Source organism: Streptomyces sp. CBMA291 (assembly GCF_014596525.1).
Classification (GTDB): Bacteria; Actinomycetota; Actinomycetes; order Streptomycetales; family Streptomycetaceae; genus Streptomyces.
The window spans coordinates 1-45,912 of the sequence record NZ_MSJP01000018.1; the positions used below are offsets into that span (position 1 = coordinate 1).

Here is a 45,912-nt window from a genome sequence, read left to right on the forward strand (position 1 = left end):
CCGTGCGGCGGCGCGTCGGCCGACCCCGCGCGGAGGGGTCCCACCGCCCCCTCCGGTGCGGGGCAGGCCCCCGCCGCCGTACCGGAGACGGCCCCCGATGGCCCCGGCCCCCGCTCGGCCCCGGCCGGTCCGTGCTCCCACCCTCTCCCTCGTAGCCCGGAGTGACCATGACCTTCACGCCCGCACCCACCCGTCCCCTCCGCTCCGGTGCCCAGCTGCTCCTGCACGGCGGCTGCCCGCCCCCCTTCCTGAACGCCCTGCACACCGCCCTGGCCCGGCACCCGTACCGGGTCGCCGGACGGCCCGAGGAGCGCGATCCCTACCTCGCCGACCGGCTCCGCTCCCTCGTCCGGGCGCTTCCGCCCGCCCGGACGCTCCTGCGTGACGCCGACGGTCTCGCCACGGCCCTCGCCTGGGCCGTGGTGGCCGATCCCCGCCTCGGCATGCACCTCGTCACCCACACGGTCCTCTGCTCGGGCTCCCTGGTCCGGCTCGCGCCCCGGGGGCCCGCGTCCGCCGAGATCCTCGACGCGCTCGACGCGCTCGACAGGGGCGACGCCAGGGGCAGCTACCTGATCACCGAGACCGGGCGGGCCAACAGCCATCTGGCGACCAGGACCCGCGCCGTCCACGACCCCGAACGCGGACAGTTCGTCCTACACACGCCCGACCCGGCCGCCGCCAAGTTCGGCGGCGTCCCGACCGCCGCCGGGCGCCGCCTCGCCGTGGTCCTCGCCCGCGTCGAGACGAGGGGCCGCACCGGCGGCGTCTTCCCGTTCCTCGTCGAACTCGCCGACGCCGACGGACCCCGCCCCGGCGTGGAGTGGTCCTGCCCGGCCGAGGTCGGCGCCCTGCCGCTCACCCTGCGCAACGTCACCTTCCGAGGGGTGCGCGTCCCGGCGGCCCACTGGCTCCGCGACACCGCGGCCCTGGACGCCGAAGGGAACCTGACCGACCCGACCGGCTCGCCCGAGGCACGCCTCCGGCGCACCCTGAGCGTCGGAAGGGAACTGTGGGGCGCCCTGCCGTCCGCCGCCGCCGCCATCGCCCGCCAGTCCACCGTCCTCGCGCTGCGCCACTCCCGCCGCAGGGCCACCCAGGCCCGCCCCGTGCCCGGCCTTCCCCTGCTCTCCTACAAGAGCCAACAGCGCGCCCTGATCGGTGCGCTGGCGGACGCGTTCGCCCTCAGCTGCGCGGCCGCCCGCGCCCGGGAACTGCTCGGCGCGCTGCTCGCCGGAACCGAGACACAGCCCGCGGACGCCATGGGCCTCGCCCCGTGGACGGCCGTCAACCGGGACCTGTCGGCGTACAAGGCGTACACCATGCGCGAGGCGGAGCGCGTCATCGCCGCCTGCCAGCGCCGCTGCGGCCACTCCGGGCTCGTCGACGCCAACAGGCTCTCCGGATACCGGGGGTTCCAGCACGCCTTCGACCCGGCCGGCGGGGACAGTCAGCTCATCCTGTACGACCTCGGCCGCACCCTGGCCACCGAACCGCCCGCCTCCGAAGCGACCGGCCCGCGCCCCGCCGACCCGACCGATCCGCAGTGGTGGCCCGCGGTCCTGCGGGCCCACGAGGCGGCCCTCGCGGACGGGTTGCGCGGCGCCCTGCGCACCCGCCGGGGCCACGACCCCTTCGAGACCTGGAACCCGCTCCTCGACCTCGCGGGCGAACTGGGCGAGATCCACGCCGCCCGGCTCGCCGCCGAGGACGTCGGATGGGCCGGAGACCGCTTCCTCGTCGACGTCGGCCCTCCGCTCCGCGACGCCCTCGACGCCCTGGGCACCCTCAGCGCCCTGCGCGCCGCCCGCCGCAGGGCCGGAGCGCTGCTCACCGCCGGGATCCTCACCCCCGAATCCTTCGCGCCCCTCGCGGCGGAGACCAACCGGCTCTGCGACCGGCTGCTGCCCCATCTCCCGCTCCTCGAAGGGCTGTTCTCCTTCCCCGACGACATCGTGTGCTCGGGCCTCGGCGCCCGCACCCCCGACGCGCACCCCCGCGAAGCCGTGTACTCCGAAGTCCCCTCCTGAACGCCCCGGCCCCCCCGGGGTCGCCGCGCCCGGCCCGCGCATCCGGGAACCCCGGGCCGGCGACCGCCGGCCCGGGGGCCCTCACCGCTCGCGCCGTACCCCACCCGGACCCGGGACCAGCCTGGCGCTGTGCAGGAGGAGCGCGCGGGCCGCCGGATGCCGGGCGTGCGGGCGCAGCAGGGCGCGCAGATCGCCGAGAGCCCGGTCCGCGCGCCCGCTCGCGAGGTGCGGGTAGTCGTCGAGGAAGCGGTACCCGGTCTCCACGGCTTCGTTGAGGCGCCCGGACCGCAGTTGCAGGACGGCGAGATCGGCGAGGACCACCGCCCGGGAACGCCGCTCGCCCGGAGGGCGGTGGTGCTCGGCCGCCTGAAGGGTGCGCAGCGCGCCCTCCGGATCGCCGAGGATCTGGCGTACGGCCGACTCGTGACGCAGCAGCGACCCCTGGTGGTAGCGGCCGGTGACGGAGGCGGCGGAGACGGGGTCGGGGGAGCGGGCGAGCAGCCGCTCCGCCGTCGCGAGTGCCCGTACGGCGTCGACGGGGCGCCCGTCGAGCGCGTGCGCGACCGCCAACTGACCCTGCACGAAGGCCCGGTGAACGGCGGGCCCGGTGACGGTCCCGGCGGCGGCGGCCGCCAGGTCGACGGCCTGGCGCACATGGCCGAGCTGACAGGCCTGGACGGACATCCCCCGCAGGGTGATGGCCCGGTCGAGCAGCGAGTTGTTGGCGGCGGAGATCCGCAGCGCCGTGTGGTAGTAGCGCTGGGCCCGCCCGTGCGCGTGGTCGTCGAAGTGCATGAAGGCGCAGAGGTAGGCGAGTTGGGCGGCGACCCGCATCAGCCTCCGGCGCAGGGCGGGGGCGGCCGGACGGTGCAGCTTCGGCCCGAGGTCCGCCGTCAGATAGGAGGCCAGGGCCCGGCGTCCGCTCCCGCCGCCGAACGAGGTGTCCGCGTCGTGGAAGACCAGGGCCATGGACTCGGCGGCCTCCACCTCGAAGCGCTCGACCGGCCTGCCCCGCCCCTCGGCGACGGGCGGGGCGAGGGGGCCGGGAACGGGCAGGTCACGGGCGTAGACCGGTTCTCCACGCCCCGGCGGCCCGGTCTCCCGCACGGCGGCGCCGGGGCCGGGCCGCTCCTGTGGGTCGAGCCCCGCCTCCCGGAGTGTCACCTCCCGGCCGAGGCGGCGCGAGAGAGCTTCGGTGACCAGGCAGAGGACCGCCGTGCGGGGCCTCGTTCCGGCGAGCCAGTGGGCGACCGCGGACCGGTCGTAACCGAGCGTCCGCCCGGTCTCCGCACCCGCTCTGTTCACCTCGGCCGCCAGTTCGGCCGCTGTCATGCCCGCCTCCGCGAGCAGATCGCGCAGGGCCTGGTTCGGACGTGGACGCCTTCCCATCGGGTTTCCTCCCGGCCGGAGTTGCTTCGGCATCCTCCGATTGAGCCCGTACGGCCCGAGCCCCGCAACGGCGTGCGGCGATGGTCTTCCCGCGCCCCCGGGCCGGGTGCGGGAGGCCCTGGGACGAGGTGCGGACGGAACGGGCAGGTCGGAAGCGTGGCGCGGGCCCGGAAGCGGGAGGGCGGGGGGAGTGCCGGTCCGGATTCAGCGGCGGTCGGACTTCAGCACGACGTGTACCCGGACGCGCGGGCGCCGGACGCGTACGGGCGCACGCGCACCGGGTCCGATCGGGCGCGCTCGTACCCGGTCCAGGTGTCCGAACGCGCGTACAGAGTGGGTGCGTTCGGAAACGTGGCACCGCCCCGTACGAGGAGGGGGGTCGTACGAGGCGGTGCGGTGCGCGGGGCCGTCAGCCGTCAGCCGTCAGCCGTCAGCCGTCAGTCGGCGAGCGGCGCCGCGAGCCGGGCGGGCGCGTCGGGGGAGGGCGCCCGGGTGGCCAGGGCCTTCTGGGCGAGGACGCCGAAGACGATCCCGAAGACCGCCCACAGTGTGAGCTGCACGGCCAGGGACGCCACCCGGAACTCCCAGAGCAGGGCGGCGGGGAAGCTCGCCTTCACCGCGTCCTCGTTGTCCGGGAGGACCGCGAAGGCGATCCCGGTGACGACGAGGTATCCGGCGACGGCCGTCAGGGTCGCGTTCCAGTTGCCGAGCCTCGGCGCGAGCCGCCGACCGGCGATCACGGCGGCGATGCCGAGCAGCACGCTCAGCAGGATCATCAGGAAGAACAGGGTGGTGCGCTTCCCGATGGTGTCCGGGTTCCCGACGGCGGGGGGTGTCGCCGGGTATTTCAGGAATGGCACCAGGTAGACGGTGGCGAACGCCGCCGCCGCGACCAGGGCGGCGGTCGCCCGGGGGCTGAACCGGCCCACCCGGCCCAGCGCGAAGGAGAACACGAGCGCGGCGATGCCGCCGATCGCCACTCCGTAGACGAGGACCCCGGTGGCGAGTCCCGCCGTGGACTGGACGGGGCGGCTGACCAGCTCCTCCTCTTCCTCCGCCGCCTCCGCGGCGACGGTTCCGCCGTGACCGGCGTGGGCCTCCCGGGCGGAGTCGGCCTCCTCCACCGCGATGGAGCCGTTCACGGACGGCTCACCCGCCACATAGGCCACGGCGAAGGCGAAGAGTCCGGCGATCAGGCCCGCGAGCATGCCGCGGACCAGCAGGGTTCTGACAGTTGAGGCGTGCATGTGCGGAAAACGCCTCTCAGTGGCAGGGGAAGCCGAGGAGATGACGCCCGTCGTGCACCCACTCGTGCACGTCGGAGCCCGCGAAGAGCGAGGTGGCACCCTGCTCGGCGCCCACGAAGTACAGGGCTATCAGGGCGAGGAGCCCGACGAAGAGGGCCCAGGGGAGAACAGCCCGGACCGGCAGCGGGGCCGGGACGGCCACGGAAGGGGTGGAAAGAGCAGCGGAGACGGCGGTCTCGGCCATGATGGAACCTCCAGCGGGAACTCGCGTCCCGATCGGTGGTGCAGGACGACGGTCCACGGGTCTGACTCGCCGTGACACCACCCCCTGGGGGAGGGCGCCTCGGCACACAGTGGCGCGACCGTGCCGGTTTCCCACCGGACTTCCGTCTCGCCGTCGTCACGCTGTTGAGATGTCGCCCGACCGTACCGCGCCCCGTGCCCGCCGCCAAGGGCCTGAGGCGGGGATCACCCCGTCCGCCCGAGGAGCGGGACGGAAAGCGGCAGTACCCTGGGCACCGCCCGGCACTCCCGTCCGCCGTCCCGCCGCCGGAGGAGCCCCGAAACCTTCCCGAGGACGCCCGGCGGACCGCGAGATCCCCCGTCCCGCCCGCCGAACCTTCCCTGCCTTCCCCGCCTTCCCCGCCTTCCGTCCCGCCCGTGGAAGTGGAGGCCACCGCCCCGCCGCCCCGCCTGCCGAGCCCTCAGTACCGTCCGCCGGAGGACCCCGATGACCGTCCGTCTCACGCTGATCTCCCCCGCCGTCGGCGAGGCCCTGCGCGAGGTGCGGTTCGACGACGACGGCCCCCTCGACCCCCGGGGAACCGCCCGCGCCGAGGCCGCGGCCCCGGGCGTGCCCGCCGCCGCCCGCGCCTTCCGCTCGCCGTCCGTCCGCTGCCGGGACACCGCCCGCGCCCTCGGCCTCACCGCGGGACCGGTCGACGCGCTCGCGGGCTGCGCGATGGGCCGCTGGCGCGGACGCACCCTCGCGGAGGTCGCCGCCACCGAGGAACAGGCCCTCGCCCGCTGGCTCGCCGACCCGACGGCGGCACCCCACGGCGGGGAGTCCCTGACCGCCCTTCGGACACGGGTCGGAGCCTGGCTCGACGCCCTGCGGTCCGGCTCGGGACCCGTCGTCGCGGTCGCCGAACCGGACGTGATCCGCGCCGCGACCGTCCACGCCCTCGGCGCCCCCGACACGGCGGCCCCCCGGCTCGACGTACGCCCGCTGACCGCCGTCCACCTCAGCGGTCGCGCCGGACGCTGGAACGTCCGCGCGGGCGAGCCGCTGCCGCCCCGGTAGCCGAACGGGGCGGGGCCCGGAGGAAGAAAACCTCCGGGCCCCGCTCCGTACGCCTCAGGCAGGGCGCCGCCACTCCCGCAGGAGCAGATAGCCCAGATACGTACCGCCGAGGGCCATCGTGTACAGACCGACCGGCAGATTGTCGAAGAGCGGCAACTGCTGCGCCGTGAGGTCCGCGAGGACCAGCAGCAGCGCCCCCATCAGGGCCGACATGACCAGATGCGGTCCGCCGCCCCGGGTGACCCGCTTGGCGATCTGCGGGGCCGTCAGGGAGACGAAGGCGATCGGTCCGGCCGCGCTCACCGCGCCCGCCGACAGCACGATCGACAGGACGACCGCCGAGGTCGCCGTCCTGCCCGGCCGGGCGCCGAGCCCGGTGGACAGCTCGTCGCCCATCTCGCTCACGGAGAGCGGCCGCGCCAGGAGGGCGGCGAACGGCAGCGAGACGAGCAGGACGATCCAGATGGTCGCGGCGTCGTCCCAGGAACGGGCGGCCAGACTGCCGTTGACGTACGCGGTCAGGGCGCTGGCCTTGTCGCGCTCGACGGCGTACACCACGTACTCGGTGAGCGCCGTGGCCATGGCGGCCACGCCGATCCCCGCCACCACGAGGCGGCCCGGATTGCGGAACCCGGTGCCGGTGGCGAAGAAGACGACCACCATCGCCAGGACCGCGCCGAGCAGCGCGCCGACGGGCACCGGCAGGACGGCGGGCAGGAACAGCGCGGCGGCAGCCGCGCCCGCGCCCGCCCCGGCGCCCAGACCGATGACGTCGGGGCTGCCCAGCGGATTGCGGGTGACGGACTGGAACAGGGCCCCGGACAGACCGAAGGCCGCCCCGGTGCCGATGGCCACCACGAGCCGGGGCCCGCGCAGCCGGTTCAGGACGAAGGCGTTCTTGCCCGTCGCCTCGCCCGCGAGGGCGGACGGCAGATCGGGCAGGGCGATGCCGAGCCGCCCCATCGACAGGGTGGCCGCCGCCGCGCAGACGAGCAGCAGCAGCGTCACCACGCCCGCGATCACGGAGGCACGGCGCACGGGAAGGGCCACCCAGGGCCCGATCCGCAGCACCATGCGCCTGTTGGGCCGCTTCGTCCGGGAAGCGGGCGCGGCGGTGTCCCGGGCGGCGGGCGTGGTGCCCGCCCGGTCGGCGGTCTTCACGAGGTCCCCCTCATACGGCGAACGGCGAAGAGCAGCGCGGGCGCGCCGACGAACGCGGTGACGATGCCGACCATCAGCTCCTGCGGGCGCAGCAGCACCCGGCCGATGACGTCGGCGAAGAGCATCAGGGCGGGCCCGGCGACGGCGGTGAAGACGATCTGGGCCCGGAAGTCGGCGCCCACCAGGGTCCGCACCAGATGCGGGACGGCCAGGCCGACGAAGGCGATGGGGCCGACGGCGGCGGTGGCCGCGGCGGCGAGCAGGGTCGCCGCGAGCAGCCCGGCCCCCTTGACTCGGGCCGGGCTGATGCCGAGGGAGGCGGCCTTGTCGTCGCCCATCGCCATGGCGTTGAGGCCGGGGGCGAGGAGCAGGGCGAGGACGAGACCGACGGCCGCGAACGGCAGGACCGCCCAGAAGGCGTCCCAGCCGCGCCCGCCGAGCGCGCCCACCACCCAGTACCGGTAGGTGTCGAACACCCGGGGCCTGGAGAGCGCGACGGCCTGGATGAACGCGAAGAGGACGGCGGAGAGCACCGCTCCGGCGAGGACCAGCCGGACCGGTCCACCGCCGCCGCCGGCGGTGCCGACGAGATGGACGACGACACCGATGGCCAGGGCTCCGGCGAGACCCCACCAGACGGTCTCCCGCTGCCCGGAGGCACCGAGGAAGGCGGTGGCGGCGACGATGCCCGCGGAGGCGCCCGCGTTGATGCCGAGGAGTCCCGGATCGGCGAGCGGATTACGGGTGATGCCCTGCATCAGGGTGCCCGCGACGGCCAGACAGAGCCCCGCGAGGACCCCGAGGGCGGTCCGCGGGTAGCGGCTCTCGACGACCGTGCGGACATAGCCGTCGGCCTCGCCGGTCAGCACCCGCACGACATCGCCGAAGGAGGTCGGCTTGCTGCCGAACATGACGCTGGCGAAGAGCGCGAGGGCGAGCAGGACCAGGCAGACGGCGGCCGCGATGAGATGCCGGCCGAGGCCCCGCCGTCGTACGGCGGGGCCTCGGCCGGTCGTGGAGAGAGTGGTCACGCTGCTGATCCGCAGTTACTTCCCGGCCTTGGCGACGGCCTTGTCGATCATCGGCAGGTAGCGCTCGATGCTGTACGGCACGGTCAGCGGGTTGATCATCGACGAGGCGGTGACGAACGGCTGGTCGTGGCTGTAGACGAGGGCGTCCTTCTTGACGGAGGGGATCGCCGCGTACAGGGGCTGCGCCTCGATCTCCTTGCGGGACTTCTCGTCCGTGTAGAAGGTGAAGGCGATGTCGCTGGCGGAGAGCTTGTTGGCGTTCTCCAGACCGATGAGGGCGGAGTCGGTGCCCTCGGTCTCCTTGAAGGTGTTCACGACCGGGTCGACCTTCAGACCGAGCTTGGAGACCATCGCCACGCGCTGCTCCTCGGGCTTGAACACGCCGAGGGAGCCGGGGCCGGTGTTGTAGATGTACGAGAACGTGACGTTCTTGTAGCCGGGGCGGCTCGCGGCGGCGTCGGAGAGCTGCTTGTCGATCTTCGACGTCAGCTCCTTGGCCTTCTCCGGCTGGCCGAGCGCCTTGGCGACGATCTCGATCTGCTGGTCCCAGTCGGTGCTCCACGCCTGCTCGGGGTAGGCGACGGTGGGCGCGATGTCCTTGAGGATGTCGTACTGCTTCTGCGTGATGCCCGACCAGGGGGCGAGGATGACATCGGGCTCCAGCTCGGTGATCGCCTCGATGTCCAGCTCCTCGCCGCCGTCGAACTGCTTGGGCAGCGTGGCGCCGGACTTGGTCACCGCCTCGTGGATCCAGGGCAGGTAGCCGGACTTGTCGCTGCCCCAGGCGTAGCTCTCGATGCCGACCGGGACGTTGCCCAGGGCGATGGCGGTCTCCGCGGAGCCCTGGCCGAGGGTCACCACGCGCTTGGGCCGCTCCTTGATGACCGCGTCGCCGAGCGCGCTCTTGATGGTGACGGGGAAGGCACCCGCGGGAGCCTTGGCCGCCGAGCCCGGGGCGTCGTCCTTTTTGTCGTCCGAGCCGCACCCGGTCGCCATGAGGCCGAGCGTGACCGCGGCGGCACCCGCCACGAGGACGCGACGGCGGACGGGGGTGAACACAGAAGGCATGCTGGATCCTTGTCTCCGGGCAGGGGTGTTGCCGCCCCGCCTGACGCCCCCGCAGCCAGGTGCGTACGGGAGCAGCGACCATCGAGGCGCTTGTTAGGTGAGCCTAACCTATTCCTGCCCGTGTTCGAACGCCAGGGAAATCACAGGATCGGCACACCGGATCCGGACGGCGCGGGAGAAGGAACGAAGCACGGAGGTACGGGGCACGACGGCGTTCGGAAGCGAGGCGCGACGGGGCGCGGGAGGCGGGACCGGGGCGGGGTAGGGGAGACGGGACCGGGGCGACGGGCGGTCAGACGGGGGCGCTCCAGGCGGAGGTCAGACCGTCCAGCCACGCGGGCGGCAGCTCGGCGGCGTCCCACTCCTCGCGCAGGGCCGAGGGCGTCACCGCCAGCCGTTCGAGTACGGCGACCCCGGTGGGGGAGTGGACGAGGGAGTACCGGCCGTGGACGGCGACCGGACTGCCGGGCCCGTACCGCGCGTACAGCCGCTCCAGACGCGTGTGGTGGTCCGAGGCGAAGACCGAGAGCAGCCCCGGATATCCGGCCCGCTGCCGGGGGCTCATCGTCCGGAGCACGGCCCCGAGCACCTGCTCGGTGACCTCGGGATCCAGCTCGGAGACCTCGCTGAACGACAGGTACAACGGTGTCACCGCCACCTTGGCCCGCTCCATCTCCGCCCGCCGCACGGGGGATCGCTCATCGGCGGAACCCTCCGAGGGACCGGCGGTGACGGCCCGCAGCAGAGCCCGCTCGGCGAGGGAGTCGAGCACCTCGACGACGCTCCCGGCTCCCCCGGCCCACCCGGACGCGTACACCTCGCCCCGCCCCTCCGGCACCTGCCGCGCGGCCTCCTCCACCTCCGTCCGCGCACCGGCCAGCGCGCCCGCCTCGACGAGACCGATGAGTTCCTCCGCGTCCCCGGTGTAGACCCCCGCGCGGGCGAGCAACTGGAGCAGCGTGCTCTTCGCGTTCAGGACACTGGCCGCGTCGAGCCGCTGCCGTCCCTCGTCGGCGCTCTGCATGGGGTCCTCCTCGGCGTACGGGCGGCGCGATGTGCTCAGTTCGAGCCTACGCAACGCCCCTGGCCACCGGAGCCTCATCCCCCCGCCGTTCAGCGAGTCGCCCCCCGAACGCCCCCGAGCGCCCCTCCCCGCCGCCCGGGTGTGACGGGCTTCCGCTTGACCTTGACACGGTGACAAGCTCTTCACTGACGCCGAGGAGGTGGTTCCGCATGACCACACGCATGACCACGGACACGCAGGGCGCGACGGCGCGGAGCGCGGGGGAGCAGGACACGGTGGCACGAGACGAGAAGACGGGGGACGCGGTGGCGGAGGACACGGGGGTACGGGGCGAGAGGGCGGAGGACGCGGTGGCGCGGGACGCGGAGGCACGGGGAGAGAAGGCGGAGGACGCGACGGCGGAGCGCTCGCGCCGGGTCCTGCGGGCGCTGGAGGACGACCACGCCTCGGTACGGCTGCGGGCCGCCCTGGAGATCGGCAGCCGCCCGCACCCGGACCACGTCGACGCCCTGGTCGAACGGTGCGCCGTCGAGCCCGAGTTCCCGGTCCGCGAGATGCTGACCTGGGCGCTCACCCGCCTTCCGGCCGACGCGACGGTCCCACGACTGGTCGACGAGGTCCGCTCGGAGCGCACCCAGGCACGCAGGCAGGCCCTGCACACCCTGTCGAAGGTCGGTGACCGGGAAGCCTGGTCGGTGATCACTCGGGAGCTGCTCGCCGACCCCGACGACGAGGTGGCGCGCAACGCCTGGCGCGCCGCCGTCGTGCTCGTGCCCGAGGGGGAGGAACGGGAACTCGCGGCCGCCTTGGCGACACAGCTCGGACGCGGTGGACGGGAGACGCGGCTGAGCCTCAGCCGGGTGCTGATCGCCCTCGGCGAGGTGATCGTCCCCGTCCTCGACGGCATGGCCGGCCATCCCGACCCCGGAGTGCGTGAGCACGCGCTCGCCACGGAACGCCTGCTGCGCCACCCCGACGAGGTCTTCGAGTTCACCCTCCACGAGGCCAGGCGCGCCGTCGCGCTCAGCGATCTGGGGCGGGCCGGGGAGTAGTCCGTGCTCATCGGAGAGGTCGCCCGGCGGTCCGGAGTCAGCGCCCGCATGCTCCGGCACTACGAGTCGCTCGGTCTGGTCCGGCCCACCGGCCGGACCGGCGCGGGCTACCGCGAGTACGCGGCCGAGGACATCCGGCGCATCTTCCACATCGAGAGCCTGCGCTCGCTCGGGCTCTCCCTCAAGGAGGTCGGATCCGCCCTGGACGACCCCGGGTTCACCCCCGCAGGGCTCGTCGACGACCTCGTCCGGCGGACCAGGGAACGCATCGCCGCGGAGACGGCGCTGCTCACCCGGCTCGACCGGATCGGGGCGGCGGAACCGGCCGGCTGGGAGGACGTCCTGGCGACCGTCGCCCTCCTCCAGGGCCTCGGCGCGGACTGGGCGGGCAGGCGGCAGCGCGCCGCTCTCTCCTCGGCCGAGGAGAGAGCGGCGCCGGTGGAGGCCCTGGTCGAGGCGGTGCTGAACGAATCGGACCCGCATGTCTCCGGGGCGCTCCGCTGGGCCCTGACCCGGCTGGGCGACGGCGCCACCACCCTGCTGGCGGAGGCGCTGGACGCCCCCGCAGCCGAGGTGCGCGGGCGGGCCGTCCGCGCCCTCGCCGAACTGCCGACGGAGCAGGCGACCGCCCGGCTGCGGGAGGCCCTCGCCCACCCCGACCTCACCGTCCGCAGACACACGGCGCTGAGCCTCGGGGCGCGGGGCTTCACCGAGGCGGTCCCGACGCTGATCGACATGATCGTCGAGGCGGTGAACGACGTCGAGGCGGCCGAGGCGCTGGGCACGCTGGCGGCCCGCCCCGCGCTCGCCGAACGGATCGCCGCCCTGCTCGTCGCCCGCCTGGCCCCCGGCGTCACCGGACCGGCCGCCCGGGGCCGACTCGCCCAGGCACTCGCGGACATCCCGGGACACACGGCCACCCGCGCGCTGCGAGACCTCTCCGAGGACGAGGACCGCGCGGTCGCGCTCACGGCGGGATACGTCCTCACCCTGCGAGAACCGGGCTGACCGGCCAAACCCCGCCGCCTTCCTGCCCGTACGGCGCCCGCCCGCGCGCAGGGCACGGTCCCGTCGCTCCGGGGACGTTCGAAGCGACGGGACCACGCCCAGGCCGTCTCTTCCGGATCCTGCCTGGCCCGCGCCGCCCGGCACCGCACCTCGCCGCGTTGTCGAGGCACCCGGGTACGCCCAGTACGCGGCAGCCTCTCCGCCTCGCGATGCACGGCACCGGACGACGCGGGCCTGACCGGCACGATCCGAAAGAGACGACCTAGGCCGTGTCCAGGCCGGGGAGGCCTCGGACCGGTGGCCGCGGCGATGCCTGGCGACCGTGTCCGGCAGCGGTCACCGGCTCACCCCCAGGGCACCTCCACCGACCGGTGGTACTTCCACCCGAGCCCGGACCACCGGGGCGCGTGTGCGGCGAGCCGTACCCGGTATTCCTCCCACGCGCGCCCGGCGACCGGCGACCACCCGATCTCCGCGACGCCGGGGAGCCGCGGCAGCGTCATGTACTGCACCTGCTCGAACGTCGCCACCCGCTCCGTCCACAGCGCGGCCTCGGCCCCGTGCACCTGGCTCTCGGCGACGCCGGGGATGTAGGTGACGGGGTCCCAGGTGTAGCCGTCCTCGACGTCGGTGTAGCCGGCCCAGTCGTGCCCGATCGGGGTGTCGGCGTCGTACTTCATGTCGAAGTACGCCTTCTTGCTGGGCGAGAGGACGAGCCGGGCGCCCTGGGCCAGCGCGCCCTGGGCCTTCGCGGCGTTGGCCCAGAACTGGACGAGGGTGCCGGGGGCGATGTCGGCGAGGCCGACCTCCTCCCAGCCGACCATCCGCTTGCCGAGTCCGTGCACGGTCTGCTGGGCGCGGCTGATGAAGAAGCGGTAGTCCTCGGGGGCGGTCGCAAGCGCCTCGTCGCCGCCGATGTGCAGATAGGGGCCGGGGGTGAGGTCGGCGAGTTCGCCGAGGACGTCGTCGACGAACCGGTAGGTGACGTCCTTGTCGATGCACAGCGAGTTGTGGATGCCCTTCTCGCCCGTGTAGAGCGGCGGCGCCACACCGTCGCAGGTGAGTTCCGCGTAACTGGCCTGGGCCGCGTTGACATGGGCGGGCATGTCGATCTCGGGGATCACCATGATGTGGCGTTCGGCGGCGTACCGGACGATGTCGGCGTACTCGCGCTGGGTGAAGTAGCCGCCGGGGCCCCCTCCGACCTGGGTGGAGCCGCCGTGGGTGGCCAGGCGGGGCCAGCTCTTGATCTCAAGGCGCCAGCCCTGGCTGTCGCTGAGGTGCAGGTGGAGGCGGTTGATCTTGTAGAGGGCGAGGATGTCGATATAGCTCTTCACCTCTTCGGCGGTGAAGAAGTGCCGGGCCACGTCGAGCATGGACCCGCGCCAGGGGAAGCGCGGGGCGTCGTCGATGTGCAGGGGGGAGAGGGTCCACGGACCGCCGTGCGGGGCACCGGACTCCGCCGTGGCGGGAAACAGCTGGCGCAGCGTCTGCGTCGCGTGGAAGAGACCGGCGGCTTCGGCGGCGCGCAGGTGGACACCGCCGTGGGTGACGTCGAGGCGGTAGCCCTCGGCGGAAGGGGTCTCGTCGTCGACGGCCAGGGTGATGGCGTGCGGGGTGGCGCCGGAGGTCACGACCGGGACGGCATGGCCGGTGGCCCGGCGCAGCCAGCGGGCGAGGAACTCGGCCGTACGGCGGGCCTCGGGGGCCGGGTGGCGTACCACGACGGCGGTGTCGGCGGTGATCTCGAACGGACGGCCGCCGGTCATCCTCAGCGAGCGGGGCTTGGGGATGAGCGCGGGCGCGGGCGGCGTGACGGGCGCGGTGCGGCCGGGAGCCGCGACGGCGGGGGAGGTGAGGTGGGCGGCGCCGGCGAGACCGACGGCGCCTGCGATGAGGATGCTGCGGCGGCGGGGGCTGTGCTGCATCGTTCGTACTCCTCTCAGGCCAGGGTGAGGCGGGGTTCGAGCGTCACCTCGAAGAGGCGGTCCCACGGCAGTTCGACGCGGACGTCGTTCACGGCGGCGAGCCTGGCCGTGCGGGTGGTCGCGCCGCGGTAGCCGAGGACGAGGCGGTGGCCGGCGAAGTGGTCGGTGAAGTACTGGCGGGTCGCCGGGGCGAGGCGGTCCTGGACCCAGCCGTCGAAGAGGGCCTTCTGCTCGGCCGTCAGGTTCAACGGGTTCCACCCCTTGGACCTGGCCTCCGCGTAGGCGGCCTTCTGGAGGACGTTCTTCCAGTGGTCGTCCTTGACGAACCGGTAGAGCAGGTACTCCGCGTGCGCCCGGCCCGGCTCGGTCAGCGCCGGTACGCCCATTCCGCTGGTCGAGCGCTTCAGGAAGGCCCAGCGGGCGGTGCCGTGGGCCAGGGCCAGACCGAGGGCGTTGCCGCCGGTGTTCCAGCCGGAGTACGACAGCAGCGCGGCCAGGTCGACGAGCTGTTCCAGCTCGGTCACCAGGTCGTGGTCGGCGCGGTTGACGAAGATCGGGTCCACCACGACGACCGACTCCCCGGCGGCCGTCAGCGCGGCGACCCGGCGGGCGAACGCGGCGAGGTCGGCCGCCCGCCGCTCCTTGTCCGCCGAGGGGGTGTTGACCATGAGCACCAGGTCGGCGCGGCCGTCGACGACGGTGCCGCCGACGGACTTCACGTGCCGGCGGATGTTCTCCGCGAACGGGATGCCCTCCAGTTCCGCCGTCCACCGCTCGCCGGAGATCCCGGCGTACTCCACCCGGTAGGTGGGCGAGGTGCCATCGGCGATCAGCCGGGCGACCAGCAGCGCGTCGACCTCGTCCGCGCCGGGGAAGACCTCGACCCGCCGGCCGACCCCCAACCGCTCGACCAGCTTTTCGAGCTCGACGCGTTCGGCTCGGGCCAGGCCCACGGGGGCGGTGTCGTCCTCGGAGAGCACCAGATGGCTGATGGTGCCGTCGGCGACCCACTCGACCATCTGCCGGTTGACCTCGTGGTTGCGGGACCGCGCCGCCAGATAGTCGTCGACCACCGCGTCCGGGAGGGTGGCCCGCACCGCCGTGAGCCGGGGCCGCAGCTCCTCCTGGCCGAGGTTCTCCACCTGGTCGTACAGCTTGGCCCACTCGACCAGCGCGGCCACGTACTGTTCGAGGTCGGGGTCGCCGGGGGTCAACGCGAGGCGCTGGATGGTGTCGTGCACCATGATCCGCGCGTTCGGCCGGGCCGCCCGCAGGGCCCGGATCGCCGCGATGTTGGCCCGCGCCGATGCGAGCGTGGGCGCGCCCGTACGGGAGGCGATCAGGCCGCCGTAGGCGAGCATGCTCACCGAGATCACGTACTCGTCCGCGCCGACCGAGCCCAGCCAGCGGGCGACGGCCGCGCCGTCCCCGGGCTTGAAGAAGCGGCCGAGGGTCTCGCGCGGCGGCAGTACGAGGTCGACACCGGCGACGGCGGCGGTCATGGTCGGGCAGTAGACGTTGACGGGCCGGTCGTCGAGAGGGACGAGGGCGATCCGGCGGCTCGGACGTGGGGCCGCGGTCGCCACCTGCGGGGTGAGACCCAGCAGCGGGGCGGCCAGGACGGCGGCTCCGGCGGTAAGGACTGCGCGTCTTCTCATCAGGGGTGCACTCCGTTCGCATCGGCGTGAGCGGGAACTGACCGGGCCAGTTCCCTGGTCAGGTACAGGGGTGAGGTGATGGCGTTGCCCACCACCACGGCGTGGGCCCCGGCGGCGTAGGCGCGTCGCAGATCGTCCGCTGTGCGGTAGCGGCCTTCGGCGATCACGGGCACGGACAGCCGAGCGACCAGGCGCTCCAGCAGGCCGAGGTCGGGTCCCGGGGTCTTCGTGGTGTGCGGGGTGTAGCCGGAGAGCGTGGTGGCGACGGCGTCGGCGCCCGCGTCGACGGCGGCCTGCCCCTCGGCCTCGGTGGACACGTCCGCCAGGACGAGAGCCCCGGCGGCGTGCGCGGCGGCGGCAAGGGCCGCGAACGGCTCGGGCCGCGACCGGTCGGTGGCGTCGACGGCGACCAGATGCGCTCCGGCCTGCGCGACGGCGCGGACGTGCCTGCCGGTCGGCGTGATCGTCACCGGCCCGGGGCCGTCCTTCCACAGGCCGATGACCGGCACGTCCACCGCCGCCCGTACGGCGGCGATGTCCTCGGGGGAGTTGGCGCGGATACCGGCCGCGCCGCCGAGGACCGCGGCGGCGGCGACCCTCGCCTGCACGGACGCGTCGCGCATCGGGTCGGCGGGTTCGTCCGGCAGCGGCTGGCAGGAGACCACCAGGCCGCCGCGGAGGGTGTCGAGAACGTTCACTGGGGCTCCGTTTCGGTGGTACGCGGAAGGCGACCGATCACGGTCGACCGCCGGGTTCGGGGAGACCGGGACCGACAGACCCGGGAGCGACCCGCCCGGGACCGGCAGGCCCAGGACCGGACGACCCCGGATTGGACGGCCCCGGTTCGGACGGCCCCGGTTCGGACGGCCTTGGATCGGACAAGCCCGGTTCGGACGGCCCCGGTTCGGACGGCAGGGACATGGCCCGCCGGGTCATCGCCGCCCGCGCCGCGCCGACGGCGACTGCCGCGCCGCCGAGGGCGGCCGGGACCAGCCTCACGTCGGCGTGGACCGGCAGCCGTTCGGCGGCATACGCGTCCTGGGCGTACGGCAGCAGCGCTTCGCCCGCGCCCCCGGCCACCACCACCGTCTGCGGATCGAGCAGCGCCACCAGACCCGCGAGGGCCCGGCCGAGGGCGTGACCGGCGGTGGCGAGGACCTCCACGGCGGCCGGGTCACCGGCGGCGCAGCGGGCGGCGACCTCGCGGCCGGTGACGTCCGCCCCGGTGCGCAGCCGATAGGCGCGGGCGAGTCCGGTGCCGGAGGCCACGCCCTCCAGGTGGCCGGTGCGCCCGCAGCCGCAGGTCAGCCTGTCGGCGTCCGGCGCCGGAAGATGGGCCGCCTCTCCGGCGCCGCCGCGCGCCCCGTGGTCGACGGCGCCGCCGCGGACCAGGCCGCCGCCGAGACCGGTGCCGACCGCGACCAGCAGCACATGGGCGTGCCCCCGGGCGGCCCCGGCCCAGCTCTCGCCCAGGGCGGCGGCGTTGACGTCGTTGTCCACCACGACGGGCCGGCCGATGCGCTGGGCCAGGGCTTCGGCCACCGGTGTCCCGGCCCAGCCGGGCAGGGAGTCGGTGGCGTACCGGACGACTCCGGTGGCCGGGTCGATGAGACCCGCGGCGCCGACGCCGACCGGACCGGCGCCGCCGAGGCGCCGGGCAAGGTCGGCGGCGGTCCGCAGCACCGCGTCCGGTCCCCGAGCGGCCGGGGTGTCGGCTCGCGCCTGGTCGAGCACGGTGCCGTCGGGCCCGACGAGGGCGGCGAGGGTCTTGGTGCCGCCGATGTCGATGCCCAGTGTGGCGTTCACTTCAGCCCCGTATGGGCGAGGCCCTCGATGAACTGCTTCTGGGCGATGACGAACACGATCAGCACCGGGACCGCGGTCAGCGACGCGGCGGCGAGCTGGACGTTCCACATGGCGCCGCCGTAGGAGTCCACGTACTGGGTGAGCGCCTGCGGCAGGGTGAACTTCTCCGGCGAGGAGAGGTACACCACCGGTTCCAGATAGAGGTTCCAGCTCTGAAGGAAGGTGAAGATACCGACGGCGCCGAGGGCCGGCCTGGCCAGCGGCAGGGCGATCCGCCAGAACGTGCCGAAGTAGCCGATGCCGTCGATCCGGGCGGCCTCCTCCAGCTCATGGGGCAGGCTGATGAAGAACTGCCGCATGATGAAAGTGGCCAGGACGCTCGGTGCGCCGAAGATCGGCACCAGGATCAGCGGCCAGTGGGTGTTGATCAGGCCGAGGTCGTTGAACATCTGGAAGAGCGGGACGATGGTGACCTCGCTCGGGATGAGCAGGCCCACCAGCACCACCATGAACAGCACGTTCTGGCCGCGGAACTTGATGCGGGCGAAGGCGTACCCGGCGAGCGAGGACACGACCATCGTCCCCGCCGTCACCAGCGCCGCGATGTAGAGGCTGTTGACGTACTGCTGGACGAACGGGCGCCCGTCGAAGACGTCCCGGTAGGCCGAGAGCGTCGGGTTGGTCGGGATGAGCTGCGGTGGGTAGGCGAAGATGTCGCCGATGGGCTTGAACGACGACGTCACCATCCACCAGGTCGGGAAGACGAAGGGGATCGCGAGCACACAGAGCAGGCCGTACAGGGCGACTCGGGCGCGCAGCGGGATTTTACGATTCATAGAAGACCCACCTCTTGCGCATCTGCCACTGCAACACGGTGAGCGCCAGCACGATCAGCAGCAGCAGGATGGACAGGGTCGCGCCGTAGCCGAAGTGATGGAACTGGAAAGCCTGCTGGTAGAGGTAGTAGACGAGCACGGTGGTGGACAGCTTCGGGCCGCCCTGGGTGAGCACCGCGATCTGCGCGAACACCTGGAGCGAACCCACGATGGTGATCACCGAGGTCAGCAGGATCGTCGGGCTGATCAGCGGCAGGGTGATGGACCGGAACCGCCTCCACGCACCGGCCCCGTCGACCCGGGACGCCTCGTACAGCTCCTTGGGCACGCCCTGGAGGGCGGCCAGGAACAGCACCATGTTCAGACCGACGTTCTTGAACACCTGTACGACGATGACCGAGAACATGGCGGTGCCCTCGCCGCGCAGCCAGTTGGGTCCTTCGATGCCGACGGTGTGCAGCAGGCCGTTGATGCCGCCGTTGGACTGGAGCAGGAAGCCCCACACGATGGTCCAGGCGACCAGGGACACCACGACGGGAGAGAAGAACAGCGTGCGGAACACCGTCATTCCGCGCAGCTTCTGGTTGAGCAGGACGGCGAGCAGGAGGGCCAGGGAGAGGTTGAACACCACCATGCCGACCGAGAACAGCGCCGTGGACTTCAGTACCTCGGGCAGGTTGGCGTCGTCCAGCAGCTGGGTGTAGTTGTCGCCGCCCGTGTAGTGGAAGTCGCCGGCCAGCACGTTCCACTCGTGCAGGCTGAACCGGACGACCAGGGCGATGGGCAGCAGCACGAAGACGGCGGTGCCGAGGAGCTGGGGCGAGATGAACGCGAGACCGGCGAGCTGGTCACGTCGGCGCCGGGTCCAGAACGGACGCCGGTTCGGCTGCCCCGCGGTGGCGGGCCCGCCCTTGGGCGGGTCGGCCACCGCTGTTCGCGGGGGGACGGACATGGTCACTTCTCCAGCAGCGGGGAGATGTTCTTGCACAGGTCGCCGAGGACGCCCTTGACGTCGGCGTCCGGCTTCCACAGCGGGTCCAGTCCGGCGCGGACCCGCTGGGCGAGTTCGGCCTGGCCGACGTGGCCCGGCTTGACCACGCCCTTCTTGACCCCGGCGACGACCACGCTTTCGAGCTGCTCGTTCTTCAGCAGCGGGTTGGTCTTGGCCAGGTTCTCGGCGGTGAGCTGGGAGTTCCGGGGCGGCGGGAAGTAGGCCGCGAGCTTGGCGGAGTTCTGCGGGTTGGTGAAGTAGGCGAGGAAGTCCTTGGCCTCCTTGCTGTGGCCGCCCTGCTTGACCACGCCGATGCCTGCCTGGCCGATCACCGAGTAGTCGCCGCTCGGTCCGGCGGGCAGCGGCACCAGGTCCCATTTGAACGAGGCGCCCTCAAGCAGCGACGCCCGGCTGATCTGGGTGATGGTCATCGCCGCGTCACCGGTGAAGAAGTCGGCGGACTCGCCGGGGCCCGGCATCGCCTTGTCCTTGAAGATCCCCTTGTGCAGGGCGGTCATCGCGTCGACCATCGGCTTGCTGTCGAAGGTGCAGGTCTTGCCGTCGGCGCTCCAGGGCTCGGCCTTCCAGCCGCCCCAGAAGGAGGCCGCGTTGCCCCAGTCCTTGTACTCGAAGTCACGGATCACCATGCCGGCCTTGCCGGTGGAGCGGTGCACCTCGGCGCCTTCGGCGAGCACGGTGGACCAGTCCCACTTGCCCTCCTTGACGAGCTGGTCCGGGGTCTTCTGACCGGCCTTCTGCAACAGGTCGCGGTTGACGAAGACACCGAACGGCGAGGTGGAGAACGGGTACGCGTAGAGCTTGCCGTCGTTCTCCCAGAGCTTGGTGGTGCTCGGGATCAGGTCGTCGTACTGGTAGCCGCTGGTCTGCTTCAGGGTGTCGTCGAGCGGCATCAGCGCCCCGGAGCTGACGAAGTCGGCCGCGTCCGTCTCGAAGACCCATGCGAGGTCGGGGGCGTTGCCGCCGGTCATCTGGGTGGTGAGCGCCGTGCTGTAGGTCTCGAACGGCAGCGGGTCGAACTTGATGTCCTTGATCTCGGGGTGGGTCTTCTTGTATTCGGCGGCTATCTCGTTGAAGAGCTTCAGATGCGGCTTGTTGGACGTCCAGACCGTCATCCGCAGGGTCACCGGACCCTTGTCGCCCTTCGAGTCCCCTCCACCGCACGCGGCCAGGAGCAGCGTCGCGGACATCGCGGCGGCGACCGTGGTCAGCCCTCTTCGTATCTGCATGGTGTTCTCCCTCGGTTGCGTGGAGGCCTAGTAGCCGGTGATGTCAGGCCAGCGAAGTTCGACGCCGGCCGCGGTGAGCTGGTCCTGGAAGGCCGAGAGCAGCTCGGGGTTCTCCCGGACGGCGCGGGGGCGGGTGTCGTGGGCGAGGCAGAAGGCGGCGAGCGCGCCCGCGGCCTCCCCGATGTTCCACTCGACCGGGTGGACCCGGTAGGCGCCGTTGGTGATGTGGGTGGTGCCGATGTTCTTGCCGGCGGGCAGGAGGTTCTCGACCCTCTGCGGGAGGAGCGCGCCCAGCGGGATCTCGAACGGGCTACAGCCGACGTCGATGTAGTTGTCGCCGCCCGTCGAGGGGTGCAGGTCGATCCGGTACATGCCCAGGCCGACGGAGTCCGCGTACCGCACGGCGCCCCGCTCCCCGCGGACGGCGAGCGAGAGGTCCTGTTCGACGACGGTGTAGTCGGCCTTGATCCGGCGCGCCTCGCGGATGTACGGGGCCTGGGCCAGGCCGTCGGTGCCGCCGGTGATGTCGCCGCGCAGTCGCAGCCCCGGGAATCCGGTGCCGCCGTCCGGGCGGGGCGCCTCGGTCTGCATCCAGTACAGGAAGGCGAAGCTCAGCTCCCTGGCCCGGCGCAGGTGGTCGGCGGCGTCGGGGACGTCGAGGACCGGGCCTTCGAGGTAGTCGATCATCGGCCAGTTGACCAGGGTGATGTCGCTGGGGTACGCGCCGTCGGTGAAGGTGCCTCGGGCGGCGATCCGGCGGAACGTCCACAGGTTGGCGTTGCCGGGATTGAAGCGCTGGTCGGCGTTGACCGCCAGCGGGTCGTCGTCGGGGTTGGGGCTGAAGTCGTGCCCGACGCGCTCCAGCGTCCTGGGGTGCGGGTACTGCCAGGACAGCAGCGGTCCGCCCCACACCTCGGGCTGGTAGGACCGCCAGAAGTCGTAGTCCGCGGGCTTGTCGATGGTGTGGTCGCCGTCGACGTGGTCCATGGCGAAGCACACCGATACGGCCTGCATGTTCAGCGGCTGGGCGACCTGCGGGGCGCTCGGCTCGCCGGTGTCGGCGGCGGACTCGAAGCCGGTGACGTACTCGGTGCCGGTGAGCGGCAGCAGATCGCCGGTCTCGGTGGCGTCCAGTACGTAGGCGGCGGTGGCGTGGATCTTCTCGCCGGTGTCGCGGTGGGTCAGGGTCACCGCGGTCACCCGGTCGCCGTCGGTGTCGGCGGCGGTCGGCCGGTACGGCTGGAGGACGGTGAGCCGCCCGCTGGCGCGGTAGGGCGCGAGCATCGCCGAGATGACCGCCACCGCGACCCGGGGTTCGTGGCAGAGCTTGCTCACCCAGCCCCCGCCGGGGTTCAGTTCGAGGCGGGCCCTGGCCCGTTCGGTGAGCGGGTAGTGCCGGCGGTAGTAGTCGCGAATGCCGTCGCGCAGGGCCCGGTAGCTGGCCGTGACGCCGAACTGCTCCACCCAGGAATGCTCGTCCGGGGGCACCGCCTGGCTGGTGAGCTGCCCGCCGAGCCAGTCGAATTCCTCGGTCAGCACCACGGTCCGGCCGGCGCGGGCGGCGGCGAGCGCCGCGGCGACACCGCCCAGCCCTCCGCCGACCACCAGCACGTCGCTGCGTATCTCAGTCAAGAATGGTCCTTATCTCGGTTCGCCGAGGGTCTGCCCCTCGACGAAGTGGCACGGCAGGAGCCGCTGGAGCGGGGTGGTCGACTCGTCTTCCAGCAAGGCGGCGAGGAGTTCCACCGACTGCCAGCCCATCTCCCGGCGTGGAATGCGAAAGCCGGTGCTCGCGATGTCGGGGTCGGGTGATTCGGCCGGTACGCCGGTCACCACGACCGACAGGTCACCTGGCACGTCGACGCCTCGTTCCCGGGCGGCCCGGATCAGGGCGATCCCGTCGTCGTAGCCCTCGACCACGGCGACGGTCACTCCGGCGGCGAGCAGCGCGTCCAGGGTCTCCCCCGCGGACCGGCCGGCCGTCCGCTCGTGCAGGCCGCTCCCTCGGGTGCCGGCGCGGAACCCGTTCATCCGGTCGTCGGCGGATTCCGCTCCCTCTCCCGCGCCGACGTAGGCGAACTCCCGGTGCCCCAGCTCCCTGGCCCGTTCGACCAGCTGCCGGGTGGCGGCGGCGTAGTCCGCTCCCACGCAGGGCACGGGGCCACCCGCGTCGTCGCGTCGGCCGACCGCCACGAACGGGTAGTTCTCGCTGTTGAGCCGGGCCAGCTCGTCGTGGGGGATGTCCCGGCCGAGCAGGATGCAGCCGTCGGCGATCCGCAGCCGGTTGTTCTCGTGGAACACCTTGCGGCGCCCGTCGGTGACCGGAGCGCTGGTGAACAGCAGCAGGTCGCGCCTGAGCTGCTCGGCACGCTCCTCGATGCCCCGCAGGAACGGGTAGTAGAAGTCGCCGCTGGTGTTCGGGAACACCGATTCGTAGGTGAACACGCCGATGATCTGGTTGTGCTGACGCACCATGCGACGGGCCACGGGGTCGGCCGCGTACCCGGTCTCACGGATCACGTCGAGGACGCGCTGTCTGGTCTCGGGAGCGATGCGGGTCGTCGCGTCGGTCCTTTTGTTCAGCACGAGCGAGACCACCGCCTGGCTTACGCCGGCGAGGCGAGCGATGTCACGCTGCGTGATCCTTGGCACGGGGAACTCCTCCGGAGGCTGCGGAAGCCATCGCTGATAATACGTATTATCAGCTCGGTGATCAGTGACGCTACTCGGGCCGTTTCGCGGTGTCAACGGTCCTGATCGACTTTGCCAGGGATCTTGAAAAACCAAGGTGAGCGATCGATATATCGGAACACTGGGCGATTTGCCCCGCCCCTGTGTTCCCGAGGTGGCAAGGATCCGTTCATCTGCGCACCCGCTGCCAGGCGGGGCGGTGCCCGAACTTCGGCGACCTTCCCCGGACCCTTGCGTCGACTACCGTCTGTGAGCCTCGCGGAAGTGCGGGCCGGTCGGGAGCAACTCGCCGACACGGGCGGCTACTTGGGCGATCGCCTCCCGGTGGATCGCCCGGGAACGCGCCTCGGCCCAGCCCATGCCTGGGCGGGTGGCCGGACGGGCGGCGACGCCGATCCGGCTGCTCGGCAAGCCGACCGGAGTCCTTGGACCCGCCGTTCACGGCGGTCAGGGCAGGGCGGGGGAGCGCTCGTCCGCCGCCTGGCCCACCGGCTCGGGTGGACACCAGCGGGTCAGGACCCCCGGCGCCGAACGCTCCGGGCGGGGTATCGGCAGCCCGCTTCGACCGCCCGACGCCGCAGAGGCGACCGCATCGCGGCGCCCCGGGGGCTCAGCTCCGGGGCGCCGACTCGAACATCACCCGAGAATCCCTCGCCGTCTCAGTCCCGGTACACCCGCAGCGACGCCACCTCGTACGACATCTCCGTCGTCGCCTCGTCGGGTGCGGGGTGGTAACGGCCCGCGCAGACCGAGAGGTTCACGATGATGTGGGCCCGCCAGGCGCGGCCCACTCCGCGCCGGTCGTCGAAGACCCGTACGCCGTTCACCCACCAGGCGACGTTCCGCGAGCCGAAGGCGACCCGGAGGTCGATCCACGCCCCGGGGCAGACCTCCGGGCTCCGGTAGTAGCGGTAGCGACTCCGGACCCGGTTCGACAGTTCGAGCAGGTCCGGGTTGTCGGGGTGGTACTCGAAGACGTCGATCTCCTGGCCGCCGTCGAGCCAGGTCCAGATGGCGGGCCAGGCCCCGGTCTGTTCCGGCAGCCGCACCCGCGCCTCCAGGACGTCACCCGGCTGGAGCATGAAGCCCTCCGGGCTGCCCTCCGTGGTGAGCAGCCCCGAGTCCCAGTTGCCGTCGGGCCGCCGGGTGGCACGGAAGAGCCCCGCCCGGCTGTACGCGGGGTCGTCCACGAGGTGGTCGAGCTTGTTGTCCCCCGGATTGGTCGGGCCGCCGCCGGGATACGCCCACGACCGACCTGCCGTCCACTGCTCCGCGGAGGAGAAGTCCGCGTCGAAGACGATCTCGCCGGGCGTCCTGGGACGCCCGACCCTTCCGGTCCCTTCGGGCCCACCGTCGGCGGAACCGGCACCGCGTCTCAACAACCGGTCGAGGAGGTCGGACAGCACGGGCACACTCCTTTCGCGCGGGCACACCGGCCCACGGGCGATCTGCCCCACTGTGGCCCGCTTATGCGTGGAGATCGACAGGTTGGCGACAAGTCGTCACATGTCCACCTGTGAGACGGACGGGCCGACCCTGCGCGGAGGGGTCTGGGGCGAGGGTTCCGGAGCGCGCGGCACGGCCTCGCGGAGACACCGTCACCTCTGCGACCACCCGCCCCCCGACACCGGCCCCCGGCCTCCGGCCCCGAACGACCGGTGAGGCCGTCGTCAGTACACATCCCGCACGTACCGCTTGTCGGCCGCCAGTCGTCGTATCCAGGCGTCCGCCGCCTCCGCGTCCAGACCGCCGTGGGCCATGGCGACCTCGCGCAGCGCCCGGTCCACGTCCTTCGCCATCCGGGTCGCGTCGCCGCAGACGTAGACGTGCGCGCCCGCCCCGAGCCACTCCCACAGCCGCGCCCCCTGCTCGCGGACGCGGTCCTGGACGTAGACCTTCACCGGCTGGTCGCGGGAGAACGCGGTGTCGAGCCGGTCCAGGGTGCCGTCGGCCAGGAACGCCGTCAGCTCCTCCTCGTACAGGAAACCGGTGGCGCGGTGCCGCTCGCCGAAGAAGAGCCAGTTCGGGGCGGGGTGGCCGAGCGCGCGCCGCTCCTGGAGGAAGCCGAGGAACGGCGCCACGCCCGTGCCGGGCCCGACCATCACCATCGGGACCGAGGGGTCGGCGGGCGGCCGGAAGTGGGCGGCGCGCCGGACGAAGACGGGGACCTCCGCACCGGTCGGCGAGTCCGCGAGGAACGTCGAGCAGACGCCCTTGCGCGCCATGCCGTGCCGGTTCTCGTAGCGGACGACGGAGACGGTGACCGAGATCAGGCCCGGATCGGCCAGCGGGCTCGACGAGATCGAGTACAACCGGGGTGTCAGCCGCCCGAGGACCCGGGACCACTCCCGGGCGGTCGCCCGTACGGGATGCTCGGCGACGACGTCGACGGCCTGCCGTCCCGGACCGTCCTGCCCGGCAGGGAGCCGCGGCGGCGCGCCCCCGGACCGCTCGGCGAGGAAGTCCAGGAGGGCCGGAGTGATCCGGGTGATGTCGAGACGGCGGCGCAGGGCCTCGCCGAACGGGACCGCCCCGAGGCCCGGAAGGTCGACGGGGTCCGCCGCGTCGATTCCGGTGACGGCGAGCCATTCGGCCACCAGACCGGGGGAGTTGACCGGCATGACTCCGAGGGCGTCGCCGCACTCGTAGCGGAGCGGGTCCCCGTCCCCGCCCGTGTCGAAGGTGAACCGCCGCACCTCCTTGCCCGCACCCGGCCGGCCGAGCAGCCGGTTGCCGACGAGCCGGGCGGTGCTGACGGCCGGCTCAGAGCGGCGCGCGGCGGGCACGAGGACCGGCGGGAGCGGAGGGGCGGCGGGGGACGGATGGCCGGCCGGGGCGAGGGGAGTGGCCGGAGGATCCTGGGGCGGGTCCGAGAGCCCGGCGAGGACCTGATCGAGCCAGGCGAGGGCCGAAGGCTCGTAGTCGGGTTCGCAGTCGGTGCGCGGAGCGAGCCGGACGCCTCCGAGTTCGTCGAGCTTCCGGTCGAGCCGCCGCCCGTGCCCGCAGAAGTCGTCGTACGCGGAGTCCCCGAGGGCGAGTACGGCGTAGCGGCGTCCGTCGAGGCGCGGGGCGCCGGGCGCGGTCAGCGCCTCCCAGAAGCCCGAGCCGTTGTCGGGGGCGTCCCCGTCGCCGAAGGTGCTGGTGATGAGCAGCAGGTCGGCGGCGGGCGGCAGCGCCTTCGGATCGGTCTCGTCCATGCCCGCGAGGACCGCCCGGTGCCCGGCCGACCGCAGCCGCTCGGCCGTGGCGGCGGCGAACCCCTCGGCGGTGCCGGTCTGCGAGGCCCACAGGACCAGGACGTCCCTTCCCCGCCGGGGCGTCGGATCCGGTAATCGGGAGTACAGGCCCGCCAGGACGCCGTCGACCCACCGGGCCTGCTCCGCCCGGAGCGGCGCGCCCGGCGGCAGCACGGGGATGCCCGGGGCGCCCGGCCCGACCCCGGTGAGGAAACCGGCGAGGTACTGGCGTTCCCCGGCCGAGAGGACGGGCGGGACGATCCCTTCGAGCCCCAGGGCGACGGCGGGCGCGGTCAGGGTCGCACCACCGCCACCGCCACCGCCATCGTCATCGGCCGGGGCCTCCCGAGCCTCGTCGTCCGTCCCTCGCGCACCGGACTCCGGCGCCCCCTCCGCCCCTCCCGCGCCGCCCGGCGGCACCACGGCGGCCGGGACCGGCGACTTCGTCAACGCCACCGCGCACACCTTCAGTTCGGGCTGGAGGGAGAGCGGGTCGACGGCGTCGCCGGTGACGGCGTTGACGGCCAGGCCGGTGCCGAAGAGGTCGCTCCAGTGGAAGGGGGCGAAGCAACTCCCGGGCGCGACGCGGTCGGTGACGACCGCCGGGAGGACGGCCCTGCCGCGCCGGGAGGCGATCTCCACGGGATCGTCCGCCGCGATTCCCAGCCGCGCCGCGTCCTCGGGGTGCAGCTCGACGAACGGCGCCGGGTTCAGCCGGTTGAGTGTGCCGACCTTCCCGGTCTTGGTCAGGGTGTGCCACTGGTGGGGGAGGCGGCCGGTGTTCAGGACGAACGGGAAGGCTTCGTCGGGCATTTCCGCCGGATCGAGGTGCGACCGGGCGTGGAAGACGGCCCGCCCGCTCGCCGTCGGGAAGAGGGGGCCCGCGCCGTCGGCGGGCACGTACCGGACCGGGTTCCGCGCCGGTCCGCCGCTCGCCGCCGGCCATTGGACGGGGGTGGTCCGCAGCCGCTCGTACGTCACCCCGCTCAGGTCGTAGCCGGTGGCCGGGTTCCCGGCGCGCCGGATCTCCTCGAAGACCTCCTCGGCGCTTTCGTACGCGAACGCCTTCTCGTACCCCATGGCCTGGGCGACCCCGGCGATGATCCGCCAGTCGGCGAGCGCCTCGCCGGGCGGGTCGACCGCCTGCCGGGCCAGCGTGAGGGTGCGCTCGCTGTTGACCAGGACGCCGTCGGTCTCGGCCCACAGGGCGGCGGGGAGCGCGATGTCCGCGTAGGCGTTGGTCTCGGTGTCGCGGAACGCGTCCTGGGTGACGACGAGTTCGGCCGCGCGCAGGCCTTCGACGACGGTGGCGCGGTTGCCGACGGAGGCGACGGGATTGGTGCAGATGATCCAGCACGCCTTGACCTCGCCGTCCGCCATCCGCCGGAACAGGTCGACGGTTCCTCCGCCCGGCCCCGTCTCGCGGAGGGTGCCCGGGGCGAGGTCCCACAGTTCCTCGGTGAAGGCGCGGTCGGCGGCGACCAGGGCCGAGCGCTGCCCGGGGAGCCCGGGGCCCATGTAGCCCATCTCGCGTCCGCCCATGGCGTTGGGCTGACCGGTCAGGGAGAAGGGGCCCGAGCCGGGGCGGCAGATCGCCCCGGTCGCCAGGTGCAGATTGACGAGGGCGTTGGTGTTCCAGGTCCCGTGGGTGGACTGGTTGAGTCCCATGGTCCAGCAGCTGGTCCACTCGCCCGCCGTGCCGATCCACTCGGCGGCGGTCCTGAGGTCCGCCTCGGGGACGCCGGTGATCCGGGCGACGGCGTCCGGCGGATAGTCGGCGAGGAACGGCGGCATCGCCTCCCAGCCCTCGGTGTGCGCGGCGATGAACGCGGGGTCGGTGTGCCCGTTCTCGTACAGCAGCCACAGCAGTCCGTTGAGCAGCGCGAGGTCCGTGCCCGGCCGGACCCGGAGGAAGAGCCCGGCCTTCTCGGCGGTGGCGGTCCGCCGGGGGTCGACGACGATCAGCTTCGCCCCGGCCCTGACCCGTTCCATCATCCGCAGGAAGAGGATCGGATGGCAGTCGGCCATGTTCGAGCCGATGACGAGGAAGACATCGGCCCGGTCGAGGTCGTCGTAGGAGCCGGGCGGGCCGTCGGCGCCCAGGGACAGCTTGTAGCCGGTGGCCGCGCTCGCCATGCACAGCCGCGAGTTGGACTCGATCCGGTCGGTGCCGATGAAGCCCTTGGCCAGCTTGTTGGCGAGGTACTGCGCCTCCAGGCTCAGCTGGCCCGAGACGTACAGTGCGACGGCGTCGGGCCCGTGCGCGTCGACGATCGCCCGCAGCCGCCGCCCGGTCTCGGCGAGGGCCGCCTCGGTGCCGGTGGGGACCGGGTCGGCGCCCCGCTCCGCCCGGACGAGCGCGGTCGTCAGCCGCCCGGGGGCGGCGAGCAGCTCGGCGGTGGTCGCACCCTTGGTGCACAGCCGCCCCCGGTTGGCGGGGTGGTCCTTGTCGCCGGTCGCCCGAAGGACCGTACGGCGTCCGTCGGGGCCGGAGCCGACGTCGAGGACCAGTCCGCAGCCGACGCCGCAGTACGAGCAGACGGTCCGCACCCGGTCGGGTCCGTGCGGGCCGGTCCGGGGGGCCGGCGTGTCCTGTGGGGTCACCGGTGAGCCTCTCTGTGGAACCGTTCGGGATCCGACCGTACGGACCCCCCGTTACGCCCGTGTCAACCCTGCCGATCAGCCTCCGTAACACGGGCCACACAGCCCTTCGCCGGGCGCTGTGAGAACCCGTTCACCAACGCGGGGGCCACGGGTGCCGGGCCCCGAGGGCCGGGCGGGCACCCCCTCCCCGACCGGACGTATCGAGTCGCGATTGCGGATAAACCGGGACAAGATAACTGCCTGTGGCCCTGGAGAGGCCGTCCGGACCTCTCCGACGGAAGGGAGACCGAGGGCTCCCTTCCCCCGAGGAGGCGAGATATGGCCGAGCTCATCGTCATCGGATACGACGATCAACGGACGGCCGAGCAGGCGTTCGCCACGGTGCAGGACCTGCAAAGGGACTACGTCGTCCAGCTGAACGGCCTCGCGGTGGTCTCCGTCGACGCCGAGGGCAGGACCCATGTCGACACCAGCAGCCGGATCGTCGGCGTCAGCGCCGCGAGCGGCGCCCTGTGGGGAGCGATCTTCGGCATTCTCTTCCTGCTGCCCGGGGTCGGGCTCCTGACCGGGGCGGCCCTCGGCGGTCTCGTCGGCAAGCTCAGCCAGTCGGGCGTGGACGACCGCTTCCGGGAGCAGGTCGCCGAGCTGCTCAGGCCCGGTACCGCCGCCGTCGTGATCATGGCCTCGAAGCTCACCGAGGACAAGTTCACCGCAGCGATGCAGCAGCACGGCGGCACCGTCCTCAAGACCTCGCTCAGCGACGAGGACGAGCGGGAGCTGGCCGACCGGCTCGCCGGCCCCGAGCGGTAGGCCGTGCCGTCCGGATCAGCCGCCCACCCCGCAGGCACGACAGAACCCGTCAGGAAGGACCCCTCATGGACCCCGCGCTCAGCAGCGACGTCCTCGCCAAGCTGCGACAGCCCCGCCCGTACCCGGCCGTGTCCCTGGTGATGCCGACGCACCGCCGCGAGCCGGACAACGCCCAGGACCCCGTGCGCCTGCGCAATCTGGTGGCCGAGGCGGAGAAGGCGATCCAGGAGGACCCCGGGATCAGCCGCGAGCGGCGCGTCGAACTCCTGGAGGAGCTGCGCCGCGCGGTGGCCGACGTCGACCTGGTGCACGCGGAGGACGGCCTCGTCGTCTACGTCGCCTCGGGCGAGCACCAGATCTGGACGGTCGCGCGCACGGTCCCCGAGCGTGTCGTCCTCGCCGAGACCTTCCTGACCCGCAACCTCGTCGCCGCCCAGGCCGCCGAGCAGCCCTCCTGGGCGCTCGCGGTGGCCGCCGACCGGATCTCGCTGTGGAGCGGAAGCCCCGAGCGCACCACCGAGCACACCGGCAACGGCTTCCCGTTCACCCGCAGCCTCGAAGACCCCGACGTGGAGCGCAAGGAGCAGATCGGGGACGTCCCCAGCACCTTCCGCGACGAGGCCGCCCGCCAGTTCTTCCGCGAGGCCAACGAGGCCCTGGACAAGGTCCTGGCCGCCGACCCGCGCCCGCTCTACGTCCTCGGCGAGCCCGCCGCCCTCACCCTTCTGGAGGAGACCGGATCGCTTCGCGCGGGCACCACTCCCCTCCAGCACGGCGGGCTCGCGCGCGGCCCCGCCGAAGCCGTCCACGAGGCCGTCGAACCGGCCCGCCTCGCCCGGGTGGCCGCCGCCTCGGCCACCGTCGTGGCCGAACTCGACGCGGCCAGGGGCCGCCGGGAGTTCGCCGGCGGCATCGACGAGGTGTGGCAGGCGGCGAAGGACGGGCGGATCAGACTGCTCGCCGTCGAGGACCAGTACCGCACGGTCGTCCGGGACGAGGGCGACCATCTGGAACCGGCGGAGGCGGGGTCCCCTGATTCCAGGGACGACATGGTCGACGAGATCGTCGAACGGGCCCTCGACACCGGCGCCGAGGTCCAGTTCGTCCGCGAGGACACCCTGCTCGACTTCGGCCGCATCGCGGCCGTGCTGCGCTACTGACCGAGGAGAGAGCCGCATGTCCGAACTCATCGTGCTCGGCTACGACGATCTCGCCGTCGCCAACCGGGCGTTCGCCGAGGTCCAGGAGCTGGAACGCAGCCATGTCGTCACCCTGACGGGCCTGGCCGTCGTCTCGGTCGACGCCGAGGGGCAGACCCATGTGGACACTGCCTCGCGCCGAGAAGGACAGATCGCCCTCTCGGCCACCGCCGGAGCCCTCTGGGGCCTGGTCCTCGGCATGATCATCCTCACCCCCGGGATCGGTGTGATCGGCGCCGCCGTCGGCGGGCTGCTCGGCAAGCTCAACCAGACGGGCATCGACAACTCCTTCCGCGACAAGGTCCGTTCCGTACTCGAACCGGGCCGGGCCGCCGTCGTGATCATGGCCTCGAAGCTCACCGAGGACCGGTTCGTCGCGGCCATGGAGCAGTACGGCGGCACCGTCCTCAAGACCTCGCTCCCCGAGGAGGGCGAGCGGGAACTCGCCGAGCAGCTGGCGGGCCCCGCCTCGAAAGAGGAGGGCTGACCCCGCCCTTCCCGTACGACCGGCCCGGCCGCGCCCTCCCTTCGGAGGGGGCGGCCGGGCCGGTCGTATCGGCTTGTACCGGTCAGGTCATCTGAAAATCGACATCAGTTGACTCAAACCTCTTGCCTAACAAGATCACTGATTCGAGGTAACGCGGCCGATCCGATGGGGCCTGTGGGGCGTGTGAACAGTTACTGTTCCCCGGGATCTGGACGGATTCCCGGAGATTCCTCCCGCTTTCCCCCTTTTTCTCCTCTTCACCGACCGGCGCGCCCTTGCGCCCGTCAGCACCCCTCCCAAGGAGAGCCCGCCCCATGACCGTTGACACCAGCCCGGAAGCGCAGCAGGAGACGCCGAAGCAGTCCAGCCTGAGCACAGCGGCGGCCCGGAACCTCGCGACCACGACCAAGTCCGCCCCTCAGATGCAGGAGATCAGCTCCCGCTGGCTGCTGCGGGTGCTCCCCTGGGTGGAGACCAAGGGCGGGACCTACCGGGTGAACCGTCGGCTCAGCTACACCGTCGGCGACGGGCGGATCGAATTCGTCCAGGACGGCGCCCGTGTCCGGGTCATCCCCCGCGAACTCGGTGAACTCGCCCTCCTGCGCGGCTTCGAGGACGAGGAGGTGCTGACCGCGCTCGCCGGACGCTGCGTCCAGCGCGACTTCAACGCCGGAGACGTGATCGTCCAGCGCGGCACGCCCGCCGAGGAGATCCACCTGGTCGCCCACGGCCGGATCAACCAGAGCTCGACCGGCAAGTACGGTGACGAGGTCGCCGTCGCGGTCCTCGCCGACGGCGACCGGTTCGGCGAGAACGCCCTGCTCGACGCCGACGCCACATGGGACTACACCGCCACCGCCGAAACCCCCGGCACCCTGCTCACCCTCTCCCGCGCCGAGTTCGCCGCCGTCCTCGCCACGGCCCCCCACCTCCAGGCCCACATCCAGGAATTCAGCTCGCTCCCGCTCCAGCGCCAGAACAAGCACGGCGAGGCCGAGATCGCGATGTCGGCCGGCCACAAGGGCGAGGTCGAACTCCCCGGCGCCTTCGTCGACTACGAGCTGAAGCCGCGCGAGTACGAACTCTCCGTCGCCCAGACGGTCCTGCGGGTCCACACCCGCGTCGCCGACCTCTACAACGGGCCGATGAACCAGACGGAGGAGCAGCTCAAGCTCACCGTCGAGGCGCTGCGCGAGCGCCAGGAGCACGAGCTGATCAACAACCGCGAGTTCGGCCTCCTCCACAACGCCGACTTCAAGCAGCGCATCCAGACCCACTCCGGCCCGCCCACCCCGGACGACCTCGACGAGCTGCTCTCCCGCCGTCGCGGCACCAAGATCTTCCTCGCCCACCCCAAGGCGATCGCGGCGATCGGACGCGAGTGGAACGCCCGGGGCCTCTACCCCGACACCATCGACCTCGAAGGCCACCGCATCCCGAGCTGGCGCGGCGTCCCGATCCTGCCCTGCAACAAGATCCCGATCAGCAAGGAGAACACCACCTCCATCCTCGCCATGCGTCTCGGGGAGGACAACCAGGGCGTGATCGGCCTGCGCCAGACCGGACTTCCGGAGGAGTACGAGCCCGGTCTCTCGGTCCGCTTCATGGGCATCAGCGAGCAGGCGCTCATGTCGTACCTCGTCACCACGTACTACTCCGCCGCCATCCTCGTGCCCAACGCGCTCGGCGTCCTGGAGAACGTGCAGATCGCCCGCAGGCGCGACTAGCCGAGCCGTCCGGCCCCCGCGCGGCCCTGACGGCCCGGATTCCCGGGCGCCCCGAGAACGCCCGGGAATCCGGGACAGTCCACCCATCTCACCGAGGAGTCACGGATGCCCGAACCCGGGCTTTCCCCTCTACCGTCGAGCCTGCCCTCCGTCGCGGTCCTCCTGGGGTCCCGGGCGCTCGCCGAGGTGCTCGCCGACGCACCCGCCGGCACGGCCGTCATCGCCGCCGCGACCGCTCCGACGGCCCCGGTGCCGACGGCCGTCCCGGCTCCCGAGGCGGCACCGGCGCCCACGCCGACCCCCGCCGGGACCCCGGCCCCGGGATGGCTCCCGAGCGGGCCCACCGGTCTGGGCACGGCGACCCTCTCCCTGGCCCGGCACCCGGAGCCACCGGCCGCGCCGGAACCCCCGGCGCCGGTCGCGGGCCGGCCCGTCCCCGGCCTCTACTTCCACCCCATCGCCGAACCCGACCCCGTACGCGTCGAGGAGGTCAGCCGCCGGATCAAGGACTGGGCCGTGGACGAGGTCCAGCTCTTCCCCGACGACTGGGAAGGCGAGTTCGACGGCTTCTCCGTCGGGCGTTACATGGTCGCCTGCCACCCCGACGCCCCGAGCGTCGACCACGTGATGCTCGCGACCCGGCTGATGGTCGCGGAGAACGCCGTCGACGACTGCTACTGCGAGGACCACGGCGGCTCGCCCGTCGGACTCGGCGGCAGGCTGCTCCTGGCCCACACGGCGCTCGACCCGCTGCACACCACGGAGGAGTACGCGCCGCGCTGGGCCGAGTCGCTGCACGCCGACGCCCCGCGCCGCGCGTACCGCTCCGCCATGGAGTACTTCGTCCGCCAGGTCACGCCCTCCCAGGCCGACCGGTACCGGCACGACATGGCCCGGCTCCACATGGGCTATCTGGCCGAAGCCGCCTGGTCCGAGACGGAGTACATGCCGGAGGTGTGGGAGTACCTGGCGATGCGCCAGTTCAACAACTTCCGCCCCTGCCCCACCCTCACGGACTCCATCGGCGGCTACGAACTCCCCGCCGACCTGCACGCCCAGTCCGCCATGCAACGCGTCATCGCCCTGGCCGGAAACGCCACGACCATCGTGAACGACCTCTACTCGTACATGAAGGAACTGGACAGCCCCGGCACCCACCTCAACCTGCCCGTGGTGATCGCCGAGCGCGAGGGACTCTCCGACCGAGAGGGCTACCTCAAGGCGGTCGAGGTCCACAACGACCTCATGCACGCGTTCGAGAGCGAGGCAGCCGCCCTCGCCCTCGCCTGCCCCGTCCCCACCGTGCAGCGCTTCCTGCGCGGAGTCGCCGCCTGGGTCGACGGCAACCACTACTGGCACCAGACCAACACCTACCGCTACAGCCTGCCCGATTTCTGGTAAGAAATGGAATCCTCTGTGACCAGCACCGAGTTCACCGCCGCCAACGACACCGCCGCGTTCGTCCCGAACCCGGCGACGCCTTACCAGGGCGACATCGCCCGCTACTGGAACGCCGAGGCCCGGCCGGTGAACCTGCGCCTCGGCGATGTGGACGGGCTGTACCACCACCACTACGGCATCGGTGCCGTGGACCACGCCTCCCTCGGCTCCATCGAGGACAGCGAATACGAGAAGAAGCTGATCACGGAGCTGCACCGGCTGGAGTCGGCCCAGGCGGAAGTCCTCCTGGACCACCTCGGCCCGATCGCGGCCACGGACACCCTCGTCGACGCGGGCTGCGGCCGCGGCGGTTCGAGCGTCATGGCCCACCAGCGCTTCGGCTGCAAGGTCGAGGGCGTCACCCTCTCCTCCACCCAGGCGGAGTTCGGCAACCAGCGCGCCAAGGACCTGGGCATCGACACGCACGTCCACGCCCAGGTCTGCAACATGCTCGACACCCCGTTCGAGAAGGGCAGCATCACCGCCTCCTGGAACAACGAGTCGACCATGTACGTCGACCTGGACGACCTCTTCGCCGAGCACTCCCGCTTCCTCAAGGTCGGCGGTCGCTACGTCACCATCACCGGCTGCTGGAACCCGCGCTACGGCCAGCCCTCCAAGTGGGTCTCCCAGATCAACGCCCACTTCGAGTGCAACATCCACTCCCGCCGCGAGTACCTGCGCGCCATGGCCGACAACCGGCTCGTCCCGCAGGCCGTCGTCGACCTGACGCCGGACACCCTGCCCTACTGGGAGCTGCGCGCCACCTCGTCGCTGGTCACCGGCATCGAGGAAGCCTTCATCGAGTCCTACAAGGACGGCTCCTTCCAGTACGTCCTGATCGCGGCCGACCGCGTCTGAACCGGCTGCGTCGCGCCGTCCCCCGGGGGCCGGGCCCGTCGTCCGACGGGCCCGGCCCTCCGGCGCGCTCAGCCCCGCGCCGCGCCGAACCACCTCCGCAGCGCCCCGGCCGGATCCCGCTGCTCCCCGCCGACCCACACCACATGCCCGTCCGGACGCAGCAGCACGGCGGGCACGTCCGGCTCCCCGGCGGCCACGGAGTCGACGACATGATCGACCCGGTCCTCCCAGCCCGCGACCGAAAGCCGCCCGGTGGTGTCCAGGAGCAGCCCGCGCCCGGCGTGCGTCAGCCCGTACAGGTGCCCGTGCTCCTTCAGCCGTACGTCCCGCAGGCGCCTGCCGAGCAGTTCGTGGCCCTTGCCGACGTCGTAACGGACCGCGATCGCGGTGATCTTCTCGATCAGATGCCGGTTCACCTCCTCGAACTCCATCAGCTCCGCGAGCAGCCGCCGTACGGCCACGGCGCCGGGCTCCGTCGACATCAGCTGGATCTGCGCCCGCGTGTTGTCGAGGACCTCCGCGGCTACCGGACGCCGCTCGGCCTCGTAGCTGTCGAGGAGCCCCTGCGGAGCCCAGCCCGCCAGCTCCGCGGCCAGCTTCCAGCCCAGGTTGAAGGCGTCCTGGACACCGAGGTTGAGCCCCTGCCCGCCGGTCGGCGGATGGATGTGCGCCGCGTCCCCCGCCAGGAACACCCGGCCGACCCGGTAGCGGTCCGCGAGCCGGGTGGCGTCGCCGAAGCGGGAGAGCCAGCGCGGTGCCCGCGCCCCGAAGTCGGTGCCCGCGAACGTCCGCAGCCGGGAGCGGAACTCCTCGATGCCGGGCGCCGCCGAACGGTCCTCGGCCACCCCTTCGGCGGGCACGATCACGCGGTACACCCCCTCTCCCAGCGGCATGGCGCCGAACCGCTGATGGGTCTTGCGGACCTCGGCCACGACCGCGGCCACCTCCTCTGCGGGCGTGTCCAGCTCCATCTCGCCGAGGAGCGTCTCCACCCGCGAGGGCTCGCCGGGGAAGCCGACCCCGAGCAGCCCGCGCACGGTACCGCGCCCGCCGTCGCAGCCGACCAGATGCCGGGCGCGCAGCCGGGTGCCGTCGGCGAACTCGACGGAGACGCCCTCGGCGTCCTGCTCCAGACCGACGAGTTCCCGACCGCGCCGGATCTCGGCGCCCGCCTCCACGGCGTGCTCGGCGAGCAGCCGTTCGGTGACGGTCTGCGGGATGCCGAGGACATAGGAATGCGCCGTGTCAAGATCCTCGGGCCATGAAGTGCCGAGACCGGCGAAGAAACCGCCGACACGGAATTCCCGGCCGTGCTCCAGGAAACGGCCGAGCAGACCGCGCTGTTCCATCACCTCGATACTGCGCACATGCAGACCCTGGGCCCTCGACTGGCGGGTCGGTTCGCTCTCCTTGTCGACGACCAGCACGTCCACGCCGTGGAGCCGTAGTTCGGCGGCGAGCATCAGACCGGTCGGACCGGCACCGGCGATGATCACATCGATCATGAGAAAAAGCCCCGTTCGATATTCCGATGTGCCTTGGAAGCGTATTTTCCGCGCGGTTCCGAAGAACGCGGTCCATCGCTTGGCCCGGCGATTCTGGCGCACCCCCGGGGCCTTGTGGCAAGGCCCCCTGTGCGCTATATCTTGAAAGTGGCGAGGAGTCGGCGTACTCCTTGAGCCCTTTCCCGATCCGACTTCCCGTCCGACTTCCCGTCCGACGCGGCGACATCGCCGCAGTACGGCGCCCCCCATCGACTTCCGGTTGCCGCTTCGCCTGACTCGTGTGTCTCGTGGGCGGGGGGCATCGCGCCGGACCCGTCGCTGACGCCGAGCCAGACGGGCGCGTATCCGTGGTCGGGCCGGCCGTCTCGTGCGGGTGGACCGGGAGCACGATCAGGCGATTCGCCGCGCGGCGCCCGGTCTGTCAAGTTCCGACAAGGCGAACAGGCGATGGCCGTTCGCCTTTGGTCCAGACCTATTGACGGGCCCGGTCACCCCTTCTACGATCCCGTCGATCGCCGCACTGCGTCTCTCCCGTTCATCCGGGGCCGTGCGTCCACATCCCCCCACACGCACGCTCACGCCCACGGCACGTGGCGAGAATGGAGCACAGCATGTTCCGTCGGAGGATCCGTACTCTGCCCGGAGCGGATGGCGGGCATCCCACCGCCGTCCGGACTCGGCGCAGCTCGACCGTCCTGACCCGTACGCTCGCCGGAGTGAGCGCCGCCACCGTCATCGGTGCCGGTGTCACCCTGGCCGGCTCCGCCTCGGCCGGTGCCGCCGGTGTCAATCTGGTGACCAACTCCGGCTTCGAGGCCGGACTTTCCGGATGGTCCTGCGCCAACGGTTCCGGCGCGGTCGTCGGCAGCCCGGCGCACTCCGGCTCGTCCGCGCTGAAGGCCACCCCGTCCGGCCTGGGCAACGCCCAGTGCACCCAGACGGTCAGCGTGCAGCCCAACTCGAAGTACACGCTGAGCGCCTTCGTCCAGGGCAGCTACGTCTACCTCGGCGCCACCGGCACCGGAGCCACGAGCGAGCCGCAGACCTGGACGCCCAGCTCCTCGTCGTACAGCGAACTCAGCGTCGACTTCACCACCGGTGCGAACACCACCTCGGTGACGGTCTACCTGCACGGCTGGTACGGGACGCCCGCGTACTACGCGGACGACGTGTCGCTCACCGGCCCCGGCGGCACGCCGACCACGCCGCCCACCACTCCTCCCACCACCCCGCCCACCACTCCTCCCACCACCCCGCCCACCACTCCTCCCACGACGCCCCCCACCACCCCGCCCACGACACCCCCCACCACGCCTCCGACCGACCCTCCGGGCTCCACCTGTGCCACGAAGCCCAAGCCGACCGGCAAGGTGCTTCAGGGGTACTGGGAGAACTGGGACGGCGCCTCGAACGGCGTCCACCCCGGCATGGGCTGGGTTCCCATCACCGACAGCCGGTTCCCCCAGCACGGCTACAACGTCATCAACGCCGCCTTCCCGGTGATCCTCTCGGACGGAACCGTCCTGTGGGAGGACGGCATGGACGCGGGCGTGAAGGTGTCGACGCCGGCCGAGATGTGTGAGGCCAAGGCGAAGGGCGCCACGATCCTGATGTCCATAGGCGGCGCCGCCGCGGGCATCGACCTGTCGTCGAGCAAGGTCGCCGACCGCTTCGTGGAGACGGTCGTCCCGATCCTCAAGAAGTACAACTTCGACGGCATCGACATCGACATCGAGACCGGTCTGTCCGGCAGCGGCAACATCAACACCCTGTCCGCCTCCCAGTCCAACCTGATCCGCATCATCGACGGCGTGCTCGCCAAGATGCCGGCGGGCTTCGGTCTGACGATGGCGCCCGAGACCGCGTACGTCACCGGCGGCAGCGTCACCTACGGCTCCATCTGGGGCTCGTACCTGCCGATCATCAAGAAGTACGTCGACAACGGCCAGCTGTGGTGGCTGAACATGCAGTACTACAACGGCAGCATGTACGGCTGCTCGGGCGACTCGTACCAGGCCGGCACGGTGGCGGGCTTCGCCGCTCAGACCACCTGCCTCAACAACGGCCTGACCATCCAGGGCACCACCATCAAGGTGCCGTACGACAAGCAGGTGCCCGGCCTTCCGGCGCAGCCCGGCGCGGGCGGCGGCTACATGGCGCCCAGCCTGGTCAGTCAGGCGTGGAACACGTTCAACGGCTCGCTCAAGGGCCTCATGACGTGGTCCATCAACTGGGACGGCTCGAAGGGCTGGACCTTCGGCGACAACGTCAAGTCCCTGCTGAACCGCTGAACCGCTGAACCGCTGAACCGCTGATCCCGACGCGTCCGGCCCGCCGGGGCCGGACACGTCGACCTGACGCACCCCGTCCGGGGTCGTCCGCCGCCGCGAGGCGGCCGGGCGGCTCCGGACGCGCGTTTCCCGGGCCCCGGGCGGATGGCCGGGAACCATCGGCCACTGGCCCGGGGCCCGGGTGTTGTGCTTTGCTGAGCCCATGACCCTGCTCGTGACGCGCCGCCATGTGGACTACGCGCGCGTCACGACCACGTCCTGTTCCGGCTGACACCGAGGCCCTCGTCCCGGCAGCCGGCCGTCGCCCCCGCGCGACCCCCGACACCCTCCAGACACCGCCCTCGGCGCGCCCTCCCGGGCCGTCGACGCCGGTGCGGGCGGCCTTCCGCGTGCAGCGCCCCCTGCGACCGCGCCCACCCGCGCGCCCACACCCGGAGGACCCATGAGCATCGGCAACGCCCCCGCACCCCACACCACCGACCACCCCGACGACACCGCCGAGGTCCCCGAGGGCTTCGTCGCCGCCTGGAAGGAATGGCACCGCGCCAAGGAAGCCCGGCTCGCCGGCCCGCACGGCTTCCTCGCCATCACCGGACTGACCTGGCTCACCGACGAACCCCAGCCCGTCCCCGACGCCCCCGGCACCTGGACGACCGGCCCCGGCGGACCCGTCGTCGAACTCGCCGAGGGAGAGGAACTCCTCGTCGACGGGGAACCGGTCACCGGCCGGTACGCCTTCGGGGAGATCCCCGAGCGCGGCAGCGTCGACGCCGTCTGGGGAGACGCCGTCATCGAGGTCGCCCGGCGCGGCGGCCACGACGTGATCCGGCCCCGGCACCCCGGCCACCCGCTGCGCACCGCCTACGCCGGAACGCCCGTCTACGCACCCCACCCCCGCTGGGCGGTCACCGGCCGGTACGTGCCCTTCGCCGAGCCCCGGCCCACCACCGTCGGCGCCAGCGTCGAAGGAATCCAGCACGTGTACGAAGCGCCCGGACGCGTCGAATTCCGGCTCGAAGGAAAGGAGTTCAGCCTGACTGCCTTCAACGGCTCCACGCCCGGGGCCCTCACCGTGCTCTTCACCGACGCGACCTCGGGCCTCACCACCTACGCCGCCAACCGCACCCTCCGGGTCGACCTCCCGGGACCCGACGGCACGGTGCTGCTCGACTTCAACCGCGCGGCCAACCTGCCCTGCGCGTACACCGACTTCGCCACCTGCCCGCTGCCCCCCGCGGAGAACCGGCTCCCGGTCGCCGTCGAAGCGGGCGAGAAGATCCCCCTGGAGCGCGGAGCCGTCACCGCGTGAACACGGCCCTGCACATGGGCAGCCCCGTATGAGCGCCTTCCCCGGCCGGTCGGTTTCTCCGGTCGGCCGGGGCGGGCGCCTCGGGGAGCGGGGCCTCAGGAGAGGTCGAACCGGTCCAGGTTCATCACCTTGTCCCACGCCGCCACGAAGTCCCGCACGAACTTGCCGTCCCCGTCGGCGGAGGCGTAGACCTCCGAAAGCGCGCGGAGTTCGGCGTGCGCGCCGAAGACGAGGTCGACGGCGGTGGCGGTCCAGCGGACCTTCCCGCTCGTCCGGTCCCGGCCCTCGTACACGTTCTCGTCGTTCACCGACGGCTTCCACTCCGTGCCCATGTCCAGCAGGTTCACGAAGAAGTCGGTCGTCAGGACGCCAGGCCGGTCGGTGAACGCGCCGTGCCCGCTCCCCGCGAAACCGGTGCCGAGCGCCCGCATGCCGCCCACGAGCACCGTCATCTCGGGCGGAGTGAGCGTCAGCAGACTGGCCCGGTCGAGCAGCAGCGTCTCGGGGGAGAGCTTCTCGCCCGCCCTGAGATAGTTGCGGAAACCGTCCGCCCGGGGTTCGAGCACCGCGAACGACTCCACATCGGTCTGTTCCTGCGAAGCGTCCGTACGGCCCGGCGCGAACGGCACCGTGACCTCGTGCCCCGCGTCCCGCGCCGCCCGCTCGACCGCCGCGCAGCCGCCGAGGACGATCAGGTCGGCGAGCGAGATCCGCACCCCGTCACCGCGCCCCTCGCCGAAGGCGCTCCGGAGCCGGTCCAGGGTCTCGACGGTCTCCCGCACCTCCGGCAGATCATTGACCTCCCAGTCCTTCTGCGGCGCCAGCCGGATCCGGGCCCCGTTGGCACCGCCGCGCTTGTCCGTGCCCCGGAAGCTCGCCGCCGCCGCCCAGGCGGCGGTGACCAGCTGCGAGAGGGAGAGACCCGAGGCGAGGACCGTACGCTTGAGGTCGGCGACGTCCTTCTCCCCCACCAGCCGATGACCGGCCTCGGGAACCGGGTCCTGCCACAGCTGCGGCTCGGGCACCCAAGGCCCCAGATAGCGCGAGACCGGCCCCATGTCCCGGTGCAGCAGCTTGTACCAGGCCTTTCCGAAGACCTCCGCGAGCCGCTGCGGGTCCTCGTGGAAGGACCGGGCGATCGGACCGTAGACCGGGTCCAGCTTCAGCGACAGGTCCGTCGTCAGCATCATGGGGAAGTGCCGCTTCGACGGGTCGTGCGCGTCCGGCACCACGTCCTGGGCAGCCGGGTCCACGGGCTTCCACTGGTGTGCCCCGGCGGGACTCGTCGTCAGCTCCCAGTCGTAGCCCAGCAGATGGTCGAGGAAGCCGTTGTCCCAGGTGGTCGGCTTGGCCGTCCAGGCGCCTTCGAGACCGCTGGTGAGCGTGTCGGAGCCCTTGCCGCTGCCACAGGTGTTCCGCCAGCCGAGGCCCATCTGCTCCAGCGGCGCCCCCTCCGGCTCCGGGCCGAGACACGAGGGGTCGACGGCCCCGTGACACTTGCCGAAGGTGTGGCCGCCGATGATCAGCGCGGCCGTCTCCTCGTCGTCCATCGCCATCCGGCCGAACGTCTCCCGGATGTCACGCGCGGCGGCGATCGGGTCCGGATTGCCGTTGGGGCCCTCCGGATTGACGTAGATCAGACCCATCTGCACCGCACCGAACGGGCCGGTCAGCTCCCGGTCGCCCCGGTAGCGCTCATCGCCGAGCCAGGTGTCCTCGGGACCCCAGAACACCTCGTCGGGCTCCCAGATGTCCTCACGGCCGAACCCGAACCCGAAGGTCTCGAAGCCCATGGACTCCAGGGCGCAGTTGCCCGCGAACACCAGCAGATCGGCCCAGGAGATCTTCCGGCCGTACTTCCGCTTCACCGGCCACAGCAGCCGACGGGCCTTGTCGAGACTGGCGTTGTCCGGCCAGCTGTTGAGCGGGGCGAACCGCTGCGCACCCGCGCCGCCGCCACCCCGCCCGTCCTCGATGCGGTACGTCCCCGCCGAATGCCAGCTCATCCGGATGAACAGCGGCCCGTAGTGGCCGTAGTCGGCGGGCCACCAGCTCTGCGAAGCCGTCATGACCTCGAAGACGTCACGCTTCAGCGCCTCGACGTCCAGGGTCGCGAACTCCTTCGCGTAGTCGAAGTCCGGGTCCATCGGGTCGGACTTCGGCGAGTTCTGGCGCAGCACGCCGAGGTCCAGCTGGTTCGGCCACCAGTCGCGGTTGGTCATGGGCCGGGCGTCGGAGGGGGTGGGGGAGGGGATTGCCGGGTTCTCGCTCTCGCTGCCGGACACGTCCGTCCTTCTTCCTGTCGCGGTCTTTCCGAATGCCGGCCGCACACCCCGACGCCCCCCGCCTTCCGGGTCTCGCGCACACGACGCGGCGTCCGTATGGTCGCGCACGACGGCCCGCACGGCGCGGTGAACACGCGGGCGCACCGCCACCCGGGAACCCGGCCCGCTCCCCGGCGGGAACGGACCAGGCCCAGGTCAGAGCCCCGCGACCCGGGCGCTCGCCGACACTTCGTAGACCAGCGTGACGGTCCGGCGACCGCCCGGCGGAAGAGTGACGTCCCAGCGGACCACGCCCTCGGCGTCCACCGCGTCCGGCACCGGGGAACAGACCTCCGCGCGCACCCGCACCTCCACCGCCGACACCTCGGAGACCGGGATCCGCTCCCGCAGCACGAGCGTCCGGTCACCGTCTTCCCCCGGGGCGGAGAACCGGGACACATGGAGCCGGACCGTCCGGGTGACCACCGTCCGCTGGGCCAGCCCGGTGGTGTCCCGGCTCTCCTCCGTCTCCCGCACCACCCGGTGGTCGTCGTCCCCGCCGAAAGCCAGCTCGAACGGCGCGCCCGGAGCGGTGAAGCCGAGCGTCCCCCGACCGGTGAAACCACTGCCCCTGACCAGGTCCACCGGACCGGCGAGCAGCGCGTGCCCGGACCGGTTGTCGCCCCGCACCACCCGGGTCACCAACGGCGAAAGCTCCGGCGAGGCGGCGAACTCGACCCCTGCGGGCGTGGTGAACGAGGAGACCGGCACCCGGTGGGCGCGCCCGTCGGACCGTACGGAGACCGGCACGGGCGCGTGCAGCACCCGGGCCTCGCCGCCGTCGTCCACCCCCGGCAGACCGTTCACCGGGGCGGCGGGCCCCAGCGAGCCGATCTCCTCCTCCCGCAGCTCCACGTCGACCGTACGGCGCTCCGCCGTCGTACGGTCCTTGAGCACGAGACGGTCCTCGTCCAGACGGGGCGGCTCGACGGCCGAGGCGGACCGGGCCGTCGACAGGGTGAGCCGCACCCCGGACCAGTCCTCCCCGGTCCGCTGCCAGACCATCGCGTCGGTCTCCAGGGCCAGCGCGTCCCCGTCGAGCACCGCCCGGTAGGCGGGCCGCCACAGCGCGCACGGCACGAGATGGCTCAGCCGCAGCCCGACCGGACCGGCGGCGGCGACCTCCACGGTCAGCTCGGCGTACGCGGTCAGCTCGGCGGGCTCCTCCTCGGCGAGCGCCAGGGCCTCCCGGACCGCGCCGAGTGCGGCGCCGGCCTCCGCGAGGCGGGCGTCCGCCGTCCGCAGCCGCTCGCCGTACTCCTCCCGCTCGGCGTCCACCCGGTCGAGGTCCCGGGTCCAGCGGGGCACCTCGCTCTCGCCGAACCCGACGCCCTCGCCGATCTCCCGCAGCAGATCGGCGGCGAGCCCGCCCAGCAGGTCCAGACGGGTGCGCAGCCGGTCACGTGACCGCTCCAGGGCGGTCGACTCCTCCTCAAGGGCCTTCGCGCGCAGGCGCAGCGCGGAATCGTCGTCGGCCGGGATGCGGGGGCGCGGGGTCCAGGCGCGCACGAGCCGGGCGTCGCGCACGGTCGCCGGGGGGCCGGAGAACGGCTCGGCGTGCAGGGTCCGGTCGACGGCGGGCGCGGCGACGGGCCCGAGGCGCAGCCGGTGGACACCCGGCTCCAGATCGAGCACGACCTCGCGTTCGAGGTGCGCGCGGTCCTCCAGACAGGTGACGGCGGTGACGGGGGCGGCGGCGGTCCGCACGGGCGCGGTCAGGGGGGTGCGCATGGGCGTGGTCATGGGGGTCAGCTCCTGCGGGCGCCGCCGACCAGGGCTTTGCCGGCCGGGATGCGGATCTCGTAACGGCCGTCGAGGGCGGTGGTGCCCCCGGCGGGCAGGTCGACCCGCCAGACACGGGTGCCGGGGGCGTGGTGCTCGGGCCCGTCGTCCCCTGGGGTCTTCCAGTCGGCGTGCTCCTCGATCCGTACGTCCGGATCGGAGGTCACCGGCACCCGCTCGCGGACCTCGACGGTCACCGGCCGGGCGAGCCCGTTGGCGAGTTCCACCCGGACGTGGTGGTCGAGTACGGAGGTCTGGTTGCGCAGCCCCGAGGTCGACTCGCGCAGCCGGGTGCTCCGGGTGATCCGCACGCCCTCGGCGGGGCCGAGCCCGACCCGGCCGGTGCCGCCGGGGGCCAGCGTCGGCAGGGCGGCGGTCAGCAGGAACCCGCCGTCGACGGTCACCTCGACCGGGCCCGCGAGCAGTGCCTGCCCGGTCGCGTTGGAGAGCACCAGGGTCGCGTACACGGTCGGCTCCACCGACGGCACGGCGAGGTGCTCGGTGCGCAGACCGACGGGGATCTCGGCGACCGTGACGGTGTGCCAGGTGCCGTCCGAGGGGACGTCGACCCGGGCGGTCGCGTCGAAGCGGTGGTCGAAGGAGCCCGCCGATTCCCGGGGGAGCACGGCGTGCGCGGGCAGCCGCAGCGCGCCCACGGACAGGGCGCGGTGGCCGTACTCGGCCGCCACCGGGTCGGACGGCGTCCCGGGGAAGAGCCTTCCCCGGCGTTCGCGGGGCCCGTCCGGGCCGGACAGGACGAGGGAGGCGTAGTCGAGTTCGTCGGCGCCGGGACGCGGAGGGCCGGGGACCGGCGGCGGGGGAGCCGCCGCGCCGGGCGCGGCACCCGGCTCGGCCGGGGCGGCGAAA

Annotated in this window: 35 protein-coding genes and 1 riboswitch; of the genes, 12 read left to right on the forward strand and 23 right to left on the reverse strand. The window is 72.6% G+C overall.

Annotated features, from left to right (window positions below; translation table 11 throughout):
• The first annotated feature begins 167 nt into the window (after positions 1–167).
• The gene (locus BU197_RS05055; protein WP_188266981.1) at positions 168–2,030 is read left to right on the forward strand and encodes an acyl-CoA dehydrogenase; all 1,863 of its coding nucleotides are present in this window, start codon (positions 168–170) and stop codon (positions 2,028–2,030) included.
• A gap of 81 nt (positions 2,031–2,111) precedes the next feature.
• On the opposite strand, the gene BU197_RS05060 is transcribed toward BU197_RS05055, so the two are convergent.
• From BU197_RS05060 to BU197_RS05070, 3 genes are all read right to left on the reverse strand, one after another.
• Positions 2,112–3,419, reverse strand: a complete 1,308-nt coding sequence (locus BU197_RS05060; RefSeq protein ID WP_188266982.1) for a hypothetical protein — start codon at positions 3,417–3,419, stop codon at positions 2,112–2,114.
• Between the two features lie 437 nt (positions 3,420–3,856).
• A complete protein-coding gene (locus BU197_RS05065; protein WP_188266983.1) occupies positions 3,857–4,666 on the reverse strand; it encodes a CbtA family protein in 810 nt (269 codons plus the stop codon).
• 16 nt (positions 4,667–4,682) lie between these two features.
• Positions 4,683–4,910, reverse strand: coding sequence for a CbtB domain-containing protein (locus BU197_RS05070; protein WP_188266984.1), 228 nt, complete (start codon positions 4,908–4,910; stop codon positions 4,683–4,685).
• A gap of 59 nt (positions 4,911–4,969) precedes the next feature.
• Positions 4,970–5,054, reverse strand: a riboswitch (cobalamin riboswitch).
• A gap of 342 nt (positions 5,055–5,396) precedes the next feature.
• On the opposite strand from BU197_RS05070, the gene BU197_RS05075 reads away from it, so the two are divergent.
• Positions 5,397–5,969 (forward strand): histidine phosphatase family protein, encoded by a 573-nt coding sequence (locus BU197_RS05075; protein ID WP_188266985.1) that lies wholly within the window; start codon positions 5,397–5,399, stop codon positions 5,967–5,969.
• 54 nt (positions 5,970–6,023) lie between these two features.
• On the opposite strand, the gene BU197_RS05080 is transcribed toward BU197_RS05075, so the two are convergent.
• The 4 genes from BU197_RS05080 to BU197_RS05095 all read right to left on the reverse strand — a co-directional run bounded on the left by BU197_RS05080 (position 6,024) and on the right by BU197_RS05095 (position 10,253).
• Entirely contained in the window at positions 6,024–7,130 is a 1,107-nt protein-coding gene (locus BU197_RS05080) for a FecCD family ABC transporter permease (RefSeq protein WP_411158442.1), read from the reverse strand.
• Complete coding sequence (locus BU197_RS05085; protein WP_317452092.1) at positions 7,127–8,095, reverse strand: iron ABC transporter permease; 969 nt, start codon at positions 8,093–8,095, stop codon at positions 7,127–7,129. Before BU197_RS05085 ends, BU197_RS05080 begins: the two co-directional genes overlap by 4 nt.
• An 81-nt stretch (positions 8,096–8,176) precedes the next feature.
• Complete coding sequence (locus BU197_RS05090; RefSeq protein ID WP_188266987.1) at positions 8,177–9,229, reverse strand: iron-siderophore ABC transporter substrate-binding protein; 1,053 nt, start codon at positions 9,227–9,229, stop codon at positions 8,177–8,179.
• A 292-nt stretch (positions 9,230–9,521) separates the two neighbouring features.
• Positions 9,522–10,253: a hypothetical protein gene (locus tag BU197_RS05095; protein WP_188266988.1), complete on the reverse strand. Its 732-nt coding sequence runs from the start codon at positions 10,251–10,253 to the stop codon at positions 9,522–9,524.
• 209 nt (positions 10,254–10,462) lie between these two features.
• On the opposite strand from BU197_RS05095, the gene BU197_RS05100 reads away from it, so the two are divergent.
• Both BU197_RS05100 and BU197_RS05105 read left to right on the forward strand, forming a co-directional pair.
• Entirely contained in the window at positions 10,463–11,305 is an 843-nt protein-coding gene (locus BU197_RS05100; RefSeq protein ID WP_223182861.1) for a HEAT repeat domain-containing protein, read from the forward strand.
• A gap of 3 nt (positions 11,306–11,308) precedes the next feature.
• Positions 11,309–12,313 (forward strand): HEAT repeat domain-containing protein, encoded by a 1,005-nt coding sequence (locus BU197_RS05105; protein WP_188266989.1) that lies wholly within the window; start codon positions 11,309–11,311, stop codon positions 12,311–12,313.
• Between the two features lie 344 nt (positions 12,314–12,657).
• On the opposite strand, the gene BU197_RS05110 is transcribed toward BU197_RS05105, so the two are convergent.
• The 12 genes from BU197_RS05110 to BU197_RS05165 form a co-directional block, all read right to left on the reverse strand.
• Positions 12,658–14,241, reverse strand: a complete 1,584-nt coding sequence (locus tag BU197_RS05110; RefSeq protein ID WP_188266990.1) for a beta-N-acetylhexosaminidase — start codon at positions 14,239–14,241, stop codon at positions 12,658–12,660.
• A gap of 14 nt (positions 14,242–14,255) precedes the next feature.
• Positions 14,256–15,899, reverse strand: a complete 1,644-nt coding sequence (locus BU197_RS05115) for a DUF4127 family protein (RefSeq protein WP_188266991.1) — start codon at positions 15,897–15,899, stop codon at positions 14,256–14,258.
• The gene (locus BU197_RS05120) at positions 15,899–16,597 is read right to left on the reverse strand and encodes an N-acetylmannosamine-6-phosphate 2-epimerase (protein ID WP_188266992.1); all 699 of its coding nucleotides are present in this window, start codon (positions 16,595–16,597) and stop codon (positions 15,899–15,901) included. Before BU197_RS05120 ends, BU197_RS05115 begins: the two co-directional genes overlap by 1 nt.
• 37 nt (positions 16,598–16,634) lie before the next feature.
• Entirely contained in the window at positions 16,635–17,705 is a 1,071-nt protein-coding gene (locus tag BU197_RS05125) for an ROK family protein (protein ID WP_317453376.1), read from the reverse strand.
• Positions 17,702–18,541 carry a carbohydrate ABC transporter permease gene (locus tag BU197_RS05130; RefSeq protein WP_188266993.1) on the reverse strand — a complete coding sequence of 280 codons (840 nt, stop codon included), beginning with the start codon at positions 18,539–18,541 and terminating at the stop codon, positions 17,702–17,704. Before BU197_RS05130 ends, BU197_RS05125 begins: the two co-directional genes overlap by 4 nt.
• Entirely contained in the window at positions 18,531–19,493 is a 963-nt protein-coding gene (locus BU197_RS05135; RefSeq protein WP_188266994.1) for a carbohydrate ABC transporter permease, read from the reverse strand. The genes BU197_RS05130 and BU197_RS05135 overlap by 11 nt, the downstream gene beginning before the upstream one ends.
• A 2-nt stretch (positions 19,494–19,495) precedes the next feature.
• The gene (locus BU197_RS05140; RefSeq protein ID WP_188266995.1) at positions 19,496–20,779 is read right to left on the reverse strand and encodes an ABC transporter substrate-binding protein; all 1,284 of its coding nucleotides are present in this window, start codon (positions 20,777–20,779) and stop codon (positions 19,496–19,498) included.
• Positions 20,780–20,806: 27 nt separating this feature from the next.
• Positions 20,807–22,402: an FAD-dependent oxidoreductase gene (locus BU197_RS05145; RefSeq protein ID WP_188267013.1), complete on the reverse strand. Its 1,596-nt coding sequence runs from the start codon at positions 22,400–22,402 to the stop codon at positions 20,807–20,809.
• Between the two features lie 18 nt (positions 22,403–22,420).
• Positions 22,421–23,431 carry a LacI family DNA-binding transcriptional regulator gene (locus BU197_RS05150; protein ID WP_188266996.1) on the reverse strand — a complete coding sequence of 337 codons (1,011 nt, stop codon included), beginning with the start codon at positions 23,429–23,431 and terminating at the stop codon, positions 22,421–22,423.
• 279 nt (positions 23,432–23,710) lie between these two features.
• On the reverse strand, positions 23,711–23,881 hold the full coding sequence (locus tag BU197_RS05155; protein WP_188266997.1) for a hypothetical protein: 171 nt from the start codon (positions 23,879–23,881) through the stop codon (positions 23,711–23,713).
• A 248-nt stretch (positions 23,882–24,129) separates the two neighbouring features.
• A complete protein-coding gene (locus BU197_RS05160; RefSeq protein WP_188267014.1) occupies positions 24,130–24,771 on the reverse strand; it encodes a beta-glucanase in 642 nt (213 codons plus the stop codon).
• A 369-nt stretch (positions 24,772–25,140) separates the two neighbouring features.
• Positions 25,141–29,217, reverse strand: a complete 4,077-nt coding sequence (locus tag BU197_RS05165) for a bifunctional nitrate reductase/sulfite reductase flavoprotein subunit alpha (protein WP_223183726.1) — start codon at positions 29,215–29,217, stop codon at positions 25,141–25,143.
• A gap of 411 nt (positions 29,218–29,628) precedes the next feature.
• On the opposite strand from BU197_RS05165, the gene BU197_RS05170 reads away from it, so the two are divergent.
• The 6 genes from BU197_RS05170 to BU197_RS05195 all read left to right on the forward strand — a co-directional run bounded on the left by BU197_RS05170 (position 29,629) and on the right by BU197_RS05195 (position 35,834).
• Positions 29,629–30,120, forward strand: a complete 492-nt coding sequence (locus tag BU197_RS05170; protein ID WP_188266999.1) for a DUF1269 domain-containing protein — start codon at positions 29,629–29,631, stop codon at positions 30,118–30,120.
• 65 nt (positions 30,121–30,185) lie between these two features.
• A complete protein-coding gene (locus BU197_RS05175) occupies positions 30,186–31,280 on the forward strand; it encodes a chemotaxis protein (protein ID WP_188267000.1) in 1,095 nt (364 codons plus the stop codon).
• Between the two features lie 16 nt (positions 31,281–31,296).
• Complete coding sequence (locus BU197_RS05180; RefSeq protein ID WP_188267001.1) at positions 31,297–31,806, forward strand: DUF1269 domain-containing protein; 510 nt, start codon at positions 31,297–31,299, stop codon at positions 31,804–31,806.
• A 314-nt stretch (positions 31,807–32,120) separates the two neighbouring features.
• Positions 32,121–33,533, forward strand: coding sequence for a family 2B encapsulin nanocompartment shell protein (locus BU197_RS05185; RefSeq protein WP_188267002.1), 1,413 nt, complete (start codon positions 32,121–32,123; stop codon positions 33,531–33,533).
• A 105-nt stretch (positions 33,534–33,638) separates the two neighbouring features.
• The gene (locus BU197_RS05190; RefSeq protein WP_188267003.1) at positions 33,639–34,934 is read left to right on the forward strand and encodes a family 2 encapsulin nanocompartment cargo protein terpene cyclase; all 1,296 of its coding nucleotides are present in this window, start codon (positions 33,639–33,641) and stop codon (positions 34,932–34,934) included.
• A gap of 3 nt (positions 34,935–34,937) precedes the next feature.
• Entirely contained in the window at positions 34,938–35,834 is an 897-nt protein-coding gene (locus BU197_RS05195; protein WP_188267004.1) for a geranyl diphosphate 2-C-methyltransferase, read from the forward strand.
• Positions 35,835–35,902: 68 nt separating this feature from the next.
• Here BU197_RS05195 and rox read toward each other — a convergent pair whose 3' ends face one another.
• Positions 35,903–37,339, reverse strand: a complete 1,437-nt coding sequence (gene rox / locus BU197_RS05200) for a rifampin monooxygenase (RefSeq protein ID WP_188267005.1) — start codon at positions 37,337–37,339, stop codon at positions 35,903–35,905.
• A 611-nt stretch (positions 37,340–37,950) separates the two neighbouring features.
• Here rox and BU197_RS31435 point away from each other — a divergent pair.
• The gene (locus BU197_RS31435) at positions 37,951–39,630 is read left to right on the forward strand and encodes a carbohydrate binding domain-containing protein (protein ID WP_188267006.1); all 1,680 of its coding nucleotides are present in this window, start codon (positions 37,951–37,953) and stop codon (positions 39,628–39,630) included.
• 442 nt (positions 39,631–40,072) lie between these two features.
• Positions 40,073–40,939 carry a DUF1684 domain-containing protein gene (locus BU197_RS05210; RefSeq protein WP_188267007.1) on the forward strand — a complete coding sequence of 289 codons (867 nt, stop codon included), beginning with the start codon at positions 40,073–40,075 and terminating at the stop codon, positions 40,937–40,939.
• A gap of 95 nt (positions 40,940–41,034) precedes the next feature.
• On the opposite strand, the gene katG is transcribed toward BU197_RS05210, so the two are convergent.
• From katG to BU197_RS05225, 3 genes are all read right to left on the reverse strand, one after another.
• Positions 41,035–43,224 (reverse strand): catalase/peroxidase HPI, encoded by a 2,190-nt coding sequence (gene katG / locus BU197_RS05215; RefSeq protein WP_188267008.1) that lies wholly within the window; start codon positions 43,222–43,224, stop codon positions 41,035–41,037.
• A gap of 195 nt (positions 43,225–43,419) precedes the next feature.
• Positions 43,420–45,006, reverse strand: coding sequence for a DUF4139 domain-containing protein (locus tag BU197_RS05220; RefSeq protein WP_188267009.1), 1,587 nt, complete (start codon positions 45,004–45,006; stop codon positions 43,420–43,422).
• 5 nt (positions 45,007–45,011) lie between these two features.
• A partial coding sequence (locus tag BU197_RS05225; RefSeq protein WP_188267010.1) for a DUF4139 domain-containing protein occupies positions 45,012–45,912 on the reverse strand: 901 nt, incomplete at its 5' end.

What these genes read in the sequence shown, in the direction of transcription:
- BU197_RS05100 (WP_223182861.1), top strand. Translation starts at nt 10,463, where the DNA reads ATGACCACACGCATGACCACGGACACGCAGGGCGCGACGGCGCGGAGC.
- BU197_RS05220 (WP_188267009.1), bottom strand. Translation starts at nt 45,006, where the DNA reads ATGACCACGCCCATGCGCACCCCCCTGACCGCGCCCGTGCGGACCGCC.
- BU197_RS05130 (WP_188266993.1), bottom strand. Translation starts at nt 18,541, where the DNA reads ATGAATCGTAAAATCCCGCTGCGCGCCCGAGTCGCCCTGTACGGCCTG.
- BU197_RS05135 (WP_188266994.1), bottom strand. Translation starts at nt 19,493, where the DNA reads ATGTCCGTCCCCCCGCGAACAGCGGTGGCCGACCCGCCCAAGGGCGGG.
- rox (WP_188267005.1), bottom strand. Translation starts at nt 37,339, where the DNA reads ATGATCGATGTGATCATCGCCGGTGCCGGTCCGACCGGTCTGATGCTC.
- BU197_RS05090 (WP_188266987.1), bottom strand. Translation starts at nt 9,229, where the DNA reads ATGCCTTCTGTGTTCACCCCCGTCCGCCGTCGCGTCCTCGTGGCGGGT.
- BU197_RS05175 (WP_188267000.1), top strand. Translation starts at nt 30,186, where the DNA reads ATGGACCCCGCGCTCAGCAGCGACGTCCTCGCCAAGCTGCGACAGCCC.
- BU197_RS05095 (WP_188266988.1), bottom strand. Translation starts at nt 10,253, where the DNA reads ATGCAGAGCGCCGACGAGGGACGGCAGCGGCTCGACGCGGCCAGTGTC.
- BU197_RS05075 (WP_188266985.1), top strand. Translation starts at nt 5,397, where the DNA reads ATGACCGTCCGTCTCACGCTGATCTCCCCCGCCGTCGGCGAGGCCCTG.
- BU197_RS05115 (WP_188266991.1), bottom strand. Translation starts at nt 15,899, where the DNA reads ATGAGAAGACGCGCAGTCCTTACCGCCGGAGCCGCCGTCCTGGCCGCC.
- BU197_RS05185 (WP_188267002.1), top strand. Translation starts at nt 32,121, where the DNA reads ATGACCGTTGACACCAGCCCGGAAGCGCAGCAGGAGACGCCGAAGCAG.
- BU197_RS05180 (WP_188267001.1), top strand. Translation starts at nt 31,297, where the DNA reads ATGTCCGAACTCATCGTGCTCGGCTACGACGATCTCGCCGTCGCCAAC.
- BU197_RS05195 (WP_188267004.1), top strand. Translation starts at nt 34,938, where the DNA reads ATGGAATCCTCTGTGACCAGCACCGAGTTCACCGCCGCCAACGACACC.
- BU197_RS05070 (WP_188266984.1), bottom strand. Translation starts at nt 4,910, where the DNA reads ATGGCCGAGACCGCCGTCTCCGCTGCTCTTTCCACCCCTTCCGTGGCC.
- BU197_RS05170 (WP_188266999.1), top strand. Translation starts at nt 29,629, where the DNA reads ATGGCCGAGCTCATCGTCATCGGATACGACGATCAACGGACGGCCGAG.
- BU197_RS05210 (WP_188267007.1), top strand. Translation starts at nt 40,073, where the DNA reads ATGAGCATCGGCAACGCCCCCGCACCCCACACCACCGACCACCCCGAC.
- BU197_RS31435 (WP_188267006.1), top strand. Translation starts at nt 37,951, where the DNA reads ATGTTCCGTCGGAGGATCCGTACTCTGCCCGGAGCGGATGGCGGGCAT.
- BU197_RS05060 (WP_188266982.1), bottom strand. Translation starts at nt 3,419, where the DNA reads ATGGGAAGGCGTCCACGTCCGAACCAGGCCCTGCGCGATCTGCTCGCG.
- BU197_RS05065 (WP_188266983.1), bottom strand. Translation starts at nt 4,666, where the DNA reads ATGCACGCCTCAACTGTCAGAACCCTGCTGGTCCGCGGCATGCTCGCG.
- BU197_RS05110 (WP_188266990.1), bottom strand. Translation starts at nt 14,241, where the DNA reads ATGCAGCACAGCCCCCGCCGCCGCAGCATCCTCATCGCAGGCGCCGTC.
- BU197_RS05055 (WP_188266981.1), top strand. Translation starts at nt 168, where the DNA reads ATGACCTTCACGCCCGCACCCACCCGTCCCCTCCGCTCCGGTGCCCAG.
- BU197_RS05190 (WP_188267003.1), top strand. Translation starts at nt 33,639, where the DNA reads ATGCCCGAACCCGGGCTTTCCCCTCTACCGTCGAGCCTGCCCTCCGTC.
- BU197_RS05140 (WP_188266995.1), bottom strand. Translation starts at nt 20,779, where the DNA reads ATGCAGATACGAAGAGGGCTGACCACGGTCGCCGCCGCGATGTCCGCG.